We start from the raw sequence: 57,471 nt of genomic DNA, 5'->3' as shown, positions 1-57,471 counted from the left end.
CGCCGACGATCAGGCCGGCCTTCATCACCATGAACAGCAGGATCAGGGTCCAGCGCAGATAACCCTCGAAGTGGAAGTAGTCCACCATGTAGGACAGCGTGGACAGCACGAACAACAGCGCCCATATCTTCAGGTACAGGCCAATCGGGTGCTGCTGCCCGTGATGCGATTCACCGTGCGCGCCGGTGGACGCATGCGCTGGCGCCGCCGGTGCCAGGCCGGGCACATCGGGAGACGGAGTCGACGATGCCATGGCGTGCCTCACCAGAGATAGAACAGCGCAAAGATAAAGACCCAGACCAGGTCCACGAAGTGCCAGTAGAGCCCGGCGATCTCCACGATCTGGTAGTTGCCCGTGCGCTCGTAGCGCCCGCGCAGCACCTTGGTCGCCACGATCAGCAGGTAGATCACGCCGCAGCTCACGTGCAGCCCGTGGAAACCGGTGATCATGAAAAACGTGGAGCCGAACTGCGGCGCGCCCATCGGGTTGCTCCAGGGACGCACCCCTTCGGTAAGGATCAGCTTGCTCCACTCGAAGGCTTGCATGCTGACAAAGGCCACGCCGAACAGCGCCGTGGCAAACATCAGGCTGGCGCATTTCACGCGGTCGCGGCGGTAGGCGAAATTCACGGCCATCGCCATCGTGCCGCTGCTGCTGATCAGCACGAAGGTCATGATGGCGATCAGCAGCAAGGGCACCTCGGCGCCGCCGACCTTCAGCCCGAACACGATGCTCGGATTCGGCCACGTATCCGTGCTGGCGATCCGCACCGTCATGTACCCGGTCAGGAAACAACTGAAGATGAAGGTGTCGGACAGCAGGAAGATCCACATCATCGCCTTGCCCCACGACACCTTGAAGGCCTGCTGGTCGGACGACCAGTCGGCCACCAGCCCACGCAGGCCGGCCACCACGGGCGCAGGCGCGGGCACGCCGGGCAGCGCGGCGCCGCCGGACTCGGCCGGCGCCGATGGAGTGGGTTGCGAAGACATTGGTGCGTCTCCTTCGATGCTTGACGTGGCCGCCTAGCCGCGCCCGCAGATAAAGCGAACCAGTTCAGGCGTGAGCCAGTTCAGCGCGGCCAGCAGCACCAGCCACACGGCAAGCAGGAAATGCCAGTAGCGCGCGCACAGCACGATGCGCAGCGTGGCCCGCGCGCTGCCCCGCGCGGCATGCATGGCGACCACCCAGCCAACAAGGCCTCCCAGCACATGCAGGCCATGCATCGCGGTGAGCAGGTAGAAGAAACTGCCGGCGGGATTGTTGGCCGGCACCACATGGATGGCGAGCAGGGCCTGCCACGCCCATAACTGCGAGGCGACAAATGCAGCTGCGGCCAGCCCGCCAAAGCGTAGCGCGCGATGTGCCATCGTGAAGCGTCCGTCGCGCGCCGCCCGCGCTGCCACCAGCATCACCGCGCTGCCGGCGGCCAGCAAGGCAGTGGACATCCAGACCTGCCATGGCAACGAAACGGCATGCCAGTCCGGCGAGTCCATGCGCATGGCATAGGCGGCGATAAACAGCCCAAACAGCGAGGACACCACGCCCATGAACACCCACAGCCCGATGCTGGCCGGCGCGCGGCGGGCGTGCTGCCGGCCCACGTCGCCGGGACCGGGACCGGAGCGGCGCTCGCTGTCGCCGCTGGCGCGGTAGACCAGGTTTGCGTTCATGCTACGGCTCCACGGCTGGCATGCGGCTCGGGTTCGGCGCCGCCGGCATCGGGCGGCGCGTTCTGCGCGATGAAATCCTCGCTGGCGCCCGGCACGCTATAGGCATAGGCCCAACGATGCACTACCGGTTGCTCCGGGCCCCAGTTGCCGTGCACCGGCGGCGTCTGCGGCGTCTGCCACTCCAGCGAAGCCGCGCGCCACGGATTGGAACCCGCCAGCCTGCCGTGCCTGACGCTCCAGGCCAGGTTGAAGATGAACAACAACTGCGCCGCCGCCACGATAAACGCCGCCACCGAGATATAGGCGTTCATCAGGTGCGCCGATTCAGGGATGAAGGCGTAGTTGTCGTAAGCGTAATAGCGCCGCGGCATGCCAAGGATGCCCAGGTAATGCATGGGAAAGAAGATGGCATAGGTGCCGACGAAGGTCACCCAGAAATGGATATGCCCCAGCGTGTCGTTGAGCATGCGGCCGGTGACCTTCGGGTACCAGTGATAGATGCCGCCGAACACCACCAGGATCGGCGACACGCCCATCACCATATGGAAGTGCGCAACCACGAAATACGTATTGGACAGCGGGATGTCCACGCTCACGTTGCCCAGGAAAAGCCCGGTCAGCCCGCCGATCACGAACGTACTGACGAAGGCGATGGCGAACAGCATCGGCACCGAAAAATGGATGTCTCCCCGCCACAGCGTGATCACCCAGTTATAAACCTTGATGGCGGTGGGAATCGCGATGATCAGCGTGGTGGTGGCGAAGAAGAAGCCAAAGTAAGGATTCATCCCGCTCACGAACATATGGTGCGCCCACACCACCACCGACAGCACGCCGATGGCAAGGATCGCCCATACCATGGTGCGGTAGCCAAAGATGCTCTTGCGCGAATGCACGCTGATCAGGTCCGAGACGATGCCGAACGCGGGCAGCGCCACGATATACACCTCCGGGTGGCCGAAGAACCAGAACAGGTGCTGGAACAGCAGCGGGCTGCCGCCCTTGTAGTTGAGCTGCTGGCCCAGCGACACGATCGCCGGCATGAAGAAGCTCGTGCCCAGCGTGCGGTCCAGCAGCATCATCAGGCCCGACACGAACAGCGCGGGAAAAGCCAGCAGCGCCAGGATGGTGGCCATGAAGATGCCCCACACGGCCAGCGGCATGCGCATCAGCGTCATCCCCTCGGTACGCGCCTGCAGCACCGTGGTGACGTAGTTGAGGCCGCCCATGGTGGCCGCCACGATAAAGATCAGCAGCGACACCAGCATCAGGATGATGCCCCACTCGTAGCCGGGCGTGCCCCGCAGGATCGCCTGCGGCGGATAGAGCGTCCAGCCGGCGCCGGTGGGCCCGCCCGGCACGAAGAAGCTCGACAGCAGCACCAGTACCGAGAGGAAGTACACCCAGAAGCTCAGCATGTTGAGGTAGGGGAACACCATGTCGCGCGCGCCCACCATCAACGGGATCAGGTAGTTGCCAAAGCCGCCGAGAAAAAGTGCCGTGAGCAGGTAGATCACCATGATCATGCCGTGCATGGTGACGAACTGGTAGTAGCGGTTGGCGTCGATAAAGGTGAAATGCCCCGGAAAACCCAGTTGCAGGCGCATCAGGTTTGACAGCACCACGCCAATCAGCCCCACAAAGATGGCGACCAGGGTGTACTGCACCGCGATCACCTTGTGATCCTGGCTCCAGATATAGCGGGTAAAGAAACTGGTCGGGCCATGATGGGCGGCGTCGTCGGTGTATGCCATTGCACTCCCTCCTGCAGCCTATTTTGCGGCGGCGCCGGACGCGGCGCCTGCCTGCGTTGCGGCCCCGCCCGCGCCATTGGCGCGGATGTAGGCGACCAGCGCGCCGACTTCCTCTTCGCTCAGGGGCATCTTCGGCATGAGCGGACCGAAGCCCTTGACCAGGCGCGCTTGCGGATCGGTGATCTCGGTCTTCAGGTAAGCGTCGTCGACCTTTGCGCTGCTGCCATCGGCAAACGTTCCCGTGCTGCCATACAGGCCCTTCCAGCTCGGCCCCACGCCAACGGTGCCATCGATACTGTGGCAGCCCACGCAGCCCTTGCTCTGGGCCAGCGCGCGGCCCTGTTCCGCAAGCGTATCGGCGCCGGCGGGCGCTCCGGGTGCCCCGGCCGTGGCCGGCGGCGCAGGCGTCTTCAGCATGGTCAGCGCGAACGTGGGCTGCCGGCGCAGCCACGCATCGAACGCCGCCGCATCCTCCACTACCACCTTGCCCCGCATGTTGTAGTGGCCGACCCCGCACAACTGCGCGCACAGGATCTCATAGGTACCCGCCTTGGTCGGCGTGAACCAGAACGACGTCACCATCCCCGGCACCATGTTCATGCGGGCGCGAAACGGCGGCACGTAGAAATCGTGCAGCACATCCTTGGAGCGCAGCAGCACCTTGACCGGACGATTCAGCGGCAAGTGCACTTCATTGCCGGCAATGATGATGTCGTCCTGTCCGCGCGGGTCGTCCGGGTTCACGCCGAGCGGGTTGGCCGCCGTCACGAAGCGCGCGTCCGAGGTGCCAAGCTGGCCGCCCTGGCCCGGAAAGCGAAAGCCCCACTGCCACTGCTGGCCCACTACCTCCAGCACCATCGCATCGCCGGGTGGCCGCACATATTCGGCATAGACGAACAGGCCCGGCGCGAGCAGGGCAATCACGCCGAGCGTGGTGCCGCCGATCAGCCAGAGTTCCAGCTTGCTGTTTTCCGGCTGATAGTGCGCGCGAGCGCCGTCGCGATGGCGGTAGCGCCAGACGATATAAGCGACGAACAGGTTGATGATGACGAAGAAGACGCCGGTGATGACCAGGGTAATGGTCAGCGTGTCGTCCATCTGCTTCCAGTTGGAAGCAAGCGGGGTCGCCCACCACGGGCTCACGAAATGGAAGAGCACCGAAGCAACGACGATGATCACGAGTGCAATGGCTATCGCCATACCGACCCTCCCCCCTTGCGTACGGCAGGCCGCGAACTACGCGCAAGGCTGAGATAAGACTAGTGCATGTGGTCCGCCCCGTGCAAGGCGGCCTTGAGAGCGCTTTGCGCGCGATGCCACACAGGGCCGGCGGTTGGCGCAAAGGCGGCGGCAAATAAAGAGCGGCGGATGAAAGCCAGGGCTTTCATCCGCCGCCGTCGGCCCGCGCGGCCCGTGTAGTGGTAAAGCGCGGATCTAAACCAGATGCGCGTAGCGCTATCGCATCATTGATGCACTGCAGTGTGCGTGCTCAGTGAGATACATCCTTGCTTTCGAGCTTCCAATAGGCAATGGCCGCGGCCATGCCGAAGATCATGTGGCCAACCAGCGTATGCCAGCCACGCGCGTCGGCGAACCAGGTAAAGAAGCGCGTCATGCCGTAGAAATTAAGCAGATAGACCGCCAGGCCGAACACAGCGCCGGTCAGCAACACCATGCCCGTACTCGAGTCCAGTTGGAACGGCGCGATGATAGCGGCCAGGATCATCCCCAGCACCGCGCCGAGCACGAAATGGATTGCCAGCGCCGCGGCCACGGTACTCACGCTGAACAGCGAAGTTTGCAACACGTCCTGCCCCATCAGGATCGCCGCGATCAGCCGCGTCGTGCCCCATGGATTGACGCCCGCCACCATCGTCGACCAGAACAGTTCGATCACCATCAACAGCGCCCCGGCCGCCAGACCGGACACCGCTGCTGCGGTCCAGTCTGGCGTGCGGCGCACATAGTGGTGCGATTGCATGTGAAGTTCCATAGCCACCTCCGGATATGCTGTTTCGCCGCGATCCCCGCTGCGATTGCTCTATTACGCGTGCTTGCCACCTGAACGATGATCGGGCCCGCGTATCTGCACAGCATAGGACACGCCGGCCTGATCGTTTGACCGCACACTCGCAAAAAAGTGCATGGGGCAGGCCTGGCGCAACGGTGCCGGCGCGAGGTGTGCGAACAGTGTGGCCAGGCCGGTACATGGAAGGAGAAAGTCCCAGCCCGCCGCCAGGCGGGCCAACCCCAGGGCGATGCGAAGCGAGCCGTCAAGGTGTACCAGGCCGCATGGGGCGCCTTTTTTGCCTACTTTTTTGGCAAGCCGCAAGACAAAAAAGTGGGTCGCCGCCCCGCAGGGGTGGTGAAACTGCCTTTGACTTTAAGGTTTTAAGCTTTGCGGGTGAGAGCAATCCCCCCACAAGAAAGTGCCTTAGGGGACAACCCCGATGTCATCGTCCTTGGTCTACCTGAGACACTTTCTATACTGGAAATACAAGGAAAGAGACAGGAGACAGCCGTGCTGCACCTTAGCTCACATGATCTTGTTTTTCTGATCCCGATGGCGCTGGTCGGCATGATTGCCTTCGGCGGGATTCCGTTCACAGCCCGCGCCCTGCGCATCAGTTGCCGCGCTGCTGGCGCGATATTCGGGGCTCTGCTGGCGGTGGCCTTGCTGGAGGCGTTGCCTTTACTTATCTGAACTGAACGCTTCGAGCGTTCCCGGCTTGCTTGAGGAGAGGAGCCGCTATGACACTGGATCTGCTGGCCGCCCTGATGGCGGCATTCCTGCTGGTCACCGTGGTGACCGCGATCTGGCGTTGTAGCCACCCCTACCGTATACGCTATCGCCGCTGCGCGGAGCAAAGAAGGCGTGCCGGGATATGCCGGCAGATGCAGCGCCACTAAACACGCTGCCAAACGCGATTCCTGCCCGCCGGCATTGGCCTGCGAGCCTCGCCGGCTGGCGGGCTTGCGCTCAGATTTCGATCATGGCGAACTCGCCCTTGCCCACATCACATTCAGGGCAACGCCAGTCTTCCGGGATATCCTCCCAGCGGGTGCCGGGCGCAATGCCGTCATCCGGCCAGCCCTGTTCTTCGTCGTAGACCCATCCGCAAATCACGCAAACCCAAGTCTTGTAGGCAACGGCTTCCTGCTGCAAAACGCACTCCTGTATCGATTCCGGGCGAAATCATACAGGCTTTTGGCCAGCACGCTGCCCTTTTGCACAGGCAGGATTGCCTGGGATGACTTACTGCCTGATGGCGAAATCGACCCGGTTGGGCGCGCCCTTATCCTTGATGCCTTCGGCATTCAGCTTCGGCGCCGTCAGGAACAAACGGCTCTCCGGGACCTTGGCGTCGCGCTCCAGTGCCTGTTTCACCGCCAGCGCGCGCTGCTCGGCGAGTTGCTTGAGTTCCACATCGGTTACCGGCGCGTTCTCCAGCAGCAGCGTCTCCATTTCCGCGGTCGGCAAGGATTTGGACAAGCCAATCACGTTGCGCGGCTTCTTGAATGAAGCGCGCTTGTAGACCGCTTCCAGATACTTGGGATACTCCTGCGGCGACACCGTCACCTTGGCGCCCTGCTCGCCCTCTTCCCCTTCCTCGGCCGTGGCGCCCTCGCGAGCGCTGGCTCGCAGTTCACGCGCCTTTTGCTCCTTCACCCGCGCGTCCAGCCAGGCGCGCTTCGCACCGGCCATGTCGGTGGCCGGATCGATGCGGCCGCTGATCTCCAGCCGCAGGGCCGGGCGGTCGGCCAGGGCCTTGCCGAGGGTGGCGATCTTCTGCCTGGCCGCCGGCGTAAGCGCGGACGTGCCCGGCGCGAACTCCACGTAGCCCAGTTCATCGCCGCCGCCAAAGGCCGAGGCAAGCAGCGAGAACGGCGAGGTAATCGCCTTGGCCAGCAAGTTGACGATCACCCTCACGATCACGCCGCCGATGCTGAACTCCGGATCGGACAGCGAGCCCGACACCGGCAGGTTGATGTCGATCACACCGTTGCGGTCCTTCAGCAGCGAGACCGCCAGCAACACCGGCAGCTTGGTCGCTGTCGGGCTGTCGACCTTGTCGCCAAAGGTGAGCTGGTCGAGGTAGAGATGGTTGCGCGCGTCCAGCTTGCCGTTCTCGATCTTGTACGCCACATCGACCGTCAGCTTGCCCTTGGTGATCGGATAGCCGGCGTACTTGGTCGCGTAGGGTGTCAGCCTGGTCAGTTCCACGCCGGAGGCCTTGGCGGCGATATCGAGGTAGAGCTGGTCCGCCAGCGGGTTGAGCTTGCCGTCGATATTGACCGGCGCGTCGTCGTCGATGCGGCCCGCCAGCGTGAGATCGGCCGGCGCGGGCTCCGTCGACGAAACCTTGGAGACCGAACCCTTCATATCGGTCAGGTTGGCGGTGTAGTTAGGCTTGACGAAGAAATCCGAGAAATTGATATTGCCTTTCTCCACCGTCACGCCGCCAATGCGGATCTGCGGTTTCGCCGCGGCCGTGGCCGCCGGTGCCGGCGGGGTAGCTGCCGGCGCCGAGGCCGGGTTGGCCTGCGTCAGGCTGGTGCTGGGCGCGGCTTCGCCTTTGGCGGCCCCGCCAGCCATCACGTCCTGCAGGTTCAGGCGGCCATTGGCATTGAGGATCACCCGCGCGTAGAAGTCCGACAGCGCCACGCTACCCACGCCAACCTTCATCGGCCCCTTGGCCTCGTCCATGGCGAAATCGATGCCGTTCACCGCCAGCGAACGCCAGCGCAGGAAGTCGTCGCCGGTCACGCGGTCCACGCTGCGCACATTGCCAAACTGCGCATTGCCGGCAAAGCGCGCCGCAATCGGCTTGCCGGATGGCGCCTCGACGCCCAGGCGGCCTTTCACGGTGGCGGTGCCGCCACGCAAGGCTGCGTTGAAGCGGTCGGCAAGGTAGGGCTGCAGCGGCGCGAGATCGAGTTCGCGCAGGTCCACCTGCATTTGCACCGCGGGCGCGGTGGGCAGCACGGTGCCGTCGAGCAACATCATGCCGCGCCGTCCCGACTCGGCCTTGAACTTGACCGGGATGGCGCCAGCCGCCATCGGCCAGTTCAACGCGCCGGTACCGAGGTTGACGTTGCGGAATTGATGGATTACCGGACGGTCGCGGTTAGCGGCCGAGGGCGCGTAGTCGGTCACGCGCATGTTGCCGCCATCCAGAGAGAACTTGCCGAGTTGCGCCTTCCAGGGCAATGACTTGGCCGCGGCAGCGCTATCGGGCTGAACGGCCTTGGCCTGCACGCCGGTCGTGCGTTGGGCGGACTTCTGCACCGATTGCGCGGCCCACAGGCGCGCGCTTTCGAGCAATTCACCATGATAGTCACGCGTAAGCGCGACCTGCGGCTTGGCCACCACCAGCTCGCCCGCCTGGAATGAATGCGCGCCAAGGTCGAAGGCGATGCCTTCCAGCGCCACGCGCTCGGCGCGCATCACCGGCAGGTTGGCACCATCGCTATCGTCGCGGCCACGCGCGCGGCGCGCATCGCGCCGGCGGGCGCTATCGGCCGCGCCAGCGTTGCTTGTGCCGGTGGTGGCGGCTGCCACTTGCGCCACCGACACCGGTTCCTTGGTAGTCACATAGAGCGGCGCCAGCTCGACGCGGGACTTGTCCAGCGAGAAGGCAAAGGCGGGCCCGCCCCACGCCATCTTGTAGTGCAGCTCGGCATTGACCGCGGTGTCGCCGAACTGGGCGCGCAGTTCTGCCGGCCACCATGCGGCAAACCCCTGGGCCTTCACGCCGCTGGCCTGCAGCGTGCCATCCATGGTGCCGCCATGCAGCGACAGCTCGCCTTCATGGCTGAGGGTCTGCCCTTCGCCGATCGTCAGTTTGGCCTGGACCTTGGCAGGCTTGTCGCTGTCGCCGGAGAGTCCGGCGACATCGGCGTCGAGGGGCCCCAGCGCGAGCGTACCGGGGCCGGACGGAGCCGACTCGTCGCGCAAGCCCAGGCTGGCCTGCTTGACCGTGATCTGGTCGACCGCGTAGCGCCAAGGCTTCTCCGCCGGCGCCAACGGTGCAATCCCGGCTGCGGCCGGTGGTGCCGATGCAGGCCTGGCCTTGGCAACCGCCGGCGCGGATGCCGGTGCCGCCGCTCCCGATGCTGCAGGTGCCGGCGGCGCGCTGGCGGGCTTCTCCGCCTTGGCCGCTTGCGGCAGGAATGCCTCGGCAAGGTCAAGCGACCCATCGGCGCGGCGCACGGCCTGCACGCCCAGGCCATCCACGGCGAGGCTGCGCAGGTGAACCATCCGGCCCAGCGGTTCGATGCGCTCAATGTCCACGGCAAGCCGTCCGGCCTTCACCAGCGGCGCGCCGTCGTGCTTGCGGATATCGGCGTCGCGCAGCGCTGCGGTACCCGACAGGAAAACATCCTGCTTGCCCTTTTCCTGGATAAAGCCCAGCGTGAGCCGCGTATCGAGCAGCCCGCCTTTGATATCGGCGTCCTTCAGCTTGGGCGCGAACGGCATATAGCGCGCCAGTTCCAGGCCGTCCAGGTTCAGCTTCAGATGGGTCTCGCGCGACGCGGCGAACGGCAGCATGGTGCCGTCGAGCGCCAGTGCGGAGCCATTGATGCTCGCGCTCAGCGTGGGCCGGGTAACGATCTCCACGTCGTGCGGCAGGTTGGACAGGAAGGGCAGCGTGATGGTCAGGTTGTCCACCCGCTGCGTCTGGTTGAGCTGCTTGTCGTCGAACGACACGCTGCCGCTGGTCAACGCGATATTGTTGATCGAGAAGCGCGCCGGTTCGGATTTTGGCGCGGCGGGCCTGGCGGCGAAGCGCTCTTCGATGTCGGCGTAGTTCATGCGGCCGTTGGCGTCGCGCGCCAGGCGCAGCGCGGGGCGGTCGATATGCACCGCATCCACCACCGGCGCCATGTGCCACAGCGAGGCGATGGCGGCATCGATCTCGGCCTCGCCCACGCTCAGCATGGGCGTGGTGCCGTCAGGCTCATAGATCTTGATATCGGAAACAGTGACCGCCAGCGAGAAGGGGCGCACCTCGGCGCCCCCGAAAGTCACTTTGCGGCCAAGCGCTTCGCTGGCCTGCTTGGCCACGAAGGACTTGATCAGCGGTGGTCCGCCAAAATACCCGGCGAGGCCGAACACCGCCAGCGCGGCCACGATGCCGCCTGCCACGCGCACGCCGGCCCTGCGGCGCGGTGTGGCGGTTGCCGCCTGCATGGAGAACTTGATTGCCATGTGATCCCAGAAGATTCAACCCCAATACCCTGCGTCCGCTTAGCGGACCCGCTCGCGGGCTGCATGGAAAATGGCATTCCACGCTGCGCCAGCGGGCGGATCGACCACTTTGTGGTCCGGATTTCACTTTTTAGCAACATTATGGCAACGCTTGGGGGCAAAGCAAAGACATTAGAATGAAATCAAAAGTGAATTCGGGACGGGTTGAAAATGATCTGAAGCGGGATGGCGACGGCCTCTTTCCCGCCGATCTGGTATCTTCTCGCCTTTGCGAAGCGTCTTGTCGCATGCCAGCGGCTTATCCGCCACTTAGTGCCTGCTTCTCCCGCGCTGTACCCTCCGGCCAGAACCCTCCACGTCAACCGTGTTGCGCGCTTCGCATGCGAACTTTTTCCATGCGAGTCTCCTCATGTCCACCACTAGCAGTACTGTCGGTGCAGAGAACGCGCGCAGCGTCCCGCACGCGCGCCCCCTGACCGGACAGGATTACAAGACGCTTGCCCTCGCCGCCCTCGGGGGCGCGCTCGAGTTCTACGACTTCATCATCTTTGTCTTCTTCGCCACCGTCATCGGGCAGTTGTTCTTCCCGCCGTCGGTGCCGGACTGGTTGCGCCAGCTGCAGACCTTCGGCATTTTTGCCGCCGGCTACCTGGCGCGCCCGCTGGGCGGCATCATCATGGCCCACTTCGGCGACCTGCTTGGCCGCAAGAAGATGTTCACGCTGTCGATCCTGCTGATGTCGGTGCCGACACTGCTGATGGGCCTGCTCCCGACCTACCATGCGATTGGCCTGCTGGCGCCGGTGGCGCTGCTGCTGCTGCGCGTGATGCAGGGCGCCGCCGTGGGCGGTGAAGTGCCCGGCGCCTGGGTGTTCGTCTCCGAGCATGTGCCGGCGCGGCGCACCGGCTACGCCTGTGGCACGCTGACCGCTGGCCTGACCGCTGGCATCCTGCTGGGCTCCCTGGTGGCCACCGGCATCAACACCATCTTCACCCCGGCGGAACTGGTCGACTGGGGCTGGCGCCTGCCCTTCCTGCTGGGCGGGGTGTTCGGCATCGGCTCGATGTACCTGCGCCGCTGGCTGCATGAAACCCCGGTGTTCGCCGAACTGCAAAAGCGCAAGGCGCTGGCTGCGGAGATGCCGCTCAAGACGGTCGTGCGTGATCACCGCGGCGCCGTGGCGGTGTCGATGCTGCTGACGTGGATGCTGTCGGCCGGTATCGTGGTGGTGATCCTGATGACGCCCACCTTCCTGCAGAAGATCTACGGCTTCGATGCGCGCACGGCGCTGGTGGCCAACAGCGTCGCCACGCTGTGCCTGACCATCGGCTGTGTGGTCGCCGGCCTGATGGCCGACAAGGTGGGTCCCAGGATCACCCTGATCGGCGGCGGCCTGCTGCTGGCGATCAGCTCCTATGTCTTCTACAGCGCCCTGCACACGCGCCCCGACCTGCTGATCCCGCTGTACGCGCTGGCCGGTTTCTTCGTGGGCACGATCGGCGCGGTGCCCTACGTGCTGGTCAAGGCGTTCCCGGCACAAGTGAGGTTTTCCGGGCTGTCGTTCTCGTACAACCTGTCCTATGCGATTTTTGGCGGGCTGACGCCGATGATCGTGACGCTGATGCTCAAGAACGATCCGCTCGCTCCCGCGTACTACGTGGTAGCACTGTGCCTGCTGGGCATGGTGACGGCACTGTTCGTCAAGGACCGCTCGCTCGACTGAGGGCACGGCTTCTGGCCGGCACCTGCCACAAGCCAGGCGCCGGCCATAGGAAAAGGGAGGGCCGCCATTGCGCCCTCCCTTTTTTGTGCTCGCCTCATCGGCATGCGCGGCTGCCGGTTGCACCAGCCTACCGCCGGTGCGCCTTGAAGAAAGCCCACATCAACGCACTCGCGTCCGGGCCGATCGGCGCGTGATAGGCATAGTCCCCATCGCCTCCGCTCCAGGCGTGATCCAGCCCGGCAACTTCGCACAGGGCGACCATTTCGCGATTCCAGACGCCAAAGCTGGTCTCGATATAATTTCCGGCGGGCAGGATGGCCGTGGCCGCAAGGCCATGGCTTGTCTCCGCCAGCGGCTCGCGCTCCGCCGCTTCCTGGTCCGCCGTCAGGCTGGCCGCGTTAGCGGAACGCCGCGCCACGACACCGCTCGCCGGGTCGTCCAGGCGATCGGTCAGCCCGTTGTAGGCCAGGAACTGGCGTGCCAGCAGGCGGGCGTTGACCGGATGCACCGCGCCGTCGTCCATGCCGTGCAGTACGATTGCCGGCATCTTCGGGCCGCCCGGCGTGACGCCGGCGGCATCGAGCAACGCGGCAGGGTCCACGCTGGAGCCCTGCTGCATCGCGCGCAGGCCATCGCCCGGCGTGCGCGCTGCCCCGATCACCACGCCGGAATGCAGTCCCACCGCGGCAATCTTCTCCGGGTACCGCAAGGCCACCACGGCCGCCATGCTGGCGCCCGCGGACAACCCTGCCAGGTAGACCTGGTCGGCCCGCACGTCCGGACGCGCTGCCAGCGCGTCGATCAACACCGCCAGCGCTTGCGCCTCACGGCCGCCTTCCGCGGCACCCAGGTCGAACCATTGCCAGCAGCGCTGCATCTGGCGCCGCTGCGGTTGTTGCGGATAGGCCACGATAAAGCCTTCGCGCTCGGCCAGGGCATTCATGCGGGTGCCGGCGGCAAGGTCCTCAGGGGTCTGCTTGCAGCCATGGAGCATGACCACCAGCGGCATTGGCCCATTGCGTGCGCGGGATGGCACATACAGCCAATAAGACAAGCGGGGAACCAGTTCACCGGGCAGCGGCGACAGCCGGTGGTGGTGCGATGCCCATTCACCCGGTGCCGAAGGACGCGGCGGCAAGGGCAGAGGCGCGGGGGAGCGCGCCCGGAGGCGCGGTGCCGCAGGATTGAGGTTAGCGATACGGTCGATCCACGATTTGAGTTGGCGCGCGGTCTGGGGCTGCACCCGGCTGATCTGCCGAAGCTGTGCATGCCCATCCGCCCAAAGGCTTTTGGCCATGAAAGACTCCTGCTGTCGACAATGTTGCGATGCAGCATATCACAGGGCGAACGCATGACAGGCGTCGCTTTTTGGTGACATGTTATCCAAACAAGACATTTACACGCTAGCAGCATTCCTCGATGAGCACCATAATGCACTCATGAAAAATCTAAAAATCTGAACTCGCCGCACGAAAGAATGCAGATCGTCAAGAGTTAGCGGCAAATGTCGCCCGGTTATACTGCATTTGCGTGTATCGCAGGCAAATGGAGAATGTCATGACCACGCCCCAGGCAGATAGTCCAAGCTGCTCGCTGTGTTTATTCCAGCCAGTCTGCCGTAACGCGGAAACCACACGCGCTGACGCTGCGCGGGAACGCACCCTGGTTCCGGCTCGCATCTTGTGGCGTGCCGGGGAGAGCGTGCATCGCCAGGGCCGGCCGGTACTGGCCTTGTATCCCATACATCAGGGCAGCACCAAATCCGTATTCGAATCGCCGCTTGGCTGGCGCCAGGTGACTGCCTTCGCCCATCCGGGCGACGTGCTGGGGCTGGAGGATCTCGATGGCCACGCCCACTGCATCAGTGCGGTGGCGATGCAGGATACGCGCTGCTGCGTGGTGCCGGTCGAGGTGGCGCGCGAACACTTGCTCCGCGCCGAACACCGCGAACACATGCTGGCAATGCTGCGCCGCAATACCGAGCGCGAGCGCACCCTTCTGGTCGCAATCGGATCAATGAAGGCTGCCCAGCGGCTGGCCATGCTGCTGCTCGATCTCTCCGTCGAACAGCGCCGCCGCGGCAAGGCGGGCATAGCACTGACCCTGGCGATGTCGCGCAACGATATCGCCAGCTACCTGGGCCTGACCCTGGAGACCGTATCCCGCCTGCTGGCACGTTTTGCCTCCGTCGGGCTGATCACCGTGCGGCAGCGGCAATTGCGCATCGTCGATCCGGACGGGCTTTGCGCGGTCTACGAAGACCCGGAACGCGTGCCGATCCGCCCGCCTGCCACCGCGACGGACAGCGCGGCCGGCTCCCCCAGGCCCCAGCCGTCCCTCGCGAGAGCGATACGCCCATCCGCAGCGTAGGACGGACACGGACAGCACCGCCATGCAAACGCGGCTATGTTCAGGCTACATGCCCGGCGCGTTGGAAATACGCAAGGAAATCGTCCCCGTTATCCTCCCCGCTGGAGATCGACATCGCCTCCGGTATCTGTATCCATATGCGGGATTTTCCTTTCGCAGCGCGTGCGAGCCTGGCGCCGCTCGCCTTCCTGATGGTCGCCGGACTCGCGCCTGCGGCCGCCGCACAAGCCAATACCCCGCCATCGCTGTCGAAGCTGGCCAGATTGCTGCTGGGCACCGTGCAGGGCAAAAGCACCGGCATGAGCGGCGTCACGCGCCTGACCGGCGGCGGCGCCGGACCCGATGCAGAGCTCAGCGCGGCCTGCCAGGAGCTGACGCGCGCAGGACCATTCATGCTGGATGGCGCGACGCGCCTGGAAGGATGCAGCGCCGCTCCCGGCAAACATGTGTCGTTCCGGCTCCGGCTGGTTGGCGTTGACGCGACCCGCGAAGGCACGGTGGCCTTCATGACTAGCGCCGGTCCTGTCCTGGCCCGAGGCATCTGCCGCAACCCGGACGTACCGGTGTTGGGCCGGCTCGGAGTCACACTCAGCTACCGCTATCTGGGAAATGGCAACCAACCCGTGGGCGAAGTCACGATCACGCCGGAGCGCTGCGTAACGAACTAAGGACCAACCGCACTGGCAACTCCCCCTGGCCCGGCACTTGGCGCGTCATCGCTTCTCTTGAGCGCATTCCTGCCGATATGCCTCTTCGAGCTGCTTGCGATCGGCCCCCCGCTCCAGCATGGGATGGGTACTGCCATCGGCGGTGGTCACGGAGGATTTGCTGTTGGACCATTGCGGCCCCGCAGGCAGCGCACTGATCCTGTCGAGCAAGGTCTGGCAATGCGTGCGCTGGGATGGCGTGAGGGTCCCGTCCGCCGCCGGCCCGACATTATCGGTAGCCGGGTCCAGCAGGAGCCGCGGCGGTGGCGGCGCGACCATTGGCGCAGGGACTTCCAGTTCCGCGGCGATGCTGGCCTGCCCGGCGGACAGCCCCAGGCCCAGTGCGGCAGCCATGATGATTGAAGCCCGTTTCATTTTTCAGTTTCTCCACAGCGGGGCGCAATTCGCCTTCCGCGACAATTTTCCAGGGGTCGCCCTGCCGGCAGATACCGAAAAACCGCAAGTTTCCGATGTCCCTCCCTTAAGGCCGGCAGCCGCCGGCAATGCAAGCACGATTCGGATTCGGACTTAGTTTCGTTCCTTGCCGTTGCCGGCACGACCATGACGATTGCGCAGCAACTCGAGCTTGAGCAGTGCATCCGCAAGCATACTCTTGAGGCGCGCGTTTTCATCCTGCAGGTCGCGCATCTTGCGGCTGTCGCGCACTTCGCTGCCGGCGCCCTGGCCGTACTTGATGCGCCAGCCATAGAAAGACGCGTCGCTAAAACCATAGCGCGCACAGAGCTCACGGACCGGCACGCCGGTCGCGGCTTCCGCTAGGTACCCGCGGATCTGTTCCTCCGAGAAACGTCTGTTCACTGCCTGCCTCCGCTAGCAAAGGCCGCTCGCGCCTCTGCGCGGGCGTGACCACTTCCACCCCTGCCCGCAAAGTTACCACCCGCACCGCAAAAGGCAATTCAGTGTGTTCAAGCCGCGAGTTAAGCAAATTGGAGAGGAAGCCCGGTGCGGGGCGCGCGCCGCCCGGAAGGCAACAACAGACCACGAAGAAAAATCTTCTATTCTAGCGCCATTGGACATAAAAGCAATTCAATATTTTCAATTCGCGAACCAAATCATTTCGAAATCTAGTTTCGCGGCGTTCGGATCGCCGATATTTCTGCCAAAGAAAGTTAGTCAATTGCCTAAATTTGACATTCCATTTCCCCAATCTCTGATAACGGCTCGAGATTCCGGATTTGCCATCCTCTCGTGATCCCGCACAAAAAATCGCCTAAAAATGTGCAAAAAAAATCATTTTTCACCCTCTGAACCTGACAAACCTCCGAAGTTATGACCTATAAAACACAACCACCCTCGCAATGTCTTTATGTCCTAACAAAGAGTATTTTTTGATTGGAGTTTAGAAAAATGCCTTTAGAAGACCACTGGCAAGTTTCAAAGTTATGTATTAATCTTGTCTGGCATTAACTAAATTTCGATCGCTGGCAACCGGGCCTCGCGCCCCGGGCAAGACGGGCGACGATAACCGCAACGCGAAGCCGGTCGGCTATGCATTTTTTCAGCGTTGCGCCTATATACCGGGCCACAGCATGGAAGAACTGCTTCGTCATTTCCCAACTTTAGTTGGGAAATATTGAAGATTGCCACGCCCCGCTAACGTACGGAAGCCGCGCCGGCCCTGGTTTCTGGCCCGCCGCAGCGTATGAAACATGGCATGGCAAAACCGGAAGGGCCGTCTTATCTGTCACGGTGGAGGGTGCTCTGTCGCCGTGACGGAGGGACAAAACAAGAAGAAGACAAAAACAAGCTTCAAATCGGGAGAAGTTACCATGCGGCATGTCAGCACCAAGCTCTTGCATGTTTTCGTTCTATTGATGGAATATCGTGACCTCAGCGCCGTCGCTGCCTGCACGCAAAGCCGGGTTCCGACCATTGCCTACAGCCTCGCGCGTCTGCGCGAAATCACCGGCGACCCCCTCTTCATCAAGCGCAATGGCACGCTGGAGCCAACCGCCCACGCCCTGAGGCTGGAACAGACCGCGCGCCAGATCCTGTCGAAATGGGCTCACCTGGTGCGCCCGCTCACGCCGGCAGCCGAAGCGAGCAGCCCTCACCGCCGCATCTCGATCGGGTTTTCACCGTCGATCGGAGATCCGGTGATCACCGAGATACTGACTACCTTGTGCGAGCAGTTCCCGGATGACCGCTTCATGACCCGCCCGGTCTTCGCCGACTCCACGCTGGCCGCGCAGCTCGGCAGCGGCGAGCTGGATTGCGCCTTTGTGGTTGACAGCCACTATGTGCCGGATCACGTTGCACTGCACAACATCATGGCAACCCCGCGCCGGCTGGTGAGCGTCGCGCGGCCAGGCGGCCACGACAATGCGCAAGGCAGGCACGAATGGATCCTGCTGCAGGAGGACACCGAACCCGGCAGCCCGCTGCAGGGCTTCCTGAACCGTCTCGCGCACGATCCGGATTATCGGGAAACCGTGGTGCCCTCGTGGCACACGCAAGTTGCGCTGCTGCTTGCCGCGGGCGGCATCTGCCCGCTGCTCGACTTCAACGTGCCGCTGGTCACGCGCCATCACAAGACGCGCCTGCTGGCACCCCCGAGCAGCTTCCCCGAATGGGCCGCCCTGCATTTCTGGGCACCCACCCGCGCCAACGCCGGCAAGACGTTGCTCGGCATCATGGAGATCGGCAGCGCAGTCCTGCACGATCCCGTCAGCGCCATAGACCGCCGCCACCAGGCACACGAGAGCCGCACCACCGCTTACGCCGCCTGATCCACCGGCGAATAGGCGAATAACAAAGCACGCCGCACCGCGGCGCGCTTGCCCGCTGCTGGCCGTTCGCGCCAGCCTTGGCCGCTTTCCGCGCCAAATTGAGAATCGTCTCAGACCGAAGGCCGGCACCGGCGCTTATCCTGCTCAGGCACCTCCCGCTTCCCGTTCGTCCGAGCGAAGCACGCGCCTGGAGGTGCTTTGTTCCTGTGCTGTTCGCGCCGCGCGGCGATAGCCGTGCGGCGCGTTTTTTCAAAGACGCCGTCGGTTGTCCGGGTTGCCCGGGTCGCCCCTAAGGCCCTCCCTCTTCGCGGCATCCGTGCCGCAAGCCATTCCAGCTTGCGTCAGGCATGCGCGGCCACGACACCGCGCATGCCTGCGCCCGCGCAGGAGTATTGCCATGCCATTGAAAATCCTGATTGCCGATGACCATCCCGCCATCACGCTTGCGGTCAGGAGCCAGTTACGGAGCCAGACCGGTTGGGAAATATGCGGCGATGCCCGCAATTCCATGGAGTTGCTCCATGCCACCCGCGCGTTCCGGCCCGATATTGTCGTCACCGATTACCACATGCCCTGCCGCAACGCGAACGATGGCATCCGCCTGCTCGCCAACCTGCGGCGCCACTATCCGGCGCTCGGGGTGGTCGTGCTGACCATGATCACCAATCCCCTGGTCTTGCGCGCCATCCTCAACGCCGGGGCACACGGGTTGTTGCTCAAGGACTCGCACCTGGACGAACTGGTGACCGCCATCATCCGCGTCGAGCGCGGGCTGCAATTCATCGGTGAATCCGCCGCACGCGTGCTGGAACATTCCGGCTCTCATTACGCGCCGGGCCGTGCAGGCGCCCTGCGCTTGTCCGTGAGGGAGTCCGAGGTCATGCGCCTATACCTCAGCGGCAATTCGGTCACAGGGATCGCCGGGCAGTTGTGCCGCAGCGTGAAGACCATCAGCCGCCAGAAGAACAGCGCCATGCGCAAGCTCGGGGCCACCAACGAACGCGAGTTGTTCGACTTCGCGGCCCAGCAGGGGCTGGTCCTTCCGCACCGGGACGATGCGCCGGCATGGGCGCCAGGCGGCCAGTCCGAGTGGCTATAATCGCAACGCCGCAGCAACGGTGCGCACTGTTGCCGTCTGCCGCCCGTCCGCTGCGCCGTTCACGGCCGTACCGCTCAACCGTCCCAGCCACCTTCATCGCCATGTCCGTCCCCGCCAGTCCCGCCACGACCACCGCCCCAGGCACCCGCCTCGATGCAACCGGGCCGCTGCGGGTGCCTGCCTTGCTGGTGGCGGCACCGGCCTCGGGGCAGGGCAAGACCACGGTGACTGCCGCGCTGGCATGGCTGCATCGACGCCAGGGCCGCACCGTGCGCGTCTTCAAGAGCGGCCCCGACTACCTTGACCCGTCCATTCTCGCGGCCGCCAGCGGTGCCCCGGTGCACTCGCTGGACCTGTGGATGACCGGCGCCGACGACGCCGCCGCGCGCCTGGCGCAGGCGGCACGCGAAGCCGACCTGATCCTGGTGGAGGGTGTCATGGGGCTGCACGACGGCACGCCCAGCAGTGCCGACCTGGCACGCCATTTCGGATTGCCCGTACTCAGCGTGATCCAGGCAGGGGCGATGGCGCAAACGTTCGGCGCGCTGGCCTACGGCCTAGCTGGCTATGGCCGGCAGCCCCTGGCATCCATGCAAGTGCTGGCCAACGGCGTGGGATCCCCGCGGCATGCCGACATGCTGCGAGAGAGCCTGCCTGCCCATATCGCCTGGGCCGGCGCGCTCGCGCGCGATCATGCGGCCGCGCTGCCCGAGCGGCACCTGGGCCTGCTCGCGGCCGATGAACTGCCCGACCTCAACGCGCGGCTGGACCGTCTGGCGGATGCGCTGGCCGGGCAGCCGATTGGCGCCCTGCCAACAACCGTGGAAATTGCCGCAGCGCCGCCATTACCCGCGCTGGCACCGTTGCTCGCCGGCCGGACCATCGCCGTGGCGCGCGACGCCGCCTTCCGTTTTCTCTATCCGGCCAACCTCGACACCCTGCAGGCACTCGGCGCGCGGCTCGTCTTCTTCTCCCCGCTGAATGACCCTGCCCTGCCCGCCTGCGACGCGCTCTGGCTGCCCGGCGGCTATCCCGAACTGCACGCCGCGCGCCTGTCGGCCAACACCGGCATGCTGGACAGCCTGCGCCGCGCCCATGCCGGCGGCCTGCCGATCCTGGCCGAGTGCGGCGGCATGATGGCGCTGTTCGAGACGCTGGTGGACAAAGCCGGGCAAAGCCACGCCATGGCGGGCCTGCTGCCTGGCACGGTGACGATGCAAGCCCGCCTGGCCGCGCTGGGTCATCAACAGCTTGCGCTGCCGGAAGGCACCGTGCGCGGCCACACCTTCCACTACTCAAGCGCGCAAACGCCGCTGGCGCCCTACTGCCATTCCACCGTGCCGCGCGATGGCGCGCGCGGTGAAGCTGTGTTCCGGCAGGTTGCCCTGACCGCTTCCTACACGCACTTCTATTTCCCTTCCAATCCGCTCGCCATTGCCGCGCTGTTCGGTGGCGCGAGCAACAGCATCCGCTGATCCGGCAGCCCTCGAAGCAGCGGATGCGGAGAATTCATGGATACGAGGGAAGACGCCCCGCGGAAGAGGACGCGCAGAAAACCGCCCCCCTTGCGCCGGCAAGCAATGGCTCAGGCGGCGTCGGCCTTGTCCTGCTGCGTACGAAGCACGGCCTCGGCGATGCCGGCTTCAAGCTGCTCCAGACCCTTTGAGAGATTGCGCATGGTGGTTTCGGACACCTTGTCCAGCACGTCCTGCAGAAAGGCCGAGCGCAGCGGCAATGCCTGCTCGACAATGCCATGGCCCAGCGCCGACAGCGTGACGTTGGTCACGCGGTTGTCGCGCTCGCTGGTATTGCGCTCCACCCAGCCCAGCTCCTGCAGCGCCTTGAGCTGGCGCGTGAGCGCGCCGGGGTCCATGCCGACACGGTCGGCCAGCGGTTTCTGTGCGATGGGGCCGGCATGGCCGTGCAAGGCATAAAGAATGCGCCAGCGCGGCAACGGGTGGCCGATGCGTTGCTCGAAAGCCGACGCATACGCCCGGTAAGTTCGCCCGAACTGCTGTAGTACAGCCAGGCTTTGTCGCTCCAATTCCACTCCGATCTCCTGCTTGCGGCACCGTGCATGCGACGGGCGGCTTTACAACCAACTCGATTTCCGTGACCTGTCCCCAGCATTCTATTCCGCGGCCATGACCGGCTTGACGGCACGCTCCAGTTTGATCGGCGGCACCCGGCGCGAGCGCCACAGGCCAATCACGGCGATCACCGCCGCCAGCGCCAGCCCGATATGGATGGCACCGACCAGCGAAAGCCTGGCCTGCTCCAGCAACAGGGCGCCATTGTGCCCGGCCGCCTGCAGTTGCGACAGCAGGCTGGCCTGCGCCGCGTGGTCGATCAGGATCTGCGGATCGGCCATGCGCTCCTGCCATTCGCCGGCACCGGCCTTCTGCAGCGCATCATGCACCCCGCTCAGGTAGCTACGCGTAACCAGCGTGCCGACGACCGCGGTGCCCACCATGCCGCCCACCATGCGCAGCGATTGCAGCATCGCCGTGGCAATGCCAAGGTGCTCGCGGCCCGCGGTCTGCTGCGCAAAGACCGTCAGGTTCGGCATGATGAAGCCCAGCCCGAAGCCGCACAGCAGCATGATGCCCAGCAACAGGTGATGGGACATCCCGCGCGTCGCTTGCGACAGGCCCAGACAGGCCAGCGCCAGCATGGCGAACCCGGCGTACAGCATATTGTTAGGCTGGCGGATCCTCGTGATGATACGGCCATTGATGATACTGCCCAGCGTGATGCACACCACCAGCGGCGTCACCAGCACGCCCGCCTCCCTGGGCGAATAGCCAAAGCCCCCCTGGAACAGCAGCGGCGCATACAGCAGCAGCGAAAACATCGCGAAGCCCACGAACACCGCCAGCAGGAACAGCGGCGCCAGCCCGGGATTGCGGAACATCTCCAGCGGCAGGATCGGATTCGGCGCCCGCCGCTCCCATTGCCACAGCGCCACCAGCGCACACACCGACATGACCAGCAAGCCGCCGGTAAGCAACCCAAAACCACGATCGGGCATCAGTTCCACGCACAACTGCAAGCCGCCCAGCCCTGCACCGATCAGGGCCGCGCCGAGCCAGTCCACCTTGATCGCACCGGCGTGCGCCTGCTGGCGCAAGTGCGGCAGGTAACGCCAGGCAAACCACAATCCCAGCAAGCCCACCGGCAGGTTCACGTAGAAGACCGCCCGCCAGCCGTAGGCCTCGGTCAGCACACCGCCCAGCGACGGCCCGACCGCATTGGCGATACCGAAGGCAGCGCTCATCATCACCTGCCAGCGCAAGCGCACATGGGAATCGGGAAACAGGTCCGGGATACAGGCAAAGGCGGTGCCCACGAGCATGCCGCCCCCGATGCCCTGCAGGCCGCGGGCCAGCACCAGGAACGGCATGCTGGTTGCCATGCCGCACAGCGCCGAGGCCAGCGTAAACACGACGATGGATGCCATCACGAACGGCTTGCGCCCGTAATAATCGCCCAACCGGCCGAAGATCGGCACCGTGATCACGGACATCAGCAGATAGGCCGTTGCCACCCAGGCGTAGTACTCGAACCCCTGCAACTCCGCCACCACCGTGGGCAACGCGGTGCCGACCACAGTCTGGTCAAGTGCTACCAGCATCACCACGAATGCGATGCCCAGCATCGCCATCAGGGACTCGCGGAATGGCAGCACCTGCCCGCTACTGTGCGCCTGGTGAGGCTGCGAAATCATTTTGTTGCCTGATCAATGATTGTACGATCAATTATTATAGGACAGGATTTGGGGGTGGGAGCAGGATCATCGCGTATTCTGGTTAACGGTTCCCTATCTACGCTGATTCCAGCCCGTCGCCAGCGCTCTCTGCTCTCGCGGAGACGTCAGCGCTGTCCCGACGACTGCAGGTGGAAAATCATGGGCAAGCGGCCTTTTGACAGATCGGCACAGAATCGGCCTTCGGCCCCCGGCTTCAGGGAGGGCGAGCCGCACTTCAGGTTGCTCGCCGACGGCATACCTCACATGGTAATGACCTGCGACCCAGATGGCCGGATCGATTACTGCAACCAGCGGTGGGTAACCTATACCGGCCTCAGCCTTGAGCAAACCCAGGCCGGCGACTGGCAATCTGCCGTACATCCCGAAGATTTCACGAACAACATTGACCGCTGGACAGACGCGGTTGCGAACGGCCGTGAGTATGAGATCGAATACCGCCTGAAAAGGGCATCCGATGGTGCCTATCGATGGCACCTTGAGCGCGGGGCGCCACTCAAGGACGCCGATGGGCATATCGTCAAGTGGTTGGCATCCAGCACCGACATCGAGGAGCAGAAACAGGCCCAGGCCGCGGCTGAAAGCGCAAACCGCGCAAAGTCGGAATTTCTGTCCAGCATGAGCCATGAATTGCGGAATCCGTTGAACGCCATCCTTGGCTTCGCGCAGTTGCTGGCACTGGACACGCCGCCGCCGCCTTCCTCGCAGCAAGCCAGCATCGACCAGATCCTGAAGGCGGGCTGGCATTTGCTGGAACTGATCAACGAGGTGCTTGACCTCGCCAGGATAGAGGCCGGACAGGCGTCACTGTCCCCCGAGCCGGTATCGGTCGTCGAAGCCTTGCACGAATGTCACGCGATGCTTGAGCAACAAGCGCTGAGGCGTGAGGTTCGCATGCGGTTTCCCTCACCCGACTTATCGTGTTTCGTCCGGGCCGACAGGACCCGCCTGAAACAGATCCTGCTTAACCTGCTTTCCAATGCGATCAAGTACAACCGCGACAAGGGTACCGTCGAAGTACAAGTGACGATGGGCGATCGCGTTCGCGTCGGCGTGCGCGACACCGGCGCAGGGCTGGCACCAGAACGGCTCGCACAACTGTTCCAGCCGTTCAATCGTCTTGGGCATGAGGGTGGCCCCGTGGAGGGCACGGGCATCGGCCTCGTGGTGGCCAAGCGGCTGGTCGAGCTGATGGGAGGCGCCATCGGCGCCGAAAGCATGCCGGGCGTGGGCAGCGTATTCTGGATCGAACTGCCCGTTGCGCGCCCTCCAGAAATGACCGGTGAGGGTGCGGAGACAGCGGTATCCGTCGAGGCGCGGACGGGGTCTCCCACTTCGCTGCATACCCTGCTGTATGTCGAAGACAACCCCGCCAACCTGAAGCTCGTTGAGCAACTCCTTGTGCGCCGGGCCGATGTGCGCCTGCTGACCGCCGTCACAGGGGCGCTCGGCGTCAACCTGGCGCGCACTGCCTCGCCAGATGTGATCGTCATGGATATCCATCTGCCCGACATCAACGGCATCGAAGCACTGGGACTGCTGCGAGAAGATCCGCAGACAATGCACATTCCCGTCATCGCCCTCAGTGCCAATGCGATGCCGCGCGACATTGAAAAGGGCATGAAAGCGGGATTCTTCCGCTACCTGACCAAGCCGATCAGGCTCAATGAGTTTATGGACGCACTGGACGCCGCGCTGGAACAGCCACGAGGCGGGACTGCTCAGGGCCGATGAAGCCAAGTGCTCGCCGTGATCAAAGCATCGGACATCCTGGCAGCGAAAATCCTGGTCGTTGACGATCTGGAGGCCAATGTCCTGCTGCTCGAACAGATGCTACGCGGGGCCGGCTACGTTTGCATCGAGCCAACCACCGATCCGCGCGCGGTGTTTGCGCTTCACAGCAAGAACCACTATGACCTGATCCTGCTTGATCTGCAGATGCCCGGCATGGACGGGTTCGAGGTCATGGAACGCCTCAAGGAACTCCAGGCGGACAGCTACCTTCCGGTGATCGTCATCACCGCCCAGCCTGATCACAAACTGCGCGCACTGCAAGCCGGTGCGAAAGACTTCGTCAGCAAGCCATTTGATCTGGCGGAGGTGCTGATGCGGGTTCGCAATATGCTGGAAGTGCGTCTGCTGCACGGGGAATCGTTGAAGTACGGCAAGGAACTTGAGCGGAAAGTGCATGAACTGGAAACGAGCCGAGAGACGATCGTTCACCAGAGTCATGAACTCAGGCGCATTTACGAGAAACTCGTTCGCGAGCAACAGGTAACCGATCGGCTGCTCCTCAACGTGCTGCCCGCCCCCATCGCCGAGCGTTTGAAGCTGCGCGCCGATCTCATCGCCGCCGGCCCCCCGGAGGTCATCGCCGACAAGTTCCAGGATGTGTCGGTGTTGTTCGCGGACCTCGTGCAGTTCACCCGCTTTTCTCCCAGCATGGGCCCCGAACGACTGGTGGCAATCCTGAACGAGATATTTGCCGACTTTGACAATATCGCCGACAGCCGGCGACTCGAGAAGATCAAGACAATCGGCGACGCTTACATGGCAGCGGCAGGCCTGCCTGTGCCGGCGGCCGATCACGCCGCCCGGGCCGCTCATATGGCATTGGACATGCTTGAGTCACTGGGCCAGTTCAATCAGCGAAGCGGCTACAACCTGCAATTGCGAGTTGGCATCCACAGTGGAGCTGTCGTGGCCGGCGTGATCGGGAGGAGAAAGTTCATCTATGACTTGTGGGGCGATACCGTCAATATCGCCAGCCGGATGGAGTCGCAAGGCGTAGTCGGTCGTGTTCAGGTAACTGATGCCACGCGGCAGCAACTCGGGGAGCCGTTCCTGCTCGAAGAGCGCGGTTTGATCGCGGCAAAGGGCATCGGTGATCTGCATACATGGCTTCTGGTCGGGAGAACCTAGCCGGCGGCGGGTCAGCATACGGAAGCGGTCGTTCACGATCAGAGCGACGGCTGTCGCCAAATCGGCCGATTCGTCTGATCAACGCAGAGCGGTCGAATGGCTGCGAAGGGTCGACTACGGAAGTTGCCCGTCGATCCAGGCAGCATGACCGGCGCCCGGCCTTGAACCGCCGTGACCGGCCAAATCAAAGCGCAACCACTTCACTTCGCAAGCACGATCCAAGGCCAGGTTGACCGGCTTCCCCTGATCGCCGGGATAGCGGGCGGCGTCAGGTCACGCCCGAACTCGGGGCGATCACGTCTATCGCACTTTGACGACAACTTTACCCTTGGCCCGTCCCTTCTCGACGTAGGCCATGGCCTCGTTGGTCTGGTCGAAGGAAAAGACCCGATCCACTACGGGGCGTATCGCGCCGGAATCAATGAGCGACGTGATCTCGCTCAACTGGCGCCCGCTGGCCCTCATGAAGAGGAACGAGTACCTCAGGTCACGCCCTGCTGCCCGCTTGCGGACTCCCGAACTCAGAAGACGAACGATCAAGTTCACGAACCACGTTGCTCCGATTTCCTTTGCGAATGCGGGATCGGGAGGGCCGGAGATCGAGATGAGTGTTCCTCCGGGCTTAAGGACACGCAGAGATTTCTCCAGCGCCGTTGCGTCTTGACTGTGGAGGACCACATCGTAGCCCTGAAGAATTTTCTCGAAATCGTCTTTTCTGTAGTCGATGACAACGTCTGCCCCGAGGCCTCTCACCAAGTCGATGTTGGCGCTGCTGGTGGTGGTGGCTACGGTGGCGCCCACATGCCTGGCCAACTGGATCGCAAATGTTCCTACGCCGCCTGAACCGGCCTGGATGAAGACCTTCTGCCCTTTCTTCAGATTCGCCTTCTCGATCAGCGCTTGCCATGCCGTCAGGCCCACCAGAGGAATCGATGCGGCTTCTTCCATACTCAGCGCCTTGGGCTTGATCGCCAAGGACTCTTCCTTGACCGCAATGTACTCAGCAAAGGTGCCGATGCGAAAATCATCGGGCCGGGCATAGACTTCGTCCCCCGGCTTGAACTGCCGAACGCGAGGCCCGACCTTGACCACGACGCCGGCCACGTCGTGTCCTAGGACGAGGGGCATGCGATAGGGGAGTATGAGCTTGAACTCTCCGTTCCTGATCTTGGAGTCCAGCAGATTCACACCGGCCGCATGGATCTGGACCATGACCTCATCCTCACCCAGCGCCGGGCTCGGAACCTCAGTGGACCGCAACGCGCGTTTCTTTCCGTAGCGATCGAGAAGAAGTGCTTTCATGGTCGCCCTCATTCCTGGCGCATCCAGGTTTGCGAGCGGCCCAGCACGCTGGTTGAAATCTTGTCACCTGTCTTGCTTGCGAGCAGCGCCTGGAATGTCATCGTCTTCTTTCAAATTGGGATTTGTGAGAAACAGCGGGCGACGCGGCTTACCGCCTATGCTTCGAGCCGCAGATCTTTTCGAACCCCCGCATCCAGCACGCTAGCCGGCGCGAACCTGCGCAGCAGTCGCATGCGGCTTGCGATGCCGGGGGCGTAGTGAATCTTTGGATGCGTTGCCATGGCTGCCTTCAACACGACCTCGGCTACCACTTCAGGCCCGTCCGCGCCAACGAGAACTTCCTTCACCCGTCTCTCCACGCCCTCGCGAATATCGCGATACACATCGAGCGGGGCGTCAGGTTTCATCAGATTCGCATCGAAGGGCGTATTGATGTAGGCAGGTTCGACCACCGAGACGCGAATACCCATCGTGCGCAGTTCATGGTCGAGCGATTCCGAATAGCCCGCGACTGCGTGCTTGGTGGCGGAATACAGCGCCATGTAGGGCATCGGCAGGAAACCAAGCACGGAGCCGATATTGATGATGCGCCCTTCCCTTTGGCGGCGCATATGTGGCACGACAGCCCGGGTCATCCGGACTATCCCAAAGAAGTTCGTATCGAATATCGACCGGGCCTGCTCCAGCGAGCTCTCTTCCGCACCCGCTGGAGCGACCCCGAACCCGGCGTTGTTGACGAGTAGATCAATACGGCCTTCGCGCTCCATCACCTTTTGGACGGCCGCATCGACGGATTCGTCCTTGGTTACATCGAGAAGCAGCATCTCGAACGCTCGCTGACCGGTAGTGCCTATGCGCCTACTGGTACCGAACACCCTGTAGCCAGCCTTCGCGAGCCGCTCCGCGGTGGCGTGGCCGATACCTGAGGAGGCCCCCGTAACGAGGGCAATCTTGCCGCGTTTGTTCATGAAATTTCTCCGTCAGTTTGTGCGATCCGGTAACGCGTCGGCATGCACGATGCGACGCCATTCAACGTGGCACCCGAGAGGCGCACCATGGTCATTTCGCATTATGATCATCATATGTAACGGCGAGCGAGAAGGCGGCATGAATCCGGGGGGTTAGATTCCAGGGGGGACCAGGTGCTTCAGCGCAGCCTCGCGCAGACGGTCCGACAGAGCTGGCTCGTCGACTGCACGAGCCAGCAGCAAAGCACCAACCATGGTGGCGATGGTCACTAGTGCTTGTTCATGAGCACCGGGCTGTCCCCAGTCAGGCGACTGGCGGGCGAGCAGATCAATCATCGCCTTGGTGTGTTGAGTCACCGTTCGGCGTACTTCGGGCGCCTGTCGCGGTGTTTCTGAGCCCAGCGCGGCCAAGGGGCATCCAAGCTCCATCTGCTCGACGTGGTCCTTTGAGAGATAGGCGCAAAGCACAGCCTCCAAGGCTTTCCCGGGTGGGACGCCGGCAACGACATCTGCCGCTACCGCAGCGGACTCCGCGCACGCCCGATCCGCGGCTTCCGCCAGCATGGCTTCGCGCGAGGGGAAATGCGCATAGAAGGCTCCGTGCGTCAGACCGGCCTCTTTCATGATGTCGGCGACGCCAGTGCCGTCATAACCACTTCGGCGGATAGCCCGGGCAGCCGCGGCCACGATGCGTTCGTGCGACGCTTCCTTGGCGGCGTATCTAGCGTTGGCTTTCATATTTGGCATGACGTCCATCATACTAAATTTTCGCGCCGCGCGTGCTGCGATTTCCCTGGTGCCGAACAACTGGCGCACCGCTTGTGTTGCAAGTATGGGGACGTCCGAGTTCCCGCCCCCTAAAGACTTCGCTTATTCCGACACAGGCGCATGCGCAATCCCACTGTCCTGCCCGAACGCCGCCTTTGCGCACGACTCACCCAAAACCAGGTCAAGCGGCACACTCACGATACGTGGCTCTCTCACCCCCTCCCCGGCCAACCGGTCAAGCATCAGATGGGCGGCAGCCTCCGCGGCGCGCTCGATGTCAAAGCGTAAAGTGGTTAGCGGGGGATACATCAACTCAAGCGTCTCCGGCGTACCGATGCCGATCACCGAAAGGTCTCTGGGAATATCCAGCCCCGCCTTGCGCGCAACATAAATGGCTCCGGAGAGCAGGCGCGTTCCTAGACCGATGATTGCAGTGGGGGGCGCGGAAAGAGCGAGCATGGCCGCCATTTGGGTGCGTGACGAATCGATCGCCGAGCGTGACATGCAGACTAATGCGGGGTCGAACACCAAACCCGCCTCCGCAAGCCCATCCCGGTAGCCGAGCAGCTTTTCGCGCCCTGGACGAATGTGCTCGCCGGGCCCGAAAAGCGCGATGCGGCGGTGACCCAATGAAATGAGATACGCCATCGCCTGCTTCACACCGCTACGATGGTCCAGATAGACCGCATCCATTGGCAGAGGCGTTTCCCGATCCAGAATCACCACCGGCAGGCTGCAGCCGCTGAACAGGCTGTCGGCGGGGTCCGCGCTCTCCAGGCTCGGCGCGGCAATGATGCCCTCCAGCCGGCGGGTCTCGAACAGCGCAACCAGTTCGCGGTCGCGCCGTGGCTGGTCCAGTGTATTGCCGACCAACATGGAGTACCCGGCGGCCTGCATATGCTTCTCGACTTCGCTGAAATGCGCCGCAAGCAGCGGGTTGCCGATATTCGAAACCAGATAGCCGACCGTCTTGCTGCGCCCGGTGCGCAGATGGCGGGCGGCAAAGCTGGGCTCATAGTTCAGTGCCTCCACGGCCGCGTGCACCCGGGCTCGCAGCGCCTGGCTGGCATAGCCGGTGCCGTTCAGCACACGCGACACGCTGCCGATGGAAACCCCCGCCGCCTCAGCCACATCCCTGACGGAAATCCTTTGCGTCATGGTCTTCCCTAATGAAAACGTTCCACAGTTGGACGCCAAATTTGTTGCCTGATAAGTTAGCACAAACGGAAATCGTTTTCACATTTCCCCAAACATCAACTTAAACAGCGCCAAACTATCCAATGCAACCAGACCGTCCTTCGCGCCCCGCAGCCGCGCCCCCCGGCGCCGACCTTGCGGACGAGACCACGTGTGGGTCGCTGGGCGGCCGACGCATCCTCGTCGTCGGTGGCGGACAACTCCCTTCGGCCGATGCCGGAAATCCGGTCAACAACGGACGCGCCATCTGCATGACCCTGTCCCGCGCTGGCGCCAGCATCGCCTGCGCGGACAAGAGTACCGAGGCAGCGGAACTCACCGTACGCAGTGCGCGGGACGGCGGCGCGGTGGCCATCCCGGCCGACGTGGCCAGCGCCGCCGGCATCAAAGGCATGGTGCAGGCCGCACGGACGGCGCTGGGCGGCCTCGACGGACTCGTACTGAACGTAGGCATTAGCCGCCGCGAGCCCCTGGCGGAACTGACGGCAGACAGCTGGGATGAGGTGATGGCGGTCAACCTGCGCGCGCACATGCTGACCGTGCAGCAAGCCCTGCCGCTCATGTCCATGCACGGCGCCATCGTATTCGTGTCTTCAGTGGCGGCCAGGCTGCCCGCGGGTATGAATCCGGCATACGAAGCCTCGAAGGCGGCGCTCGGTGCCCTGTGCCGCGCGACCGCGCTGGCCGGGCAGCCCAACCACATACGCGCCAACGTGGTCATGCTCGGCCTGATCGATACGCCGATGGGCCGCGCGGCCTCCGGGGCGCGGCCCGGACGCACCGCCGCCTTGCCGTTCGGGCGGCAAGGCACGCCCTGGGAGGTCGCGCATGCAGTGCGCTTTCTACTCTCGGCGCAAGCCTCCTATATCAACGCAGTGGAACTTCCCGTGGACGGTGGCCTAAGCGCAGGTATCGCGTCCGCGCCGTCCTGAATCCCGCCAGGCGGAGAGCAGTAAGCCTGGCGCGGCTCCGTCCGGAGCATGCCGCTGGCAATGACAACGACAACGGAGACATCCCATGCTTCACAGACTGATCTGTGCGGTCGCGGCCGCGCTCGCCCTGCACACGGCGGGGCCGGTACTGGCCGAAACCTATCCCTCACGGCCAATTCGCTTGGTAGTGCCGTTCCCGCCCGGTGGCACTGCGGACATTTTCGGACGGCTGCTCAGCCAGCAGCTCACGCAAAGCCTCGGGCAGCCGGTGCTGGTGGAGAACCGCGCCGGTGCGGGCGGAAACATCGGCGCGGCCGCCGTCGCCAATGCACCGGCGGACGGCTACACCTTGCTGCTGGGCACGATCGGCACCCATGGCATCAACCAGACGCTATACGCCAACCTTCCCTACGACCCGAAGAAAGACTTCCAGCCTGTGGCCCTGGTCTCTTCCGGCGCCAACGTACTGGTCGTCAACCCCGCGTTGCCGGCGCGCAATGTGAAGGAGCTGATCGCGCTGGCCAAGCGCAACCCGGGCCAGTTGATGATGGGCTCGTCCGGCAATGGCAGCAGCATTCATATGTCCGGTGAACTCTTTGAGCATATGACCGGCACGCAACTGACGCACGTGCCCTACCGCGGCGGCTCGCCCGCACAGACCGACCTGATGGGCGGGCGAGTGCAGTTGATGTTCGACAACCTGCCCACCTCGCTGCCGTTGATCGCCAAGGGCCTGGTACGCCCGCTCGCCGTGACCTCGGCGCATCGCTCGTCCGCGCTCCCGGATGTGCCGACTGTTGCCGAGGCCGGCGTGCCTGGCTACTCCGTCAGCAACTGGAGCGGCATCTTCGCGCCGGCACATACGCCCCCCGACATTGTGAACCGGCTCAATGCCGCTGTTGGCCAGGCTGTGACAAGCGCGGCGCTGCGCAAGCGTTACGCCGAAATGGGCGCCGACACCGGCACCGACCTCGGAACCAACAGGAACGCAGGCAGCCCGCCGATGAGCGCAGCGGAATTTACCAGATTCGTCGATGAGGAGATGAGCAAATGGGCAAGGATCGTAAAGGTATCGGGAGCACGCGCGGAATGAAAGGAATGAAAGGAATGAACGAGACGCAACGGATGAAAGCATGCAGCCAATCGACTATCTGCTGAGGACCGCGAACGCCACGCCGGCGCGCATCGCATTGCAGGCCGCCGGAGAATCGCTGACCTACGGCGAACTGACGCAGAAGGTGCTGGCGCTCGCAGCGGCCTTCCAGGCGCTGGACCCCACGTCCGGATCGCGCGTAGGCATCTGCGCCGGCAATAGCGTGCAGCATGTGGTGGCGCTGCTGGCTACGCTGGCCGCCGGCAAGTGCTGGGTGCCGCTGAATCCGCGCGCCTCGGTCCACGAACGGGCCCGCATCGTCGACTTCACCGAGCCGTCCATCCTGGTGGTGGAAGACAGCGGCCACGGCCAATCCGGCACGATCACGCCTGGCGCCCGCGTGATCGCCTGCGGGCCGCAGGCATCCGGCCCGGACAGCATTGCCGCGCTGCTCGCTGCCTGGCGCGGCCGCGTCCCGCTACGCGTGCAGCGCGAACTTGGCGAAACGCAGGCCATCAAGTTCACCGGCGGCACTACCGGCGCGCCCAAGGGGGTCATGCAGTCGCTGCGTTCGTGGAACACCACGGTGGTTTCCATCCTCACCGCGATGCAGTTGCGCGAGGACGAGCGCTATCTCGCCGTGGCCTCCATCACCCACGGCACATCCACGTTCCTGCTGCCAGTGTTCGCGCGTGGCGGCACCCTCGTGCTGGCGGATTCGACCAGGCCGCGCGCCCTGCTCGACCAGTTGGAGCGCGAGCGCATCACCGCGGTGTTCATGCCGCCCACGCTGATCTACGATTTGCTGGACGAGCCCGGCGTGCGCGAACGGGACTGGTCCGCGCTGCGGCACCTGATCTATGCGGCAGCGCCGATGCGCGCAGACCGGATTGCCCAGGCCATCGATGTCTTCGGCACCCTGGAGACCTCGTTCGGGCAAACCGAGGCCCCCGGCATCATTGCCTTCCTGCCCGCCGGGGAATTGCGCGATCCCGCCCGCCACGGCAGCGTCGGCCGTGCCACCTGCCTGACCGAACTCGCCATCATGGGGCGCGATGGCAAGTTGCTGCCGGCTGGCGAAACCGGCGAGATCGTGGTGCGCGGCGACCTCGTCATGTCCGGCTACTGGCGCCAGCCCGGCAAGACCGCCGAGGCACTGGCCGATGGCTGGCTGCATACGGGCGACGGCGGCTACCTGGACGCGCAAGGCTACTTGTACCTGAAAGACCGGTTGCGCGACGTCATTATCACGGGTGGCTTCAACGTGTACCCCAGCGACGTGGAGAACGCGCTCGGCGCCCATCCCGCGGTATGCCGCTGCGCCGTGCTCGGCATGGACGACCCGCGCTGGGGAGAGGCCGTGCACGCGGCCGTGCAACTGCATGCCGGCGCCACCGCCAACGCTGCCGAGCTACAGGCGTTCGTCAAGGAGCGCCTGGGTTCGGTACAGGCGCCAAAGCGCATTCATTTTGTGGAAACCCTTCCGCTCACTGCCAACGGCAAGGTCTCGAAGCTCGAGGTCAAGACCCGGCTCGCCGCCAGTGCAAGCAACTACGCCAGCAACAACCCTCAAGGCAAGGAGCCTCTTTCATCATGACACTAACGGATATCCTGGTAACCGGCGGCTCCGGCGGCATCGGCTGGGCCCTGTGCAAGACGCTGCGCGAGCGCGGCCACACGGTAGTGAACTTCGATCGGGTGGCACCTCCCGAGGCCGGCGTGACGCATTTCGTCGAAGTCGACATGGCCGAGCCGGCGCAACTCGCCGCCGCGCTCGGGGAGGCATCGGCCCGCTATGCCTTCACTGCCCTCGTCAACAATGTGGCGACCCTGCGGGCGGCGAGCGTGGAGGAAACCGGCCTTGACGACTTCGACAGGCAAATCGCCGTCAATGTCCGCGCCGCGCTGCAATGCACCCAGGCGTTGGTGCCTGCCATGCGAAAGGCGCGCCACGGCCGCATCGTCAATATCTCCAGCCGCGCCGCGCTGGGCAAGGAACTGCGCACGGCGTATTCGGCCAGCAAGGGCGCCCTGAACGCCATGACGCGTACCTGGGCGCTGGAACTGGCGGCGCACGGCATCACCGTCAACGCCGTCGCGCCGGGGCCCATCGCCACGGCGGCGTTCGGCTCCGTCAACCCGGCCCAGGATGCGCTGACGCAGCGCATTGTGAATGGCGTGCCGGTCAGGCGGCTCGGCAAACCGGAAGATATCGTCCACGCCGTCGAGTTCTTTCTCGACGAACGCGCGTCCTTCGTCACCGGACAGGTGCTGCACGTCTGCGGCGGCATCACCGTGGGGCTGAGCGCATGAACGGCATCCGCACCGAGATCGGCTACACGACGCCTGATCGCATCACGCTGCGCGGGCGGGACCTTGCCACCGAGGTGATCGGCAAGCTGGATTTCGTTCAGACGCTCTGCCTGGTTGCGCTCGGGCGCCTCCCCGGCGCCGCTGAGGCGCGGATGATCGACACGCTGCTGGTGACCGCGGTCGACCACGGGCTGACGCCAAGCGCGATCAGCGCCCGCATGACCTGGCTGGGCGCGCCGGAATCCTTGCAAGGCGCGGTCGCCGCGGGCTTGCTTGGCGCCGGCGAGCGCTTCCTCGGCACCGTGCAGAACATGGCGGAATTACTGCTGCAAGAAGGTGCGTCGCTGGCGGCCGATGCCGACGCAGCCACCATTGCAGAGCATGCCCGGCGCATCATCGCCGCCTGCCGGTCAGCCGGCAAGCCGATACCTGGCGTCGGCCATCCGATACACGCGCAAGGTGATCCGCGCGTGCCGGTCCTGATGGAGACCGCGAGCGCGAATGGCTTCCACGGCAAGTACTGTCGTCTTGCCCTGGCGCTCGGCGACGCCTGCGGCGACGGTACGCGCCGTGTCCTGCCGCTCAACGCCGCTGGCGCCATCGGCGCCATCCTCGCCGAGATGGGGCTGGACCCGCTGTTCGGCCGTGGACTGGCACTGATCGGACGCTGCGCGGGACTGGTCGCCCACCTGATCGAGGAACGCGAGCAGCCGGTCGGCCAACAGGTTTGGAACCTGGTCTTGCGGCAAGACCCGCGCAACGTGCTGCCGTAGGCGGCCAACTCCTATTTGCACTTTTCCCACCACGACATCACCTGCCGCGCGGCAGGAAACGGAGACAACACAACATGGCCAGACTGCCTTACTTCGATGTGGACAACGTGCCCGGCCGCCTTGGCGAGCAACTGCGCGGGCGTCCCGCCCTCAACCTGTACAGGGTCCTGCCGCATGCGCCGGAGATCGCGCTCGGCTTCCTCGGTCTCGGCCGCGCCATTCTCACGGAGGCCTCGCTGCCGCCCACGCTGCGCGAGCTGGTCATCCTGCGGGTGGGCGCGCTCAGCGGCGCCAGTTACGAAGTGCATCAGCACCGGCGCGTGGCGCGCGCCGCCGGTGTGCCGGAAGAAAAAATCGATGCCGTGCTGAAGCCGGATGCCAACGGAGACTTCAGCGAACTTGAGCGCCTTGTCATCGCATTCACCGATGCCGTGGTGCATGACGTCAAGGCACCGGCGCCGCTCTACGCCAAGGTTGCGGCGGCCCTGGACGAACAAATGATGGTCGAGCTGCTGGCAACCATCGGCTTCTACATGCTGGTGTCGCGCCTGCTGGAAAACCTCGAAGTCGATATCGAAAATCCGCCGCTGGAAAAACTGGAGCTGCGTCATGACTGAATCCCTGGAAAGCCGTCCGGACCAGCAACTGTTTGCACCCGCGCTTGGCGTGCCGCGCCGTGACGGCCGGCTCGCCGGGCGCCGCATCCTGGTGGCAGGCGCGGGCCAACGCCGCACCGTCGATCCGGTGCCGTCGGTCGGCAATGGCCGTGCCATGTCAATCCTGTTCGCCCGCGAGGGCGCCGCCGTGGCGTGCGCCGATATGGATGCCGGCGCCGCGCAGGATACGGTCGACCTGATCCTGCGCGAGGACGGCCGCGCGGTGCCGGTCCAGGCCGACGTTGCGGACCCTGCTCAGATCTCGCGCATGGTGGCCCAGGCCGCGGCTGCGCTGGGCGGGCTCGATGGCCTGGTGGTCAACGTCGGGATCGGCAACCCGAATCGCTTCGGCGCGGAGACGCCCGAAGACTGGGACCGGGTCCAGGACATCAACCTGCGCGCCCCGATGTTCTGCGCCCAGGAGGCCGCCGCCGTCATGCCCGCCGGCAGCGCCATCGTGTTCGTGGCCTCCACGGCGGCGATCTCGCCGCTGAGCGGCCTGCCGGCCTACGAGACTTCCAAGGCAGCCTTGACCGCGCTGGGCCGCGCGGTGGCATTCGCCGGCCAGCCCAGCGGCTTGCGTGCGAATGTGCTGGCACCAGGACTGATCGACACACCGATGGGCCGGGACGCCTCGCGCGCCCGGCCCTCGCGCGCGGCCCGTCCACTGCCGTTCGGCCGGCAGGGCACAGGCTGGGAGGTTGCGCATGCCGCGCTCTACCTGATCAGCACCGAGTCCTCCTACGTCAACGGACAGATGCTCATCGTCGATGGCGGCCTGTCGATCGGTGCCGTGCGCGCCGCTGCCTGACGGCTGGCGCAGCGTCGTACAGGTCAAGCGGGCCTGAGCTGTGCCATGGCCAGGCCCGTCATCACAACAATACGCAGGAGACAAACATGATGCGGAATTGCTGGAACACTTTGGGACTCGGCCGCTTCCTGGCCCTGGCACCCGCGATTGGCATGGCGCTGGGCCTTGCGCTTGGCGCGGCGCCGGCCAGCGCGCAGTCTTGGCCAGCACGGCCGGTTCGCCTGATCCTTCCCAGCGCCGGCGGCAGCGGGCCCGACACCATTGCGCGGATCTTTGCCGAGCGCTTGTCGCGTACGCTTGGCCAGCCCGTCGTGGTCGACAACCGGCCGGGCGCCAATGGCGTCATCGGCGTGGACGCGGTGGCCAAGGCGCAGCCCGACGGATACACCTTGCTATTCGCCAGTTCATCCTCCACGGTCATCAGCCAGGCCCTGCTGCACAAGCTGCCGTTCGATGTGACGCGCGACCTTGTGGCCGTGGCGCAGATCTTCTCAGGGGGCATCCATCTGGTAGCTTCGCCGGATTTTCCCGCGCGCAACCTGAAGGAGTTCGTTGCCCTCGTCAAGGCGAATCCCGGCAAGTACGACTATGCCACCTGGGGCCCGGGCTCCACCGGGCAGCTCGTGATGGAGTACCTGAAGCGGCAGGAAGGCCTCGACATCCGGCATGTGCCTTACAAGACGATCGGCCAGATATACCAGGACATGCAGGGCGGGCGGGTGAAGGTGGCCTTTGTCGACGCCACCAGTTCGGTGCCGCTGATCAAGACCGGAAAGCTGCGCGGCATCGCCATCACCGGCTCGCACAGGGGGCCGGCGCTGCCGGATCTGCCGACCATGACCGAACAAGGTTTTCGTTTCGATACGGATGCCTGGTATGGTGTGTTCGCCCCGCGCGGTACGCCAGCGGGCGTGGTGGCGGCCGTGCACCGGGAGGTCCTGAACACCCTGTCCGCCCCGGAGCTGCGTGACCGATTCGTCCAGCTCAACCTGATCGATCCGCCATTGAAAAGCGCGGAACAATTTGCCCAGACCGTACGCACCGACCTGTCCCTCTGGCAAGGCATCGCCAAAGCGAACGGCATCAGTTTGGACTGAGAAGCCAAGGGCCATTTCCAGTATCGCGGTGAATGCACCAGCTTTTGGCCTGAGCCCCCATATTGGGGGCTCAGGCCACAACCGGCCGCTTCGGCTTCTTTAAGTCATTCTCGCTGTTACTTGATAGAGTGCAATTCACAAACGGGCTTACCCTTCTTACCCGTACATCACGACTACCAGCAATTCATCGCTGCGGTCTCATCGGGCCGCTTTGCTTCTCCCGCATGACCCCGGCATCGGCATCTCCTGGATCTTCGGTCCAAGGAAACCGGACTTCCTTTACCTCGACCGCCTTCCAGGCGGAGTCGGCAAGGCCGCCGACGTGAGCGGCGTGACGATGCGCGCACATGAAAATATCGATACGGGCCTTGCCCTCCTCGTCGACACTCGCCCAGCGCAATAACCGCAATTTTGGCGCCAGCATGGCCGAAGGGAACTCCTCCCTTTTTTGTCATTTCCACTGACTGCCTTGATCTTGCCAATTTCCGCCCACAGGGCGATCGCGGGCGAATTTCCGCCGAACCTGAACATGCAATTGCCAGATCGGAACAGGCCCGCACCGCACCATCCCGTAAATTAGGCTCGCCTGCGTTCCAGTCGATGCGGCATGACGCAGGCACAAAAAGAAAGGGCGCCGCCCAACATCAGGAGACAAAACATGACGCAACAGAAACTGAAGACCGTCCTGGATCAGGTGCTGATCCAGGCCACCCATCGCCATGGCGGTGCGCCGGGGGTGGTGGCCATGGCCACCGACCGTAACGGCAACTTCTATGAAGGTGCCACCGGCACGCGCGAACTGGGCCGGGACAGCCCGATGACCACCGATTCGGTGTTCGCGATCTTTTCGACGACCAAGGCCCTGACCGGCACACTCATCATGCAGTTGGTCGAAGAAGGCAGGATTGCCCTGTCCGACAACGCTGGCGAGTACGTTCCAGAAATCGATGAACTCCAGGTGCTTGATGGCTTTGATGCCAATGGCCAGCCCCGTACCCGTGCGCCTGGGCGCAAGATCACGGTGAACGACCTGATGTTGCACGCCTCTGGCCTTTGCTATGAGTTCTTCAGCGAGAACGACCTGAATTACCGAACGGCCAGGAACATCCCGCCAATCATGTCCTGCAGCTTCGATTCGATACGCACAGTGCTGCTGCACGAGCCGGGGGCCGCATGGACTTACGGCGCCAATATCGACTGGCTGGGCCGCATCGTCGAACAGCAGCGCGGCAAGCGCCTGGGCGAGGTGATGAAAGAGCGCATCTTCACGCCGCTTGGCATGCAGGACATCGGCTTCCGGATGAGCGAATCGATGAAAGCACGGCGCGTTACCATCCATGACCGCGCAGCCGATGGAAAACTCACTCCGCTACCTGATCTGGTGCTGCCGGATCCCCCGCCGATGGACATGGGTGGCCACGGTCTTTACGCGACCATTGGCGAGTACATGAAATTCATCCGCATGATCCTGAATAACGGTGCCGGCCCGAACGGACGCGTGCTCAGGCCCGAGACGGTGGACCTGATGGCCCAGGACGGCCTGGCACCCATGGGGCTCGCGGTGGGCGGCTGGACCACCTCCGTCCCCTCGCTGAGCAATACCGGCGAATTCCTCCCTGGCACCGATAAGGGCTGGGCATACTCCTTCATGACGAATCGGGAACGTGCTCCCACGGGGCGGCCCGCGGGCTCGTTGATGTGGGCGGGCCTGGCCAACTCATTCTTCTGGATCGACCGTCAAAACGGCATCGGCGGCTACTGGGCGACCCAGATCCTGCCGTTCCAGGACGCCGCATCCTACCCGGGATTTGTCGAATTCGAAACGGCCATTTACCATCACAGGTAGCAAGCAGCTCCTGCACGCCGGTCTTCCGCGCCCGGCGCGTCCAAATGTCCCGCCCTGAGGCATGGCTATGATGGAAGCGATACGAAACGTTCTGGTCACGGATGCCCATGGCCAGGCCAGTTCGCGTTACCGCCTGGTGGCATCGAGCGAATGGGACGATATTCGTCAATGGTCGGACCGCATCTACATGCCGTACAGCGTCACGCCAACAGGGCGGCCGCGCCGCCCTGATTCGGTACTCGACGCCACCCGGATCGGGCACTTCACGCTAAGCCGCTTCAAGTATGGCATCCCGGTCCACATTTCCGATTTTTCACCCGCGGCGGGTACCGGAATGGTCCTGACCACCTTGCGCGGGACGGCGCGACACTGGACCGAGCCGAATGCCTTCGCCGACACTGGCGTTGGCGACGCCTTCGTGGTCGACAACTCGCGAACCCATTACTGGGTGGACTTTGACGAGAACCACCTGCAGATCAACCTGACCTTCGAACACGATGCGCTGGCCGCCTTGCATGAGCGCTGGTTCGGCCGGCCTGCCGACGAGAGCCTGTGGACGAAGAAATTTCGCCTTGGCGGCACCAATTCGAGCTGGATTTCCCTTCTCGCCTATGTTTGCAACTGCACCACGGAGATGCCGGATGCAATCGGCGGCAGCCCGCTGGGCCGGCATCTGGAAGAAATGATCGGCATCCACCTGTTGACGCAATGGCGCGCCCAGCTGGATCAGCCCAGTCAGGCCACGCTACACCGCATGGCGCCGCGGCATGTCCTGGCGGCGGAGCGTCATATCAGGGAACACGCGCATCTTGCGCCGACGCTGAGCGAACTCGCCCGCGCGAGTGGCGTAAGCGTCCGAACGCTCACCGGTGCGTTCCGTGAATACCGTGGATGCACCCCGATGGATACCTTGCGCGAGCAACGGCTTCAGGGTGTCCGGGCCGAACTGCTGCTTGCCGGCAAAGGGGCCACGGTTCGCACTGTCGCCGCCGCCTGGGGCTACGTCAATCTCGGCCTGTTCGCAGCCGTTTACAAGCAGCGGTTTGGTGAACTGCCTTCTCAGACCCTGGGGATCAGGAACTAGATCTTGCCGCTAAAGCCGCCGGCTGAGTGGCCTCCACGCTGGTCATGAAACAAAAATCGCGACACCAACGGTGATGTTGGTGTCGCGATTCATTGTCGTAGCGCGGTGACTGTCACGTCGGCGGAAATCCGCGGCAACCTGCGCTAATTAGCCTGAGCGCAGGTTGCCATCACGCTCAGAATCCCACCGCCTGCCCGTCCCGCCGCGAATCCGACGCAGCGATATACCCGTGCTCCGCCTTGTAGATCAACTGCGCGGAACCAAACTCCAGGCTGTCTGGCGGCGCCACCTCGACCTTGTGCCCACGCGCGCGCAGCGCGGCGACCACGTCTGCCGGCATATGCGATTCCACATTGACCACGGGGCCGTTCTCGACGCGGAAGCGCGGTGCATCGCTCATAGCCTGGGGGTTCTGGCCGAAGGCGGCCAGCCGCGCCATCATCTGCACATGGCCCTGAGCCTGCATGGAACCGCCCATCACGCCGAATGACATCACCGGCGCGCCATTGCGCGTGATGAAGCCGGGGATGATGGTATGCATCGGCTGCTTGCGCGGGCCGACGCAGTTGGCGTGCCCCGGCGTCAGGTTGAAGCCTTCGCCACGGTTATGCAGCGAGATGCCGGTGCCGGGTACCACCACGCCAGAGCCAAAGCCGCGATAGTTGGACTGGATGAACGAAACCATCGAACCGGCCGCATCGGCCGATGTCAGGTACACCGTGCCGCCGGTCTTGGGCATGCCGGCGCCGGGCGTGCTCGCGCGTGCCATGTCGATCAGCGCGGCGCGCTCGGCCAGATAGGCCGGATCGAGAAATGCCTTGGGATCGTGCTGCATCGTCGCCGGGTCGGAGACGTGGCGATGCAGGTCGGCGAACGCGAGCTTCATCGCTTCAACGCCGACATGATAGAAGTCCGCGCTGTCGCGCCCCATGCTTTCGATGTCGAAGCGGTCGAGAATGCCGAGCCCGATCAGCGCAGCCAGACCCTGCCCGTTGGGCGGAATCTCGTGCAACGTGTAGCCGCGGAAATCCTGCGACAGCGGCGTGACCCAGCTATGCGCGTGCTGCGCCAGGTCATCGGCACGGATGGCGCCACCGGTTTCCTCGGCAAAGGCGACGATACGCGCGGCCAGTTCGCCCTTGTAGAAGCTCTCGCCATCGCTTTCGGCAATGCGCTGCAGCGTGGCAGCCTGCTCCGGAAAGCGCCAGCGCTCGCCAGCCTGCGGCGCCTTGCCATCACGCAGGAAGGCCTTGGCAAAGCCAGGCTGGCCGACCAGCACAGGTACCTGTGCCGCCCACTGGCGCGCGATCTGCGGCGATACCATGAAGCCCTGCTCCGCGTATTCGATTGCCGGTGCGAACAGGCGCGCGAACGGCAGCTTGCCGAAGCGGGCGGACAGTGCCTTCCAGCCTGCGACCTGACCCGGCACCGTCACCGTATCCCAGCCGACCGAAGGCATTTTCTCGCGGCCCGCGAAATATTCGGGCGTCCAAAGCGCGGGCGCGCGGCCACTGGAGTTGAGGCCGTACAACTGGCCTTCGTGCCAGACCAGCGCAAACATGTCGCCGCCGATACCGTTCATAACCGGCTCCACCACCGTCAGCGCGATCGCCGTGGCGATCGCGCTGTCGATGGCGTTGCCGCCTTCATACAGCATGCGCAGGCCGGCTTGCGCGGCGAGCGGCTGGCTGGTGCTGACCGCATTGGCGGCAAGCAGCGGCATCTTCTGGGAGGGATAGGGGAAGGACCAGTCGAAAGGCAACATTAGGAGCGACTCAGTAGGATGGGGAAAATCCGGAACGCGGATGGAAGCGCGCGCCGCTTATTGCAAGGCAATGCCCGATTGCTTTACCAGCTTCTCGGTGCGTGGAATCTCGGCATTGATCATCGTGTTGAAGTCCGCCGCGCTGCCGCCGCGCGGCTCGGCGCCCGTGGCCCCCAGTTTGTCGCGGAAGGCCGGATCCTTGAGCAGCTTGTTGACCGAGACATTGAGCTTGGCCACGACCTCGCCCGGCGTGCCCTTCGGCGCGACCAGGCCATACCATGGGGCGATATCGAAGCCGGGATAGCCTTGCTCCGCGATGGTCGGCACATCCGGGGCCATCGACGAACGCTTGTTGTTCGACATGCCAAGCGCACGCAGCTTGCCCGCCTTCACAAAAGGCAACCCCGTCATGATGGTGTCGAAGTACATCGACACCTGACCCGACAGCAACGCCGGGATCGCTTCGGCTGCGCCCTTGTAAGGAACGTGAACGATGTCGATGCCGGCCATCGCCTTGAGCATCTCGCCGGCCAGGTGCGAGGTGGTTCCTGCTCCGAACGAGGCGTAGCTCAGTTTGCCTGGATTGGCCTTGGCATAGGCCACCATCTCGGGCAGCGTCTTGAACGGCAGCGACGGATTCGACAGCAGGATGTTCGGCGTGTAGGCCACGACCGTGATCTTCTCGAAGGCATCCGGATCGTAGCTGAGCTTCTTGTAGAGAAAGCGGTTGGTCACCATCGACGCGGGACCGGACATCAGCAGCGTGTAGCCATCGCCAGGCGCGCGGGCCGCGGCCTCGCTACCGATCATGGCCGCGGCGCCGGGCTTGTTTTCCACCACGAAGGGTTGGCCGTATTCCTTGCCGAGTGCAATGCCGAGCTGGCGCGAAAGCAAGTCTGTCGCGGAGCCGGCCTGGAATGGCACAACGATGCGCACCGGCTGCGTGGGCCAGTCTCGCGGGCCCTGCGCGAGAACCAGGGACGATGCCGCCATCGCCGCCACGGCGGCGATGGAACGGATGAAACGAAAACGAACCTGCATGAAACTACCCTCCTCGATAGTAGAGAATCCACTCGCTGCGCTGCGTACAGCGCTTGCCTTGGGTGGGCGGCCTCCACTTGGACCGCCTCTACCCAGGCTGTGGCTTAAGTCATTACCGGCCTGAATCCGGACAGAAGAACACCCGGCACCGGGCCGGGCGAACCGGCAGTGCGACACGCGCCGGGTTCAGCGGTCGACCCCTCCCATGCACAGGTATTTGATCTCCAGATAGTCCTCGATGCCGTACTTCGAGCCTTCGCGGCCCAGACCGGATTGCTTGACACCGCCAAACGGCGCGACTTCGTTCGAGATCAGGCCCGTGTTGATGCCCACCATGCCGTATTCGAGGGCTTCGGCGACGCGCCAGATGCGGCCGATATCGCGGCTGAAGAAATAGGAGGCGAGACCGAACTCGGTGTCGTTGGCCATGCCGATCACTTCCGCGTCGGTCGAGAAGCGGAACAGCGGCGCCAGCGGGCCGAACGTCTCTTCCTTCGCCACGCGCATGGCCGGCGTCACGTCGGCCAGGACGGTCGGTTCGAAGAAGGTGCCGCCCAGGCTGTGCCGTTTGCCGCCGGACAGCAGCCGCGCGCCCTTGGCCATTGCGTCCGCGATATGCAACTCCACCTTGGCCACCGCGTCCTCATTGATCAGCGGGCCTTGCAAGACACCGGGCTCGACACCGTGGCCAACCTTGAGCTTCGCCACGGCGGCGACCAGCTTCTGCGCAAAGGCGTCATAGACCTTGTCGTGCACGTAGAGGCGGTTTGCGCAAACGCAGGTCTGGCCCGCGTTGCGGTACTTCGAGGCAATCGCGCCCTCCACCGCGGCATCCAGGTCGGCATCATCGAAGACGATGAAGGGCGCATTGCCGCCCAGTTCAAGCGAGAGCTTCTTGATGGTGTCGGCCGACTGGCGCATCAGGATGCGGCCAACTTCCGTCGAGCCGGTAAAGCTGAGCTTGCGCACGACCGGATTGGCGGTCAGCTCGCCGCCGATCGCCCGGGCGTCGCCCGTCAGCACGCTCAGCACGCCCGCCGGCACGCCCGCGCGCTCCGCCAGCACCGCCAGCGCGAGGGCGGACAGCGGGGTGTCCTCCGCCGGCTTGAGCACCATCGCGCAGCCCGCGGCCAGGGCAGGCCCGGCCTTGCGCGTGATCATGGCCAGCGGGAAATTCCAGGGTGTGATCGCCGCGCAGACGCCCACCGGCTCCTTCACTACCAACAGCCGCTTGTCGCCGGCGGGGGACGACAGCACGTCGCCACTGACGCGCTTGCCTTCCTCGGCGAACCATTCGAGGAACGACGCGGCGTAGGTCACTTCGCCGCGGGCCTCGGCCAGCGGCTTGCCTTGCTCGGTAGTCATCAGCAGGGCAAGGTCGTCGGCATTGGCGAGCATCAGCTCATGCCAGTTGCGCAGCACCTGGCTGCGCTCGCGCGCGGTCTTGCCACGCCAGGCGGCCTGCGCGGTGCGCGCGGCCTCGATGGCGCGGCGTGTTTCCGCCGCCCCCATCAACGGCACCGTGCCGATGACGGCGCCGGTCGCGGGATCGGTGACGGCGAAGGTCTCACCGCTGTCGGCGTTCCGCCACGCGCCGCCGACAAAAGCTTGCGCACGCAGCAAGCCTGCATCCTTGAGTTCCATGATGAAGTCCGTTTGGTCCTGTTGTATCCGTTTGGGTGCGCTTCGGTGCGCTTCGATGCGCTTGGGTGCGTTTGGGATCAGCGGGTCAATGCGTCAGCCAGGATGTCGAGGCCTTCGTCCATCACGGCATCGCTGATGGTGAGGGGGAACAGGAAACGGATCACGTTGCCGTAGATGCCGCAAGACAACAGCAACAGGCCCTGTTCCAGCGCGCGGTTCTGCACAGTGCGCGTGAAATCGGCGTCCGGGCTGCCATCCGCCTTGCGGAATTCGACGGCGACCATGGCGCCGACGCCGCGCACTTCGGCGATTTGCGGCACGCCGGACCTGAGGCTCTCCAGACGGTCCACCAGGCGCTTGCCCAGCACGTTGCCGCGCTCGATCAGGTTCTCGCTTTCGAGCACGTCCAGCACGGCCAGCGCGGAAGCCACCGCCAGCGGGTTGCCGGCATAGGTGCCGCCAAGCCCGCCGGGTGCCGGGGCGTCCATCACCTCCGCGCGACCGCATACCGCCGACAGCGGCATGCCGCCCGCCAGGCTTTTCGCCATCGTGGTCAGGTCCGGCGCCACATCGTAGTGCTCCATCGCAAAGAGCTTGCCGGTGCGCCCGAAGCCGGTCTGCACTTCATCGGCGATCAGCAGGATGCCGTGCTCGTCGCAAATCGCGCGCAGCGCCCTCACGAACGCGGCCGGCGCCACGTTGAAGCCGCCCTCGCCCTGCACCGGCTCGAAGATGATGGCAGCCACGCGCTTGGGATCCACGTCGGCCTTGAACAGGTTCTGCAGCGCCTTGAGCGAATCCTCCACCGACACGCCGTGCAACGCGCAGGGATACGGCGCGTGGAACACCTCACCGGGGAACGGTCCGAAGCCAACCTTGTACGGCACCACCTTGCCGGTCAGCGCCATGCCCATCATGGTGCGGCCATGGAAGCCCCCCGAAAAGGCGATCACGCCCGGACGGCCGCTGGCGGCACGGGCAATCTTGATCGCGTTTTCGACGGCTTCGGCGCCCGTCGTGAAAAATGCCGTCTTCTTGACCGAGCCACCGGGGGCGCGCTGGTTGATTTTCTCGGCCAGCTCGATGTAGCTGGCGTAGGGGACGATCTGGTAGGCGGTGTGCGTGAAGCGCTCCAGTTGGCGCTGCATGGCCTCCACCAGGCGTGGATGACGATGGCCGGTGTTCAGGACGGCGATGCCGGCGGCGAAGTCGATATAGCGCTTGCCCTCCACATCCCAGATCTCGGAATTCTCGGCACGCTCGGCGTAGAAATTGCACATCACGCCTACGCCACGGGGCGTGGCGGCATCTTTGCGGCGGACCAGCTCGGCGTTCTTCATCTCTTGCTCCATCTCTTGCTTCGGTTTGTGCCAACGGACTTCGTTGTCCGCATTTCGCGTCGTCAACCGGCAGCCGCGTGCTGCATCTCGGCCGGAATGCGGTGGAGTAGAAAATTAACCGAAAATTGGCACCACCACTAGATCCATATTGATGCTTGTCGATAGGGCCATTTTTGAGAGGCCTGTCTTGTCGGATTTGCTGCCGCAACGTCCGGAACGGTTGCCGGACAGCCGCGACGTGACGCATGAATCTCACGCAGGCTTCAGACGGGACGGGATGTGACAGGAACCAGCAAGCTGCTGGCGTCAGGACAGATCACCAGGGGAATTGCCTTGCCATCCTGTGCTGCCTGCCTGGAGGCAATCGCTGGCGGCTGGCTCCGTCACTGCCCCGATGGGAAATGGCACCTACTGATGAAGTACTTCACCAAACCATATTGTCTTGCACGGATAATCCTGCAAATGGCACCAGGCTTTTGGCACGAACACGGCACCCCCCGGACCGCTTTGTGATGTCACGGCGGGCAGGATCGTACGGGATGCTTCAAGGACGGCCAGGCTCCCGGAATCTGGTGCCGGCAAAACCTACGGCGTAAGATCACCAGCGACGCGATGCCGCGTTGCACATCGGCGAACCATCATGGCAAAGCCCCAGATCCTGACCTATATCGATGCCGGCACGTCCGACGGGACCGCACGCCTGATGAGAATGATCGGACAGCAACTGCTTCCCGGCGCTTACGAGATCCGGGCGGTCATGGCCGATGACCTCAGGCATGACGCGGCGCTCTTCGATGACGCCGCGCTGTTTGTCATGCCGGGCGGTGCCGACCTTCCCTATTGCGCCGCATTGAACGGCGCCCCCAACGCGCGCATCCGGCGCTTCGTCGAGCAGGGCGGCGTCTACCTGGGCATTTGCGCGGGCGCGTACTACGCTTGCAGGGAACTGGCGTTCCATGCCGGAACCGAGGGCGCAATCTGCGGCGCACGCGAACTGAACTTTGTGGATGCGGTCGCGGTTGGCTCGCTGCCCCAGCTCACGGGGGGCGTCGCTTATGACGCAACGCTGAGGAGCGCCACGGCCACGGAGATCCGGACGACCCATAGCCTGACCGCTGCCCCGACGACGCTTTATGCGCACTACCACGGCGGCTGCCGCTTCGATTTCGGCGACGCAACGAACCATGCGGCGCGGATCCTGGCCGTGTACACCGGCATCGAAGGCAACCCGCCCGCCATCGTGAGCGCAAGCGTGGGCAAAGGCTGCGCAATCCTGACCGGTGTCCACCTGGAAATCTCGGAGCGCGAGTGCAAGGACGCACTGCGCGGACACAGCGACATGGCCGCGCACTTGCACGTTTGCCGCAAGCTGGCCCGGACCGGAGAGGCGCGGCTGGCGGTTTTCCGCCAGTTGCTTGCTCACGCGGGCCTCTTGCTGGGCTGACCGCTCAGGGCGTCCAGTACCAGACGGCGGAGTTGGAGAGAAAGGTCTCCCACATTGCGTGCGGCTTGCCGGGATCGTCGTCATCGCAGAGCCGGGCAAGAACCCACTGGGCTTCGATCCGTTCTCTCGATGCATCACCGAGACCATCCTGCTCGCCCTTGGCCAGGTAGCGGCCGGCAAAGGTGGTCAGCGATGCGTGCGCCTCCGAAGCATTCTTCCAAAGCACCGTGAATCCGATCAGCGTACCGTCGGTCATGCCGTGCGCGTCGAACCACGCATTGGGATCGGGCATGCCCACCTTGGTCTGGTAGCGGCCGGTGAAGCGGGCACCCGGCTCGATGGAAAGAATCTCAAGCCCGCCGCCGTTCCGGCCGAGCCATCGTCCAACACGGATTGTCATGGTGCCTCCTTTGCATTGCGCGGATTGAAAAATGCGTTTGACGCCTACTTCTTCCCGGCGCCGGCGCTCATCGCATCGAGCGCCTTTGCCGCGGCAAGGTGCTGGGGCACGGCAAGCCCTTGCAGCGCCGTCGCCGCCGAGACCTGCGCACCTTGCGCGCTGCCGCGCGCGGCGAGATCGTTGCCGTTTGCGAAAACCAGGCGGGTCAGCGCGGCCACCTCGGCATCGGAGAGGTCGCTTGCCGTGAGGAGCAGCGCCGCGGTCGCGACGCTACGCACGTCTTGCCGCTGGTTCGCGTAGGCACCGCGCGAGATCGTGTAGGGAAAGTACGCGGTCTTCGCACCGGCCAGCGCGGCAATCCCGCGCTCCGAGAGCGGCAACAGCCGCAGCGGCACGTCCTCAAGCGCATCGCGCACGCTGTCCGCCGGCACGCCGATGACCTGTATCACGGCGTCGACCTGCTTCTGGCGCAGCGCAACCAGCGCGGCGCCGATGCTCAAGTCCTGGGGCACGATGTCCTTCAGCCCGAGCCCATGCGCCTCAAGCACGCGTACCGCGGTGACGCGCGACGCGGAGCCCGGTTCCCCCATGGCGACCTTGTGGCCGCGCAGGTCCGACATCGATGCCAGCGAGTCGTTGGCCCGCACCAGGACATGCACGGCTTCCGGATACAAGCTGCCCAGCGCGCGCAGCGAGGCGTACGGCCCGTCCGTGGCAAAGGCGCCCTTGCCCTCATAGGCATCGAGCGCGGCATCGCCCTGCGCCAGCGCAACCGAAACCTTGCCTTCCCGCAGCAGACGCAGGTTTTCCTCTCCTCCCCGCGTGATCAGGGGCACTACCCTGACCCTGGTCTCGCTCGCCAACGCGCGGGCAAAGCGCAAATACTGTCCGTGCTCGGCACCGGCCGCGATCGCGTATCCGTCCGCCGCGCGCGCGAGCCGTGCGCGTACGCTTGCATATGCCACCGCAAGCTCCTGCTCGATGGCCGCTTGCTCAGCAGGCGAAGCATCCTTGGGCACGGATTCGATCACCTTTCGCATCGCGTCCAGGATGGCGGCGGCGCCTGGCGCGGTATTCGTGACATAGTCCGGCGCCTCAGCGGGCCGGTAGCCGCCGGAGGTAACCGCGACCCACCGGTCCCCCTCGCGCTTGTAGAGCGCGGTACCGTGGGCACGGATGATGTCTCCCGCCTTGTTGCCGCCCGAGGCAATACCGGAAATGCCCTTCGGGCCCGCGCCCAGCGCGGAAACCAGGCCGGCGACGCCCGGCGCGTCCCATCCGCCGAAATCGAAGTCGCGCGCGAGCTTCAGTTGCGCGTCGAAGTAGACTGTCCGGCGTGTCTCGCCCGCCGCCCTGGTGTCCGCCTGGGAGCCACGGCGCTCAAGGCTGACCAGTTCCACCGTCCCGGCCGGCAGCGCCTGCACCAGGCGTTCGTTGACCCCGGCCCGCAGGCTGTCGGCATCCGGGCCGCCGCCGCAGCCGCTCAGGAGGACCGCCAGCACGGCGGCCAGCAGCATGGCGATGAGGGTGCGCATGGTCAGCCTCCCACGATCGGCAGCGCAAGCCATAGCGTCAGCACCACCGCGTTCATCAGGTCGACGAAGAATGCGCCGACGAGCGGGGCGATCAGGTAACTGGTCGGGGCCGGCCCGTACTTTGCGGTGATCGCCTGCATGTTCGCCATGGCGGTCGCGGTGGAACCCATATTGAAGCCAATGAAGGCCGCGGAGGTGACGGCTGACTCGTAGTCGCGGCCCATGAAGCGAAAGCAGACCAAAACGGCGTAGATAACGAGGAATACCACCTGCATCGCAATGATGACAATGAAAGGCCCCGCCGACAGCGCCACCTCGATCAGGTCGAGCGCCATCATCGTCATGACGAGGAACAGCGACAGGCACACGTTCGAGATCAGGTCCGTGGCGCGGTCATCGAAGCGCAGGCCGATGAATGGACAGAGGTTGCGGATGGCGACGCCCGTGACCATGCACCACAGGAAAGCCGGTATGGTGATCGAGCCGCCGGTGAACTGCGCTGCCAGCCACCGGCTGGCCACTACCGCGGCAAAGATGCCGGCGAGGGAGCCGATCGCGCCGACGGTGGCGATTGGCGCTGCCGGCTGCATGTCGTCGCTCGCGGTTTCCTCCGCCCGGGATCGCAGGTGGTATCGCGTGATCAGGAACTGCGCGACCGGGCCGGCGATGATGCCGCCGACAATCAGGCCCAGCGTCGCCACCGTCATGGACAAGTCCATCACGGACTGCAGGTTGTTGACTTCCGCGAAGCGCTCGGCATAGGCCGCGCCGGTGCCATGGCCGCCCACGAGGGTAATCGAGCCACCGACCAGCCCGAAGATCGGGTGCAAGTCCAGCACCTTCGCCATCGCGACGCCGACGGCGTTCTGCGCGACGATGTAGGGCAGCATGATCATCAGGAAGATGACAAGCGCCTTGCCTCCCCGGCGAAGTGTGCGCAAGTCCGCGCTCAGCCCCATCCCGCCGAAGAACATCAGCAGCAGCACCGGCTTGACGCTCTGGTCGATCGTGACCTTGAAATCCGCGGTTGCCAGGGCCAGCGCGGACAGCACCGCGAAAAGCAGGCCGCCGGTAATGGGGTCCGGGATGTTGTATCTCGACAGCAGCCCAACCCTGCGATTGACCAGCGCGCCGATGAGTAGCACGACGACGGCCGCCAGCAAGGAGCTAAGGGGATCGAGACTCATCGGCTATTCCGTTGGATGTCAGGCAGTTCGCACGAATCCAACGCGACAAGCGGCGAGCCTGGCAGTATCAAACTGGCTTCTGGTCTCCTGGCCCGCTACCGTGGTGCTGGTCCTCGACCCATTGCCAGAACAACTGATAGCCGACCGCGAGCATCACCGGGCCGATAAACAAGCCAATGACGCCGCCGCTGACCATCCCGCCCAGGGCGCCGATCAGCACCACCGGCATCGGCACGTCGACACCCCGGCCCAGCAGCAGGGGCTTGAGGACGTTATCGGCCAGCCCCGCCACGAAGACATAGATGGAGAAGACGATCGTAGCGACGCTGGCACCCTCGGTGGCGATGACGAAGACAATCACCGGGACGGTAATCAGCGTGGCCGGCAGTTGCATGATCCCAAGCAGCAGCACCCCCAGAGCCAGCAGGCCGGCGGCAGGAATGCCCTTGAGCACGAAGCCGACGCCGATCAGCAGCATCTGGATGAAGGCAATGCCGACCACCCCCTGGGCAACCGCGCGAATGGTGGAGGTGCACAACGCGGTGATCTGCGGGCCTTTTTCCGGGTTGAAGATGCGCGAGGCAATCTGCACGGCGCTACGGCTGCCCTCCTCCCCAAAAGCCATGATGATGCCGGCGATGATCAGTGCAAAGACGAATACCAGCAACCCCCTGCCGAGACCCGCGGCCGCGCCCAGCAGCACGAGGCTGAAATCCTTGATCTGAGGCGCGAGCTTCATCACCAGACCGGTCAGGTCAGTGGCGGCTTGCATCCAGAAGGCATACAACTGCTTCCCCACCAGCGGCCAACTGGCTACCGACTCGGCCGGCGGTGGAACCTGGAACTCCCCGCTCTTGACGAGGGTCATGCCATTCTCCACCGACTCCGCCATGGCGACACCCAACAGGTAGGTCGGCACCATGATGATGCCGATCACGACCAGGATGATCAGCGTGGCGGTGCGGCCGTCCTTGTTGCCCAGCATCGGGCTGAGTTTCACCTGCAGCGGATAGAGGGTGATCGCCAGGATCAGCGACCAGACGAGCAGGTCGAAAAACGGACGGAATATCTCGAAGCAGAAAATCACCAGGACAGCGATCAGCCCGGCACGGATCAGTACATCGAGCATGCCGCGGGACAGCGCCTTCTCGGAAATGGGCGTGGGCAACATCGATTGCCTCCTTGCAGGTCACCGCAAAGGTATCGGGTCGGAAAGCCAGGCAAGGGCATCTCATCCCTGCCGTTAAGCCATGTCCGGGCGACACGATACGTCCGGCACGGTCGATGCCGGCATCGGCGCGTTCGCCATACGAGGGCAAAAGCCAACCACCCCCCCGATTCGGTGAATTCTAGTCTAGGCTAGTCAGAATGCCGGGACAACCTCAATGAGTACGCACCGTAACAATACCCGGAGACTGCCCGGAGAATCCATGGTCCGACTGCCGACGCCTGCATTGGTGGTACTTGCGTTTCTGATCGTGCTCGGCGGCTGCGCAAGCCGTCCAGTCAACCCGCCCATCGCTCACGCCGACCCGGATGCCGGCTATCGGTTCGTCACCCGTCCGCAATACTCGGCAGACAACGAAAACCTGGTGATCCTGGCCTTCTCGGGCGGCGGGACACGCGCTGCGGCATTTTCGTACGGCGTCCTCGAGTTCCTGCGCAATACCGAAGTCGTCGGACCGAAAGGCAACAAGTCTCGCCTGCTCGAACATGTCGGCGTCATCACCGGCGTATCCGGCGGGAGCTTTACGGCGCTCGCCTATGGCCTCTACGGCGACAAGCTGTTCGACGATTACGAGCAGCGCTTCCTCAAGCGCGACGTGCAGGGGGAAATTACGTTCCGAACGCTCAATCCAGCCTACTGGCCATCCCTATGGTCGAGCGGCTGGGGGCGCTCGGAACTGGCATCAGACCTGTACGACGAAATCCTGTTCCATGGCGCGACATTCGGCGACCTCAATCGCGGAGGCGGCCCTTTCATCGTCGCCTCCGCCACGGACATCTCCACGGGCGCCCGCCTGCCCTTTACGCAGACCACATTCGACGTGCTTTGCTCGGATCTGAATGCGGTGAAGCTCTCCCGTGCCGCCGCCGCATCGTCGGCGGTACCGGTGGTGCTCACGCCCGTTACCCTCAACAACTACGGCGGCACCTGCGGCTACGCCCCCCCCGGCTGGATCAAGCCATTTCTCGACGCCAGCGACCCGCCCCGGCCGGCCGCCCGCGCGACCCGTCACCTGAAAGAGGAGGCCGAATTCGGGGACAGCGCCAACCGGCCCTACATCCATATCGTGGACGGCGGGGTGTCGGACAACCTCGGCATGCGCAGCGTGCTGGATTCCCTGGAGGTCATGGAAGCGCTGCATTTGATCGGCCAGCCTTCGCCACTCGACCATACGCGCAGGATCGTCGTCTTTGTCGTCAATTCACTGTCCACGCCCAAGACGGCATGGGACAAGTCGGAATCCCCGCCAGGCACGCTGCAGATTCTGGTGAAAGCCACGGGCGTGCCGATCGACCACTATTCCTACGAGGCGACGGAGTTGTTGAAAGACAGCCAGGCGCGATGGCAGTCCATGCGCCGGGTCCGGGAGTCACGCGCATTTTCAGCGAACAAGGATGCCGCGGTAGCCACTGCGTTACGCACGCCGGACGCAACGATCTATGCCATCGACGTGTCGTTCGCCCAGTTGACGGACAAGGCGGAACTGGATTACCTGAACGAACTGCCCACATCGTTTTCCCTGCCGGCCGAGGCTGTCGACCGGCTGCGTGCCGCCGCGGGGAAGATCATCATGGCGTCGCCCGATTTCAATCGGCTGCTGAAAGATGTCGGCGCCAGGGTCATCGCCGCCCCGGCACCGGCACCGGCAGGCGAAACAACGGGCGACCACGGTAACAAGTAGCCGTTGGCCAGGCGCTGGTGCTTAACCGGCTGATATCCCGGATCGAGGCACAAGCCCCTGGCGTGCGTCTCCGGGCGGTCGGCAGCCGGGACGGAACGCTGGCGGACCGGCTCGACGCGACAGCGCCCTGATCGCCGGAAAGCCAAAAATGTGACGGGCCAATCCAGCTTATGACAGAATATATGCCCCCTGGTCACACCGGAAATGACGTTGCGGTCCGGACGTCGACGCACCCTTGAGTCAGATTTCTGGCACGGTTCCCATTTCGCTGGTCAACGGCTTCCTGTCGGGCGCCGATCCCGCCGCCATCGAACGGCTGGCGGAGTGCTCCGGCATCCCCCACGGCTTGCTGCGGCGCCCTGGCTCCCGCGTGACCGAGGAGCAGTTCTCCACGCTCTACCGCCTGCTCGCGACCGAACTGGACGACGAAATGCCGGGCATCTTCAGCCGCCCCTTGCGCAACGGCACGCTGAAATACCTGTGCCTGAGCCTGCTCGACGCCCCGCGGCTGGAAGTCGCGCTGCATCGGTTCGGCCAGTTCTTCCACCTGATCCTGGATGATTTCCGGCTGGAGTCGGGCCGCGACGGCGAAGGCGGCTGGGTTGCCATGGTGGCGGATCCGGCTGGCCCCGGCGTGACCGAACTCGGCCGCGAACTCATCATGAAGCTGGTGCACGGCATTGCCTCATGGCTGGTTGGGAAGCGGATCCCGCTGATCGCGGCGGAGTTCGATTTCGCGCGTCCCGCGCACGCAACGGACTACCTCTTTCTCTTTCCGGGGCCGGTTCAGTTCGGTAGCGCACAGACACGCATGCGCTTCGAAGCGGCTTACCTCGACATGCCCATGCGGCAACGCAAGGCCGACCTGCAGAGATTCCTGGCGCGCGCGCCGGAAGACTGGATCTTCGTCTCCTTCGCCGACCAGATGGTTTGCCACCGGGTCCGGCAATTCCTCGCCGATTGCCTTCCCGCCATGCCGACGCTGGAAGTGGTTGCCCAGGACCTGCACTTTTCCGTGCGCACGCTTTGCCGCCGGCTTGCGGACGAAGGCACGACGTTCCAGGCGATCAAGGATGACGTCCGGCGCGATATCGCGATTCAGCGGCTCACGCGCTCGCCCGACGCCATCGCGGCTATCGCGTATGACGTCGGCTTCGACAACCCGACCGCGTTCCATCGCGCTTTCCGGCACTGGACCGGCAGCACGCCCAAGGCCTACCGCGGCATGGCCTGAGCGCCCGGCTAGGCGGCGGCGCCGCTGTAATGGGAGCCGAAACGCTGCCTGAGCACCAGCTTGTGCAGCTTGCCGGTCGCGGTCAGCGGCAGCTCCGGCACGAACACCACGTCGTCCGGGATCCACCATTTGGCCACCTTGCCTTCATAGAAGGCCAGCAGTTGCTGCGCATCGAGCGTGCTGCCGGCGCGCCTTACCGCAACCAGCAGGGGCCGTTCGTCCCACTTGGGATGGGCACAGGCGATACAGGCCGCCAGTTCGACTTCCGGGTGCGCAACGGCGATGCCTTCCAGCTCGATCGAGGAGATCCACTCGCCGCCGGACTTGATCACATCCTTGCTGCGATCCGTGATCTGCATATAGCCGTCGGCGTCGATCGTGGCGACATCGCCGGTGGCGAACCAGCCATCCTTCTCCAGGCAGGATTCCTCCATGCCGAAGTAGCGCTCCACGACCCAATGGCCGCGCACCAGCAGGTCGCCAGCCGCGCGCCCGTCCCACGGCAACTCGGCACCATCGGCGTCGACGATCTTCATCTCGACACCCGGCACGACCCGGCCTTGCTTGGCCTCGAGCTGCGCGCGCTCCTGCTCCGGCTTCTGCGCGAAACCCTGCGAAGGCGAAAACACGGTGCCAATCGGCGACAGCTCGGTCATGCCCCAGGCGTGTACCGACTTGATGCCCAGTTCGCCCAGTGCCTTGGCCAGTTGCGGCGGGCATGCCGCGCCGCCCACGATGACACGCTCAAGGCTGTTGCAGCGCTTGCCCGTGCGGCGCATATAGTCGGCCAGGCCGAGCCAGACCGTGGGCACGCCAGCCGACACCGTCACGCCTTCCTGGTCGAACAACGCCGACAGGGATGCGCCGTCGAGCGCCGGGCCCGGCAGCACCAGTTTCGCCCCGACCAGCGCCGCGGAGAACGGCAGCCCCCAGGCATTGACGTGGAACATAGGCACGACAGGCACCACGGAGTCCGACGCACGCAGGCAAAGCGCGTCCGGCAGCGCCGAGGCATAGGCCATCAGGCAAAGCGAACGGTGCGAGTACAGGACGCCCTTCGGGTTGCCGGTGGTGCCTGAGGTATAGCAAAGCACCGCCGCGAGTTGCTCATCCAGGCGGGGCCAGTCGAAATGGCCGGGCTGCCCGCCGATCAGCGCCTCGTAGCTTTCGAGCGGCAGCGCCGGTGCCTGCGGCAGGCTGGCGCTGTCGCACAGCATCACCCATGACTCGACCTGGGGACATTGCGGCGCGATCTGCTGGACCAGGCCCAGGAACGAGGCATCGAAGCAGACCACGCGGTCGCGGGCATGATTGATGATGTAGGCGATCTGTTCCGGGAACAGGCGGGGGTTGATGGTATGACAAACCGCGCCAATGCCGGTCACGCCATAGTACAGCTCCATATGGCGATAGCCATTCCACGCCAGCGTGCCCACGCGGTCTCCGGCGACGATGCCGCGGCCCGTCAGCGCATTGGCCAGTTGCATGGCGCGGACATGGCAGTCCCGGTACGTATAGCGATGAATGTCGCCCTCGACGCGCCGGGATACGATTTCCACCGTGCCGGAGTGCCGTGCCGCCTGCTCAAGCAGCGAGGACAATTGCAAAGGCGCGTACATCATCTGACCGAACAGGTCCATAGTCTTGTCTCCTGACAGGCGGTTTGTCGTTATGCCGGATGCATTCGGCGGTCATGGCGACGCCGGCTGCGAGGCATTCTAGAGGTGCCCGCCCCCTCCGGCACTGACAGGAATGGCCGAACTAGTGACAAATCCGGCCAATCGGGCCGGGGTGGCAGGCAAGCGGCCAGGGCGGCGCAAAGCGGCAGGTTTTGTCAATGAATGGGCAGGTTTGGTTATTCCCGCATGCCGCGGCGGGCGCTACGATCCGGTATCCGGAGCATGCGGTGCCGGCATCCGCCCAGATGCACCATGCCCTGTGCCGCAATCCCAAAATGGAGACCCAAAAAATGACCTATCGTGCCCCGCTCAAGGACATGCTGTTTGTGATGAACGAACTGGCCGGCCTTGACGCTGTCAGCCAGCTGCCCGGCTTCGAGGACGCCACGCCCGAGACGGCGCAGGCGGTGCTCGATGAGGCCGCCAAGTTCAACGAACAGGTGCTGGCGCCGCTCAACCGCATCGGCGACACCGA

General features: G+C 64.4%; 51 protein-coding genes (1 of these 51 only partly in view). 24 read left to right on the top strand and 27 right to left on the bottom strand.

What is annotated here, in order from left to right; genetic code table 11:
• The 6 genes from AC1DS6_RS24555 to AC1DS6_RS24530 form a co-directional block, all read right to left on the bottom strand.
• Positions 1-253: the 5' portion of a cytochrome C oxidase subunit IV family protein gene (locus tag AC1DS6_RS24555; protein WP_441629449.1), read on the bottom strand. The gene continues 140 nt to the left of window position 1, outside the view; only the first 253 of its 393 coding nucleotides appear in the window; it begins with the start codon at positions 251-253; its stop codon lies off the left edge, out of view.
• Positions 254-261: 8 nt separating this feature from the next.
• Positions 262-993, bottom strand: a complete 732-nt coding sequence (locus AC1DS6_RS24550) for a heme-copper oxidase subunit III family protein (RefSeq protein ID WP_441629448.1) — start codon at positions 991-993, stop codon at positions 262-264.
• Between the two features lie 33 nt (positions 994-1,026).
• Positions 1,027-1,674 (bottom strand): cytochrome c oxidase subunit 3 family protein, encoded by a 648-nt coding sequence (locus tag AC1DS6_RS24545; RefSeq protein WP_441629447.1) that lies wholly within the window; start codon positions 1,672-1,674, stop codon positions 1,027-1,029.
• Positions 1,671-3,428 (bottom strand): cytochrome c oxidase subunit I, encoded by a 1,758-nt coding sequence (gene ctaD / locus AC1DS6_RS24540; RefSeq protein ID WP_045236273.1) that lies wholly within the window; start codon positions 3,426-3,428, stop codon positions 1,671-1,673. The genes AC1DS6_RS24545 and ctaD overlap by 4 nt, the downstream gene beginning before the upstream one ends.
• A gap of 18 nt (positions 3,429-3,446) precedes the next feature.
• Positions 3,447-4,628, bottom strand: a complete 1,182-nt coding sequence (locus tag AC1DS6_RS24535) for a c-type cytochrome (RefSeq protein ID WP_441629445.1) — start codon at positions 4,626-4,628, stop codon at positions 3,447-3,449.
• Positions 4,629-4,917: 289 nt separating this feature from the next.
• Positions 4,918-5,421: a hypothetical protein gene (locus tag AC1DS6_RS24530; protein WP_035862132.1), complete on the bottom strand. Its 504-nt coding sequence runs from the start codon at positions 5,419-5,421 to the stop codon at positions 4,918-4,920.
• Between the two features lie 528 nt (positions 5,422-5,949).
• Here AC1DS6_RS24530 and AC1DS6_RS24525 point away from each other — a divergent pair.
• Positions 5,950-6,132 carry a hypothetical protein gene (locus AC1DS6_RS24525; protein ID WP_035871072.1) on the top strand — a complete coding sequence of 61 codons (183 nt, stop codon included), beginning with the start codon at positions 5,950-5,952 and terminating at the stop codon, positions 6,130-6,132.
• Positions 6,133-6,179: 47 nt separating this feature from the next.
• A complete protein-coding gene (locus AC1DS6_RS24520; RefSeq protein ID WP_441629444.1) occupies positions 6,180-6,338 on the top strand; it encodes a hypothetical protein in 159 nt (52 codons plus the stop codon).
• A gap of 70 nt (positions 6,339-6,408) precedes the next feature.
• On the opposite strand, the gene AC1DS6_RS24515 is transcribed toward AC1DS6_RS24520, so the two are convergent.
• Both AC1DS6_RS24515 and AC1DS6_RS24510 read right to left on the bottom strand, forming a co-directional pair.
• The gene (locus AC1DS6_RS24515) at positions 6,409-6,594 is read right to left on the bottom strand and encodes a rubredoxin (protein WP_035871075.1); all 186 of its coding nucleotides are present in this window, start codon (positions 6,592-6,594) and stop codon (positions 6,409-6,411) included.
• A gap of 90 nt (positions 6,595-6,684) precedes the next feature.
• On the bottom strand, positions 6,685-10,641 hold the full coding sequence (locus tag AC1DS6_RS24510; protein ID WP_477103340.1) for a DUF748 domain-containing protein: 3,957 nt from the start codon (positions 10,639-10,641) through the stop codon (positions 6,685-6,687).
• A gap of 409 nt (positions 10,642-11,050) precedes the next feature.
• Here AC1DS6_RS24510 and AC1DS6_RS24505 point away from each other — a divergent pair, with 409 nt between their 5' ends.
• Entirely contained in the window at positions 11,051-12,364 is a 1,314-nt protein-coding gene (locus AC1DS6_RS24505; protein WP_441629442.1) for an MFS transporter, read from the top strand.
• 127 nt (positions 12,365-12,491) lie between these two features.
• Here AC1DS6_RS24505 and AC1DS6_RS24500 read toward each other — a convergent pair whose 3' ends face one another.
• Positions 12,492-13,661: an extracellular catalytic domain type 1 short-chain-length polyhydroxyalkanoate depolymerase gene (locus tag AC1DS6_RS24500; RefSeq protein ID WP_477103339.1), complete on the bottom strand. Its 1,170-nt coding sequence runs from the start codon at positions 13,659-13,661 to the stop codon at positions 12,492-12,494.
• A gap of 260 nt (positions 13,662-13,921) precedes the next feature.
• On the opposite strand from AC1DS6_RS24500, the gene AC1DS6_RS24495 reads away from it, so the two are divergent.
• Entirely contained in the window at positions 13,922-14,734 is an 813-nt protein-coding gene (locus tag AC1DS6_RS24495) for a Crp/Fnr family transcriptional regulator (protein ID WP_477103338.1), read from the top strand.
• Between the two features lie 137 nt (positions 14,735-14,871).
• Positions 14,872-15,402, top strand: coding sequence for a hypothetical protein (locus AC1DS6_RS24490; protein ID WP_441629439.1), 531 nt, complete (start codon positions 14,872-14,874; stop codon positions 15,400-15,402).
• Positions 15,403-15,447: 45 nt separating this feature from the next.
• Here the strand turns inward: AC1DS6_RS24490 and AC1DS6_RS24485 are convergent, their stop codons facing one another.
• Both AC1DS6_RS24485 and AC1DS6_RS24480 read right to left on the bottom strand, forming a co-directional pair.
• Complete coding sequence (locus tag AC1DS6_RS24485; RefSeq protein WP_441629438.1) at positions 15,448-15,816, bottom strand: hypothetical protein; 369 nt, start codon at positions 15,814-15,816, stop codon at positions 15,448-15,450.
• 153 nt (positions 15,817-15,969) lie between these two features.
• Positions 15,970-16,260, bottom strand: a complete 291-nt coding sequence (locus AC1DS6_RS24480; RefSeq protein WP_035871092.1) for a transposase — start codon at positions 16,258-16,260, stop codon at positions 15,970-15,972.
• 971 nt (positions 16,261-17,231) lie between these two features.
• Here AC1DS6_RS24480 and AC1DS6_RS24475 point away from each other — a divergent pair.
• The 3 genes from AC1DS6_RS24475 to AC1DS6_RS24465 all read left to right on the top strand — a co-directional run bounded on the left by AC1DS6_RS24475 (position 17,232) and on the right by AC1DS6_RS24465 (position 20,765).
• Entirely contained in the window at positions 17,232-18,191 is a 960-nt protein-coding gene (locus tag AC1DS6_RS24475; RefSeq protein ID WP_477103337.1) for a LysR substrate-binding domain-containing protein, read from the top strand.
• A 397-nt stretch (positions 18,192-18,588) separates the two neighbouring features.
• Positions 18,589-19,290: a response regulator gene (locus tag AC1DS6_RS24470; protein WP_441629436.1), complete on the top strand. Its 702-nt coding sequence runs from the start codon at positions 18,589-18,591 to the stop codon at positions 19,288-19,290.
• Positions 19,291-19,391: 101 nt separating this feature from the next.
• Positions 19,392-20,765 (top strand): cobyrinic acid a,c-diamide synthase CobB, encoded by a 1,374-nt coding sequence (locus AC1DS6_RS24465; protein ID WP_441629435.1) that lies wholly within the window; start codon positions 19,392-19,394, stop codon positions 20,763-20,765.
• 110 nt (positions 20,766-20,875) lie between these two features.
• Here the strand turns inward: AC1DS6_RS24465 and AC1DS6_RS24460 are convergent, their stop codons facing one another.
• The gene (locus AC1DS6_RS24460) at positions 20,876-21,340 is read right to left on the bottom strand and encodes a MarR family winged helix-turn-helix transcriptional regulator (protein ID WP_441629434.1); all 465 of its coding nucleotides are present in this window, start codon (positions 21,338-21,340) and stop codon (positions 20,876-20,878) included.
• 81 nt (positions 21,341-21,421) lie between these two features.
• A complete protein-coding gene (locus tag AC1DS6_RS24455; protein ID WP_441629433.1) occupies positions 21,422-23,017 on the bottom strand; it encodes an MFS transporter in 1,596 nt (531 codons plus the stop codon).
• Between the two features lie 180 nt (positions 23,018-23,197).
• Here AC1DS6_RS24455 and AC1DS6_RS24450 point away from each other — a divergent pair, with 180 nt between their 5' ends.
• Complete coding sequence (locus AC1DS6_RS24450; protein ID WP_477103336.1) at positions 23,198-24,790, top strand: ATP-binding protein; 1,593 nt, start codon at positions 23,198-23,200, stop codon at positions 24,788-24,790.
• Positions 24,791-24,805: 15 nt separating this feature from the next.
• Positions 24,806-25,978: an adenylate/guanylate cyclase domain-containing protein gene (locus AC1DS6_RS24445; protein ID WP_477103355.1), complete on the top strand. Its 1,173-nt coding sequence runs from the start codon at positions 24,806-24,808 to the stop codon at positions 25,976-25,978.
• A 300-nt stretch (positions 25,979-26,278) separates the two neighbouring features.
• On the opposite strand, the gene AC1DS6_RS24440 is transcribed toward AC1DS6_RS24445, so the two are convergent.
• The 4 genes from AC1DS6_RS24440 to AC1DS6_RS24425 all read right to left on the bottom strand — a co-directional run bounded on the left by AC1DS6_RS24440 (position 26,279) and on the right by AC1DS6_RS24425 (position 30,174).
• Positions 26,279-27,280, bottom strand: a complete 1,002-nt coding sequence (locus tag AC1DS6_RS24440; protein ID WP_477103335.1) for an NADP-dependent oxidoreductase — start codon at positions 27,278-27,280, stop codon at positions 26,279-26,281.
• A gap of 155 nt (positions 27,281-27,435) precedes the next feature.
• On the bottom strand, positions 27,436-28,248 hold the full coding sequence (locus AC1DS6_RS24435; RefSeq protein WP_477103334.1) for an oxidoreductase: 813 nt from the start codon (positions 28,246-28,248) through the stop codon (positions 27,436-27,438).
• Between the two features lie 153 nt (positions 28,249-28,401).
• Positions 28,402-29,007, bottom strand: a complete 606-nt coding sequence (locus tag AC1DS6_RS24430; RefSeq protein ID WP_441629429.1) for a TetR/AcrR family transcriptional regulator — start codon at positions 29,005-29,007, stop codon at positions 28,402-28,404.
• Positions 29,008-29,118: 111 nt separating this feature from the next.
• On the bottom strand, positions 29,119-30,174 hold the full coding sequence (locus AC1DS6_RS24425) for a LacI family DNA-binding transcriptional regulator (RefSeq protein ID WP_441629428.1): 1,056 nt from the start codon (positions 30,172-30,174) through the stop codon (positions 29,119-29,121).
• Positions 30,175-30,296: 122 nt separating this feature from the next.
• On the opposite strand from AC1DS6_RS24425, the gene AC1DS6_RS24420 reads away from it, so the two are divergent.
• From AC1DS6_RS24420 to AC1DS6_RS24385, 8 genes are all read left to right on the top strand, one after another.
• Positions 30,297-31,145 (top strand): SDR family NAD(P)-dependent oxidoreductase, encoded by an 849-nt coding sequence (locus AC1DS6_RS24420; RefSeq protein ID WP_477103333.1) that lies wholly within the window; start codon positions 30,297-30,299, stop codon positions 31,143-31,145.
• 85 nt (positions 31,146-31,230) lie between these two features.
• Positions 31,231-32,238, top strand: a complete 1,008-nt coding sequence (locus tag AC1DS6_RS24415; protein WP_477103332.1) for a Bug family tripartite tricarboxylate transporter substrate binding protein — start codon at positions 31,231-31,233, stop codon at positions 32,236-32,238.
• Between the two features lie 40 nt (positions 32,239-32,278).
• Positions 32,279-33,835, top strand: a complete 1,557-nt coding sequence (locus AC1DS6_RS24410) for a class I adenylate-forming enzyme family protein (protein WP_477103331.1) — start codon at positions 32,279-32,281, stop codon at positions 33,833-33,835.
• Complete coding sequence (locus AC1DS6_RS24405; RefSeq protein WP_477103330.1) at positions 33,832-34,551, top strand: SDR family oxidoreductase; 720 nt, start codon at positions 33,832-33,834, stop codon at positions 34,549-34,551. The genes AC1DS6_RS24410 and AC1DS6_RS24405 overlap by 4 nt, the downstream gene beginning before the upstream one ends.
• On the top strand, positions 34,548-35,324 hold the full coding sequence (locus AC1DS6_RS24400; protein WP_441629423.1) for a citryl-CoA lyase: 777 nt from the start codon (positions 34,548-34,550) through the stop codon (positions 35,322-35,324). The genes AC1DS6_RS24405 and AC1DS6_RS24400 overlap by 4 nt, the downstream gene beginning before the upstream one ends.
• Positions 35,325-35,398: 74 nt before the next feature.
• Positions 35,399-35,941, top strand: coding sequence for a carboxymuconolactone decarboxylase family protein (locus AC1DS6_RS24395; RefSeq protein ID WP_441629422.1), 543 nt, complete (start codon positions 35,399-35,401; stop codon positions 35,939-35,941).
• Complete coding sequence (locus tag AC1DS6_RS24390; protein ID WP_477103329.1) at positions 35,934-36,791, top strand: SDR family NAD(P)-dependent oxidoreductase; 858 nt, start codon at positions 35,934-35,936, stop codon at positions 36,789-36,791. The genes AC1DS6_RS24395 and AC1DS6_RS24390 overlap by 8 nt, the downstream gene beginning before the upstream one ends.
• An 86-nt stretch (positions 36,792-36,877) precedes the next feature.
• Positions 36,878-37,888, top strand: coding sequence for a Bug family tripartite tricarboxylate transporter substrate binding protein (locus tag AC1DS6_RS24385; RefSeq protein ID WP_477103328.1), 1,011 nt, complete (start codon positions 36,878-36,880; stop codon positions 37,886-37,888).
• A gap of 184 nt (positions 37,889-38,072) precedes the next feature.
• On the opposite strand, the gene AC1DS6_RS24380 is transcribed toward AC1DS6_RS24385, so the two are convergent.
• Entirely contained in the window at positions 38,073-38,312 is a 240-nt protein-coding gene (locus tag AC1DS6_RS24380) for a hypothetical protein (protein WP_441629419.1), read from the bottom strand.
• Positions 38,313-38,495: 183 nt separating this feature from the next.
• Here AC1DS6_RS24380 and AC1DS6_RS24375 point away from each other — a divergent pair, with 183 nt between their 5' ends.
• Positions 38,496-39,734: a serine hydrolase domain-containing protein gene (locus AC1DS6_RS24375; RefSeq protein WP_477103327.1), complete on the top strand. Its 1,239-nt coding sequence runs from the start codon at positions 38,496-38,498 to the stop codon at positions 39,732-39,734.
• Between the two features lie 70 nt (positions 39,735-39,804).
• Positions 39,805-40,818 (top strand): AraC family transcriptional regulator, encoded by a 1,014-nt coding sequence (locus tag AC1DS6_RS24370; protein WP_477103326.1) that lies wholly within the window; start codon positions 39,805-39,807, stop codon positions 40,816-40,818.
• A gap of 175 nt (positions 40,819-40,993) precedes the next feature.
• Here the strand turns inward: AC1DS6_RS24370 and AC1DS6_RS24365 are convergent, their stop codons facing one another.
• From AC1DS6_RS24365 to gabT, 4 genes are all read right to left on the bottom strand, one after another.
• On the bottom strand, positions 40,994-42,583 hold the full coding sequence (locus AC1DS6_RS24365; RefSeq protein WP_477103325.1) for a gamma-glutamyltransferase family protein: 1,590 nt from the start codon (positions 42,581-42,583) through the stop codon (positions 40,994-40,996).
• 57 nt (positions 42,584-42,640) lie between these two features.
• Positions 42,641-43,624 (bottom strand): Bug family tripartite tricarboxylate transporter substrate binding protein, encoded by a 984-nt coding sequence (locus tag AC1DS6_RS24360; protein WP_477103324.1) that lies wholly within the window; start codon positions 43,622-43,624, stop codon positions 42,641-42,643.
• Positions 43,625-43,810: 186 nt separating this feature from the next.
• Positions 43,811-45,268: an NADP-dependent succinate-semialdehyde dehydrogenase gene (gabD, locus tag AC1DS6_RS24355; protein ID WP_441629414.1), complete on the bottom strand. Its 1,458-nt coding sequence runs from the start codon at positions 45,266-45,268 to the stop codon at positions 43,811-43,813.
• A gap of 77 nt (positions 45,269-45,345) precedes the next feature.
• Positions 45,346-46,608: a 4-aminobutyrate--2-oxoglutarate transaminase gene (gene gabT / locus AC1DS6_RS24350; protein WP_441629413.1), complete on the bottom strand. Its 1,263-nt coding sequence runs from the start codon at positions 46,606-46,608 to the stop codon at positions 45,346-45,348.
• 640 nt (positions 46,609-47,248) lie between these two features.
• Here gabT and AC1DS6_RS24345 point away from each other — a divergent pair.
• Positions 47,249-48,052: a BPL-N domain-containing protein gene (locus AC1DS6_RS24345; RefSeq protein ID WP_477103323.1), complete on the top strand. Its 804-nt coding sequence runs from the start codon at positions 47,249-47,251 to the stop codon at positions 48,050-48,052.
• 4 nt (positions 48,053-48,056) lie between these two features.
• Here the strand turns inward: AC1DS6_RS24345 and AC1DS6_RS24340 are convergent, their stop codons facing one another.
• The 4 genes from AC1DS6_RS24340 to AC1DS6_RS24325 all read right to left on the bottom strand — a co-directional run bounded on the left by AC1DS6_RS24340 (position 48,057) and on the right by AC1DS6_RS24325 (position 52,345).
• Positions 48,057-48,452 (bottom strand): avidin/streptavidin family protein, encoded by a 396-nt coding sequence (locus AC1DS6_RS24340; RefSeq protein ID WP_441629411.1) that lies wholly within the window; start codon positions 48,450-48,452, stop codon positions 48,057-48,059.
• A gap of 44 nt (positions 48,453-48,496) precedes the next feature.
• On the bottom strand, positions 48,497-49,987 hold the full coding sequence (locus AC1DS6_RS24335; protein WP_477103322.1) for a TAXI family TRAP transporter solute-binding subunit: 1,491 nt from the start codon (positions 49,985-49,987) through the stop codon (positions 48,497-48,499).
• A 2-nt stretch (positions 49,988-49,989) separates the two neighbouring features.
• On the bottom strand, positions 49,990-51,174 hold the full coding sequence (gltS, locus tag AC1DS6_RS24330; RefSeq protein WP_441629409.1) for a sodium/glutamate symporter: 1,185 nt from the start codon (positions 51,172-51,174) through the stop codon (positions 49,990-49,992).
• A 67-nt stretch (positions 51,175-51,241) separates the two neighbouring features.
• Positions 51,242-52,345: an AI-2E family transporter gene (locus tag AC1DS6_RS24325; RefSeq protein ID WP_477103321.1), complete on the bottom strand. Its 1,104-nt coding sequence runs from the start codon at positions 52,343-52,345 to the stop codon at positions 51,242-51,244.
• Between the two features lie 259 nt (positions 52,346-52,604).
• Here AC1DS6_RS24325 and AC1DS6_RS24320 point away from each other — a divergent pair, with 259 nt between their 5' ends.
• Together AC1DS6_RS24320 and AC1DS6_RS24315 are read left to right on the top strand one after the other, a co-directional pair.
• On the top strand, positions 52,605-54,083 hold the full coding sequence (locus AC1DS6_RS24320) for a patatin-like phospholipase family protein (protein WP_441629407.1): 1,479 nt from the start codon (positions 52,605-52,607) through the stop codon (positions 54,081-54,083).
• 235 nt (positions 54,084-54,318) lie between these two features.
• Positions 54,319-55,317, top strand: a complete 999-nt coding sequence (locus AC1DS6_RS24315) for an AraC family transcriptional regulator (protein WP_441629406.1) — start codon at positions 54,319-54,321, stop codon at positions 55,315-55,317.
• An 8-nt stretch (positions 55,318-55,325) separates the two neighbouring features.
• Here the strand turns inward: AC1DS6_RS24315 and AC1DS6_RS24310 are convergent, their stop codons facing one another.
• The gene (locus tag AC1DS6_RS24310; protein WP_477103320.1) at positions 55,326-56,957 is read right to left on the bottom strand and encodes a 3-(methylthio)propionyl-CoA ligase; all 1,632 of its coding nucleotides are present in this window, start codon (positions 56,955-56,957) and stop codon (positions 55,326-55,328) included.
• Between the two features lie 329 nt (positions 56,958-57,286).
• Here AC1DS6_RS24310 and AC1DS6_RS24305 point away from each other — a divergent pair.
• Positions 57,287-57,471 (top strand): acyl-CoA dehydrogenase N-terminal domain-containing protein (locus AC1DS6_RS24305; protein ID WP_477103319.1); only part of this gene is annotated, 185 nt, incomplete at its 3' end.

The sequence above is a fragment of the Cupriavidus sp. 05L310 genome (assembly GCF_056398185.1).
Note: the sequence above shows the minus strand (reverse complement) of the source record. Positions and strands in the feature narration are given on the sequence as shown.

Bases quoted from the DNA above. Each gene is read 5' to 3' on its own strand.
- AC1DS6_RS24550 (WP_441629448.1), bottom strand. From the start codon at position 993: ATGTCTTCGCAACCCACTCCATCGGCGCCGGCCGAGTCCGGCGGCGCC.
- AC1DS6_RS24545 (WP_441629447.1), bottom strand. From the start codon at position 1,674: ATGAACGCAAACCTGGTCTACCGCGCCAGCGGCGACAGCGAGCGCCGC.
- ctaD (WP_045236273.1), bottom strand. From the start codon at position 3,428: ATGGCATACACCGACGACGCCGCCCATCATGGCCCGACCAGTTTCTTT.
- AC1DS6_RS24535 (WP_441629445.1), bottom strand. From the start codon at position 4,628: ATGGCGATAGCCATTGCACTCGTGATCATCGTCGTTGCTTCGGTGCTC.
- AC1DS6_RS24530 (WP_035862132.1), bottom strand. From the start codon at position 5,421: ATGGAACTTCACATGCAATCGCACCACTATGTGCGCCGCACGCCAGAC.
- AC1DS6_RS24520 (WP_441629444.1), top strand. From the start codon at position 6,180: ATGACACTGGATCTGCTGGCCGCCCTGATGGCGGCATTCCTGCTGGTC.
- AC1DS6_RS24510 (WP_477103340.1), bottom strand. From the start codon at position 10,641: ATGGCAATCAAGTTCTCCATGCAGGCGGCAACCGCCACACCGCGCCGC.
- AC1DS6_RS24505 (WP_441629442.1), top strand. From the start codon at position 11,051: ATGTCCACCACTAGCAGTACTGTCGGTGCAGAGAACGCGCGCAGCGTC.
- AC1DS6_RS24500 (WP_477103339.1), bottom strand. From the start codon at position 13,661: ATGGCCAAAAGCCTTTGGGCGGATGGGCATGCACAGCTTCGGCAGATC.
- AC1DS6_RS24495 (WP_477103338.1), top strand. From the start codon at position 13,922: ATGACCACGCCCCAGGCAGATAGTCCAAGCTGCTCGCTGTGTTTATTC.
- AC1DS6_RS24490 (WP_441629439.1), top strand. From the start codon at position 14,872: ATGCGGGATTTTCCTTTCGCAGCGCGTGCGAGCCTGGCGCCGCTCGCC.
- AC1DS6_RS24485 (WP_441629438.1), bottom strand. From the start codon at position 15,816: ATGAAACGGGCTTCAATCATCATGGCTGCCGCACTGGGCCTGGGGCTG.
- AC1DS6_RS24475 (WP_477103337.1), top strand. From the start codon at position 17,232: ATGCGGCATGTCAGCACCAAGCTCTTGCATGTTTTCGTTCTATTGATG.
- AC1DS6_RS24470 (WP_441629436.1), top strand. From the start codon at position 18,589: ATGCCATTGAAAATCCTGATTGCCGATGACCATCCCGCCATCACGCTT.
- AC1DS6_RS24465 (WP_441629435.1), top strand. From the start codon at position 19,392: ATGTCCGTCCCCGCCAGTCCCGCCACGACCACCGCCCCAGGCACCCGC.
- AC1DS6_RS24455 (WP_441629433.1), bottom strand. From the start codon at position 23,017: ATGATTTCGCAGCCTCACCAGGCGCACAGTAGCGGGCAGGTGCTGCCA.
- AC1DS6_RS24450 (WP_477103336.1), top strand. From the start codon at position 23,198: ATGGGCAAGCGGCCTTTTGACAGATCGGCACAGAATCGGCCTTCGGCC.
- AC1DS6_RS24440 (WP_477103335.1), bottom strand. From the start codon at position 27,280: ATGAAAGCACTTCTTCTCGATCGCTACGGAAAGAAACGCGCGTTGCGG.
- AC1DS6_RS24435 (WP_477103334.1), bottom strand. From the start codon at position 28,248: ATGAACAAACGCGGCAAGATTGCCCTCGTTACGGGGGCCTCCTCAGGT.
- AC1DS6_RS24430 (WP_441629429.1), bottom strand. From the start codon at position 29,007: ATGATGGACGTCATGCCAAATATGAAAGCCAACGCTAGATACGCCGCC.
- AC1DS6_RS24425 (WP_441629428.1), bottom strand. From the start codon at position 30,174: ATGACGCAAAGGATTTCCGTCAGGGATGTGGCTGAGGCGGCGGGGGTT.
- AC1DS6_RS24420 (WP_477103333.1), top strand. From the start codon at position 30,297: ATGCAACCAGACCGTCCTTCGCGCCCCGCAGCCGCGCCCCCCGGCGCC.
- AC1DS6_RS24415 (WP_477103332.1), top strand. From the start codon at position 31,231: ATGCTTCACAGACTGATCTGTGCGGTCGCGGCCGCGCTCGCCCTGCAC.
- AC1DS6_RS24410 (WP_477103331.1), top strand. From the start codon at position 32,279: ATGCAGCCAATCGACTATCTGCTGAGGACCGCGAACGCCACGCCGGCG.
- AC1DS6_RS24405 (WP_477103330.1), top strand. From the start codon at position 33,832: ATGACACTAACGGATATCCTGGTAACCGGCGGCTCCGGCGGCATCGGC.
- AC1DS6_RS24400 (WP_441629423.1), top strand. From the start codon at position 34,548: ATGAACGGCATCCGCACCGAGATCGGCTACACGACGCCTGATCGCATC.
- AC1DS6_RS24395 (WP_441629422.1), top strand. From the start codon at position 35,399: ATGGCCAGACTGCCTTACTTCGATGTGGACAACGTGCCCGGCCGCCTT.
- AC1DS6_RS24390 (WP_477103329.1), top strand. From the start codon at position 35,934: ATGACTGAATCCCTGGAAAGCCGTCCGGACCAGCAACTGTTTGCACCC.
- AC1DS6_RS24385 (WP_477103328.1), top strand. From the start codon at position 36,878: ATGATGCGGAATTGCTGGAACACTTTGGGACTCGGCCGCTTCCTGGCC.
- AC1DS6_RS24380 (WP_441629419.1), bottom strand. From the start codon at position 38,312: ATGCTGGCGCCAAAATTGCGGTTATTGCGCTGGGCGAGTGTCGACGAG.
- AC1DS6_RS24375 (WP_477103327.1), top strand. From the start codon at position 38,496: ATGACGCAGGCACAAAAAGAAAGGGCGCCGCCCAACATCAGGAGACAA.
- AC1DS6_RS24370 (WP_477103326.1), top strand. From the start codon at position 39,805: ATGGAAGCGATACGAAACGTTCTGGTCACGGATGCCCATGGCCAGGCC.
- AC1DS6_RS24365 (WP_477103325.1), bottom strand. From the start codon at position 42,583: ATGTTGCCTTTCGACTGGTCCTTCCCCTATCCCTCCCAGAAGATGCCG.
- AC1DS6_RS24360 (WP_477103324.1), bottom strand. From the start codon at position 43,624: ATGCAGGTTCGTTTTCGTTTCATCCGTTCCATCGCCGCCGTGGCGGCG.
- gabD (WP_441629414.1), bottom strand. From the start codon at position 45,268: ATGGAACTCAAGGATGCAGGCTTGCTGCGTGCGCAAGCTTTTGTCGGC.
- gabT (WP_441629413.1), bottom strand. From the start codon at position 46,608: ATGAAGAACGCCGAGCTGGTCCGCCGCAAAGATGCCGCCACGCCCCGT.
- AC1DS6_RS24345 (WP_477103323.1), top strand. From the start codon at position 47,249: ATGGCAAAGCCCCAGATCCTGACCTATATCGATGCCGGCACGTCCGAC.
- AC1DS6_RS24340 (WP_441629411.1), bottom strand. From the start codon at position 48,452: ATGACAATCCGTGTTGGACGATGGCTCGGCCGGAACGGCGGCGGGCTT.
- AC1DS6_RS24335 (WP_477103322.1), bottom strand. From the start codon at position 49,987: ATGCGCACCCTCATCGCCATGCTGCTGGCCGCCGTGCTGGCGGTCCTC.
- gltS (WP_441629409.1), bottom strand. From the start codon at position 51,174: ATGAGTCTCGATCCCCTTAGCTCCTTGCTGGCGGCCGTCGTCGTGCTA.
- AC1DS6_RS24325 (WP_477103321.1), bottom strand. From the start codon at position 52,345: ATGTTGCCCACGCCCATTTCCGAGAAGGCGCTGTCCCGCGGCATGCTC.
- AC1DS6_RS24320 (WP_441629407.1), top strand. From the start codon at position 52,605: ATGGTCCGACTGCCGACGCCTGCATTGGTGGTACTTGCGTTTCTGATC.
- AC1DS6_RS24310 (WP_477103320.1), bottom strand. From the start codon at position 56,957: ATGGACCTGTTCGGTCAGATGATGTACGCGCCTTTGCAATTGTCCTCG.